The sequence below is a fragment of the Ensifer sp. M14 genome (assembly GCF_003355565.1).
GTDB lineage: Bacteria > Pseudomonadota > Alphaproteobacteria > Rhizobiales > Rhizobiaceae > Ensifer.
In genome coordinates, this window is sequence record NZ_QJNR01000018.1 from 215,712 (window position 1) to 270,408 (window position 54,697).

59 protein-coding genes and 1 pseudogene (2 of these 60 only partly in view) are annotated in these 54,697 nt (G+C 61.2%); 37 read left to right on the forward strand and 23 right to left on the reverse strand.

The genetic code is table 11. The annotated features are described in order from the left end of the window. From BLJAPNOD_RS33465 to BLJAPNOD_RS33480, 4 genes are all read right to left on the reverse strand, one after another. On the reverse strand, nt 1-374 hold the start of the coding sequence (locus tag BLJAPNOD_RS33465; RefSeq protein WP_115423185.1) for a CaiB/BaiF CoA-transferase family protein. 787 nt of this gene lie to the left of the window's left edge; the window shows 374 of its 1,161 coding nt (coding positions 1-374); it begins with the start codon at nt 372-374; its stop codon lies beyond the left edge, outside the window. Between the two features lie 8 nt (nt 375-382). Then, nucleotides 383-934, reverse strand: a complete 552-nt coding sequence (locus BLJAPNOD_RS33470; protein ID WP_077504781.1) for a MaoC family dehydratase — start codon at nt 932-934, stop codon at nt 383-385. A gap of 276 nt (nt 935-1,210) precedes the next feature. Then, the gene (locus tag BLJAPNOD_RS33475) at nt 1,211-1,759 is read right to left on the reverse strand and encodes an MgtC/SapB family protein (RefSeq protein WP_115422991.1); all 549 of its coding nucleotides are present in this window, start codon (nt 1,757-1,759) and stop codon (nt 1,211-1,213) included. Nucleotides 1,760-1,875: 116 nt separating this feature from the next. After that, entirely contained in the window at nt 1,876-2,277 is a 402-nt protein-coding gene (locus tag BLJAPNOD_RS33480; RefSeq protein WP_244611214.1) for a pseudoazurin, read from the reverse strand. A 203-nt stretch (nt 2,278-2,480) separates the two neighbouring features. On the opposite strand from BLJAPNOD_RS33480, the gene BLJAPNOD_RS33485 reads away from it, so the two are divergent. The 5 genes from BLJAPNOD_RS33485 (at nt 2,481) to BLJAPNOD_RS33505 (ending at nt 5,945) form a co-directional block, all read left to right on the forward strand. Further along, on the forward strand, nt 2,481-3,131 hold the full coding sequence (locus BLJAPNOD_RS33485) for a MarR family winged helix-turn-helix transcriptional regulator (RefSeq protein WP_115423186.1): 651 nt from the start codon (nt 2,481-2,483) through the stop codon (nt 3,129-3,131). A gap of 238 nt (nt 3,132-3,369) precedes the next feature. After that, entirely contained in the window at nt 3,370-3,918 is a 549-nt protein-coding gene (locus BLJAPNOD_RS33490) for a carboxymuconolactone decarboxylase family protein (protein ID WP_115422993.1), read from the forward strand. A gap of 50 nt (nt 3,919-3,968) precedes the next feature. Then, nucleotides 3,969-4,538: a redoxin domain-containing protein gene (locus tag BLJAPNOD_RS33495; RefSeq protein WP_115422994.1), complete on the forward strand. Its 570-nt coding sequence runs from the start codon at nt 3,969-3,971 to the stop codon at nt 4,536-4,538. After that, nucleotides 4,535-5,245 carry a glutamine amidotransferase gene (locus tag BLJAPNOD_RS33500; RefSeq protein ID WP_115422995.1) on the forward strand — a complete coding sequence of 237 codons (711 nt, stop codon included), beginning with the start codon at nt 4,535-4,537 and terminating at the stop codon, nt 5,243-5,245. Before BLJAPNOD_RS33495 ends, BLJAPNOD_RS33500 begins: the two co-directional genes overlap by 4 nt. After that, nucleotides 5,235-5,945, forward strand: coding sequence for an MOSC domain-containing protein (locus BLJAPNOD_RS33505; protein WP_115422996.1), 711 nt, complete (start codon nt 5,235-5,237; stop codon nt 5,943-5,945). Before BLJAPNOD_RS33500 ends, BLJAPNOD_RS33505 begins: the two co-directional genes overlap by 11 nt. 46 nt (nt 5,946-5,991) lie before the next feature. Here the strand turns inward: BLJAPNOD_RS33505 and BLJAPNOD_RS33510 are convergent, their stop codons facing one another. Both BLJAPNOD_RS33510 and ssuD read right to left on the reverse strand, forming a co-directional pair. Beyond that, complete coding sequence (locus BLJAPNOD_RS33510) at nt 5,992-7,425, reverse strand: FAD/NAD(P)-binding protein (RefSeq protein WP_244611200.1); 1,434 nt, start codon at nt 7,423-7,425, stop codon at nt 5,992-5,994. Further along, nucleotides 7,422-8,591, reverse strand: a complete 1,170-nt coding sequence (gene ssuD, locus BLJAPNOD_RS33515) for an FMNH2-dependent alkanesulfonate monooxygenase (RefSeq protein ID WP_115422998.1) — start codon at nt 8,589-8,591, stop codon at nt 7,422-7,424. Before ssuD ends, BLJAPNOD_RS33510 begins: the two co-directional genes overlap by 4 nt. 184 nt (nt 8,592-8,775) lie before the next feature. Between ssuD and BLJAPNOD_RS33520 the strand changes: the two genes are divergently transcribed. From BLJAPNOD_RS33520 to BLJAPNOD_RS33535, 4 genes are all read left to right on the forward strand, one after another. Further along, a complete protein-coding gene (locus tag BLJAPNOD_RS33520; protein WP_077504799.1) occupies nt 8,776-9,324 on the forward strand; it encodes a flavin reductase family protein in 549 nt (182 codons plus the stop codon). 178 nt (nt 9,325-9,502) lie between these two features. Continuing rightward, nucleotides 9,503-10,510 carry a taurine ABC transporter substrate-binding protein gene (tauA, locus tag BLJAPNOD_RS33525; RefSeq protein WP_115422999.1) on the forward strand — a complete coding sequence of 336 codons (1,008 nt, stop codon included), beginning with the start codon at nt 9,503-9,505 and terminating at the stop codon, nt 10,508-10,510. 95 nt (nt 10,511-10,605) lie between these two features. Further along, complete coding sequence (locus BLJAPNOD_RS33530) at nt 10,606-11,403, forward strand: ATP-binding cassette domain-containing protein (protein WP_077504792.1); 798 nt, start codon at nt 10,606-10,608, stop codon at nt 11,401-11,403. Then, nucleotides 11,400-12,239: an ABC transporter permease subunit gene (locus tag BLJAPNOD_RS33535; protein WP_115423000.1), complete on the forward strand. Its 840-nt coding sequence runs from the start codon at nt 11,400-11,402 to the stop codon at nt 12,237-12,239. The genes BLJAPNOD_RS33530 and BLJAPNOD_RS33535 overlap by 4 nt, the downstream gene beginning before the upstream one ends. A gap of 19 nt (nt 12,240-12,258) precedes the next feature. On the opposite strand, the gene BLJAPNOD_RS33540 is transcribed toward BLJAPNOD_RS33535, so the two are convergent. Beyond that, nucleotides 12,259-13,665, reverse strand: coding sequence for an FAD/NAD(P)-binding protein (locus BLJAPNOD_RS33540; protein WP_077504794.1), 1,407 nt, complete (start codon nt 13,663-13,665; stop codon nt 12,259-12,261). Between the two features lie 340 nt (nt 13,666-14,005). Continuing rightward, nucleotides 14,006-14,614: an alpha/beta hydrolase gene (locus BLJAPNOD_RS33545; RefSeq protein WP_115423001.1), complete on the reverse strand. Its 609-nt coding sequence runs from the start codon at nt 14,612-14,614 to the stop codon at nt 14,006-14,008. Nucleotides 14,615-15,298: 684 nt separating this feature from the next. Here BLJAPNOD_RS33545 and BLJAPNOD_RS33550 point away from each other — a divergent pair. Then, nucleotides 15,299-15,985, forward strand: a complete 687-nt coding sequence (locus tag BLJAPNOD_RS33550) for an alpha/beta hydrolase (RefSeq protein WP_115423002.1) — start codon at nt 15,299-15,301, stop codon at nt 15,983-15,985. Nucleotides 15,986-16,048: 63 nt separating this feature from the next. On the opposite strand, the gene BLJAPNOD_RS33555 is transcribed toward BLJAPNOD_RS33550, so the two are convergent. Further along, nucleotides 16,049-16,372 carry a DNA-binding transcriptional regulator gene (locus BLJAPNOD_RS33555; RefSeq protein ID WP_115423187.1) on the reverse strand — a complete coding sequence of 108 codons (324 nt, stop codon included), beginning with the start codon at nt 16,370-16,372 and terminating at the stop codon, nt 16,049-16,051. Beyond that, nucleotides 16,362-16,720 (reverse strand): annotated as a pseudogene (locus tag BLJAPNOD_RS33560) (type II toxin-antitoxin system RelE/ParE family toxin). Before BLJAPNOD_RS33560 ends, BLJAPNOD_RS33555 begins: the two are co-directional and overlap by 11 nt. Nucleotides 16,721-17,031: 311 nt before the next feature. Here BLJAPNOD_RS33560 and BLJAPNOD_RS33565 point away from each other — a divergent pair. From BLJAPNOD_RS33565 to BLJAPNOD_RS33575, 3 genes are all read left to right on the forward strand, one after another. Continuing rightward, nucleotides 17,032-17,265, forward strand: coding sequence for a hypothetical protein (locus tag BLJAPNOD_RS33565; protein WP_115423003.1), 234 nt, complete (start codon nt 17,032-17,034; stop codon nt 17,263-17,265). Nucleotides 17,266-17,707: 442 nt separating this feature from the next. Next, the gene (locus BLJAPNOD_RS33570; RefSeq protein ID WP_199566099.1) at nt 17,708-19,225 is read left to right on the forward strand and encodes an ABC transporter substrate-binding protein; all 1,518 of its coding nucleotides are present in this window, start codon (nt 17,708-17,710) and stop codon (nt 19,223-19,225) included. Between the two features lie 80 nt (nt 19,226-19,305). Beyond that, a complete protein-coding gene (locus BLJAPNOD_RS33575) occupies nt 19,306-19,866 on the forward strand; it encodes a hypothetical protein (RefSeq protein WP_115423004.1) in 561 nt (186 codons plus the stop codon). 152 nt (nt 19,867-20,018) lie between these two features. On the opposite strand, the gene BLJAPNOD_RS33580 is transcribed toward BLJAPNOD_RS33575, so the two are convergent. Beyond that, complete coding sequence (locus BLJAPNOD_RS33580; RefSeq protein ID WP_077502296.1) at nt 20,019-20,426, reverse strand: group III truncated hemoglobin; 408 nt, start codon at nt 20,424-20,426, stop codon at nt 20,019-20,021. A 233-nt stretch (nt 20,427-20,659) separates the two neighbouring features. Here BLJAPNOD_RS33580 and BLJAPNOD_RS33585 point away from each other — a divergent pair, with 233 nt between their 5' ends. From BLJAPNOD_RS33585 to BLJAPNOD_RS33630, 10 genes are all read left to right on the forward strand, one after another. After that, nucleotides 20,660-20,872: a hypothetical protein gene (locus BLJAPNOD_RS33585; protein WP_139353927.1), complete on the forward strand. Its 213-nt coding sequence runs from the start codon at nt 20,660-20,662 to the stop codon at nt 20,870-20,872. Beyond that, a complete protein-coding gene (locus BLJAPNOD_RS33590; protein WP_077502300.1) occupies nt 20,866-21,186 on the forward strand; it encodes a DUF6522 family protein in 321 nt (106 codons plus the stop codon). The genes BLJAPNOD_RS33585 and BLJAPNOD_RS33590 overlap by 7 nt, the downstream gene beginning before the upstream one ends. Nucleotides 21,187-21,363: 177 nt before the next feature. Beyond that, on the forward strand, nt 21,364-22,035 hold the full coding sequence (gene ric / locus BLJAPNOD_RS33595) for an iron-sulfur cluster repair di-iron protein (RefSeq protein WP_077502302.1): 672 nt from the start codon (nt 21,364-21,366) through the stop codon (nt 22,033-22,035). A gap of 490 nt (nt 22,036-22,525) precedes the next feature. Then, a complete protein-coding gene (locus tag BLJAPNOD_RS33600; protein ID WP_115423005.1) occupies nt 22,526-24,682 on the forward strand; it encodes a NosR/NirI family protein in 2,157 nt (718 codons plus the stop codon). 36 nt (nt 24,683-24,718) lie between these two features. Continuing rightward, the gene (gene nosZ / locus BLJAPNOD_RS33605) at nt 24,719-26,647 is read left to right on the forward strand and encodes a TAT-dependent nitrous-oxide reductase (protein ID WP_115423006.1); all 1,929 of its coding nucleotides are present in this window, start codon (nt 24,719-24,721) and stop codon (nt 26,645-26,647) included. Between the two features lie 3 nt (nt 26,648-26,650). Continuing rightward, on the forward strand, nt 26,651-27,979 hold the full coding sequence (locus BLJAPNOD_RS33610) for a nitrous oxide reductase family maturation protein NosD (protein WP_115423007.1): 1,329 nt from the start codon (nt 26,651-26,653) through the stop codon (nt 27,977-27,979). Beyond that, a complete protein-coding gene (locus tag BLJAPNOD_RS33615; protein ID WP_115423008.1) occupies nt 27,945-28,844 on the forward strand; it encodes an ABC transporter ATP-binding protein in 900 nt (299 codons plus the stop codon). Before BLJAPNOD_RS33610 ends, BLJAPNOD_RS33615 begins: the two co-directional genes overlap by 35 nt. Further along, nucleotides 28,841-29,662 carry an ABC transporter permease subunit gene (locus BLJAPNOD_RS33620; RefSeq protein ID WP_077502312.1) on the forward strand — a complete coding sequence of 274 codons (822 nt, stop codon included), beginning with the start codon at nt 28,841-28,843 and terminating at the stop codon, nt 29,660-29,662. Before BLJAPNOD_RS33615 ends, BLJAPNOD_RS33620 begins: the two co-directional genes overlap by 4 nt. Next, nucleotides 29,659-30,240: a nitrous oxide reductase accessory protein NosL gene (locus tag BLJAPNOD_RS33625; protein ID WP_077502314.1), complete on the forward strand. Its 582-nt coding sequence runs from the start codon at nt 29,659-29,661 to the stop codon at nt 30,238-30,240. Before BLJAPNOD_RS33620 ends, BLJAPNOD_RS33625 begins: the two co-directional genes overlap by 4 nt. A 4-nt stretch (nt 30,241-30,244) precedes the next feature. Continuing rightward, entirely contained in the window at nt 30,245-31,192 is a 948-nt protein-coding gene (locus tag BLJAPNOD_RS33630) for an FAD:protein FMN transferase (RefSeq protein ID WP_077502315.1), read from the forward strand. Between the two features lie 109 nt (nt 31,193-31,301). Here the strand turns inward: BLJAPNOD_RS33630 and BLJAPNOD_RS35290 are convergent, their stop codons facing one another. Continuing rightward, the gene (locus tag BLJAPNOD_RS35290) at nt 31,302-31,679 is read right to left on the reverse strand and encodes a hypothetical protein (RefSeq protein ID WP_139353928.1); all 378 of its coding nucleotides are present in this window, start codon (nt 31,677-31,679) and stop codon (nt 31,302-31,304) included. Nucleotides 31,680-31,695: 16 nt separating this feature from the next. Between BLJAPNOD_RS35290 and BLJAPNOD_RS33635 the strand changes: the two genes are divergently transcribed. Further along, nucleotides 31,696-31,947, forward strand: a complete 252-nt coding sequence (locus tag BLJAPNOD_RS33635) for a hypothetical protein (RefSeq protein ID WP_147294634.1) — start codon at nt 31,696-31,698, stop codon at nt 31,945-31,947. A 38-nt stretch (nt 31,948-31,985) separates the two neighbouring features. On the opposite strand, the gene BLJAPNOD_RS33640 is transcribed toward BLJAPNOD_RS33635, so the two are convergent. Next, nucleotides 31,986-32,657, reverse strand: coding sequence for a 5-formyltetrahydrofolate cyclo-ligase (locus tag BLJAPNOD_RS33640; protein ID WP_244611201.1), 672 nt, complete (start codon nt 32,655-32,657; stop codon nt 31,986-31,988). 127 nt (nt 32,658-32,784) lie between these two features. Here BLJAPNOD_RS33640 and BLJAPNOD_RS33645 point away from each other — a divergent pair, with 127 nt between their 5' ends. The 6 genes from BLJAPNOD_RS33645 (at nt 32,785) to BLJAPNOD_RS33670 (ending at nt 39,426) form a co-directional block, all read left to right on the forward strand. Then, nucleotides 32,785-33,660: a LysR family transcriptional regulator gene (locus BLJAPNOD_RS33645; protein ID WP_158556217.1), complete on the forward strand. Its 876-nt coding sequence runs from the start codon at nt 32,785-32,787 to the stop codon at nt 33,658-33,660. Between the two features lie 62 nt (nt 33,661-33,722). Next, entirely contained in the window at nt 33,723-34,844 is a 1,122-nt protein-coding gene (locus tag BLJAPNOD_RS33650; RefSeq protein WP_115423011.1) for an HPP family protein, read from the forward strand. Nucleotides 34,845-35,199: 355 nt separating this feature from the next. Further along, nucleotides 35,200-36,348, forward strand: a complete 1,149-nt coding sequence (locus BLJAPNOD_RS33655) for a mandelate racemase family protein (RefSeq protein ID WP_077502324.1) — start codon at nt 35,200-35,202, stop codon at nt 36,346-36,348. Between the two features lie 19 nt (nt 36,349-36,367). Then, complete coding sequence (locus BLJAPNOD_RS33660) at nt 36,368-36,997, forward strand: SGNH/GDSL hydrolase family protein (protein WP_115423012.1); 630 nt, start codon at nt 36,368-36,370, stop codon at nt 36,995-36,997. Nucleotides 36,998-37,087: 90 nt separating this feature from the next. Next, nucleotides 37,088-38,686: an ABC transporter substrate-binding protein gene (locus BLJAPNOD_RS33665; RefSeq protein ID WP_077502327.1), complete on the forward strand. Its 1,599-nt coding sequence runs from the start codon at nt 37,088-37,090 to the stop codon at nt 38,684-38,686. A gap of 380 nt (nt 38,687-39,066) precedes the next feature. Next, nucleotides 39,067-39,426, forward strand: a complete 360-nt coding sequence (locus tag BLJAPNOD_RS33670) for a VOC family protein (RefSeq protein ID WP_077502328.1) — start codon at nt 39,067-39,069, stop codon at nt 39,424-39,426. Nucleotides 39,427-39,546: 120 nt separating this feature from the next. Here BLJAPNOD_RS33670 and BLJAPNOD_RS33675 read toward each other — a convergent pair whose 3' ends face one another. From BLJAPNOD_RS33675 to BLJAPNOD_RS33715, 9 genes are all read right to left on the reverse strand, one after another. Next, nucleotides 39,547-40,308 (reverse strand): ABC transporter ATP-binding protein, encoded by a 762-nt coding sequence (locus tag BLJAPNOD_RS33675; protein WP_115423013.1) that lies wholly within the window; start codon nt 40,306-40,308, stop codon nt 39,547-39,549. Further along, complete coding sequence (locus BLJAPNOD_RS33680; protein WP_115423014.1) at nt 40,308-41,144, reverse strand: ABC transporter ATP-binding protein; 837 nt, start codon at nt 41,142-41,144, stop codon at nt 40,308-40,310. Before BLJAPNOD_RS33680 ends, BLJAPNOD_RS33675 begins: the two co-directional genes overlap by 1 nt. Nucleotides 41,145-41,149: 5 nt before the next feature. Beyond that, nucleotides 41,150-42,037 (reverse strand): ABC transporter permease, encoded by an 888-nt coding sequence (locus tag BLJAPNOD_RS33685; RefSeq protein WP_115423015.1) that lies wholly within the window; start codon nt 42,035-42,037, stop codon nt 41,150-41,152. Then, the gene (locus BLJAPNOD_RS33690; protein ID WP_077502333.1) at nt 42,037-43,059 is read right to left on the reverse strand and encodes an ABC transporter permease; all 1,023 of its coding nucleotides are present in this window, start codon (nt 43,057-43,059) and stop codon (nt 42,037-42,039) included. Before BLJAPNOD_RS33690 ends, BLJAPNOD_RS33685 begins: the two co-directional genes overlap by 1 nt. A gap of 109 nt (nt 43,060-43,168) precedes the next feature. Beyond that, nucleotides 43,169-43,483, reverse strand: coding sequence for a cupin domain-containing protein (locus tag BLJAPNOD_RS33695; protein ID WP_077502453.1), 315 nt, complete (start codon nt 43,481-43,483; stop codon nt 43,169-43,171). Nucleotides 43,484-43,545: 62 nt separating this feature from the next. Then, the gene (locus BLJAPNOD_RS33700; RefSeq protein WP_115423016.1) at nt 43,546-44,295 is read right to left on the reverse strand and encodes a FadR/GntR family transcriptional regulator; all 750 of its coding nucleotides are present in this window, start codon (nt 44,293-44,295) and stop codon (nt 43,546-43,548) included. Nucleotides 44,296-44,378: 83 nt separating this feature from the next. After that, complete coding sequence (locus BLJAPNOD_RS33705; protein ID WP_115423017.1) at nt 44,379-45,116, reverse strand: FadR/GntR family transcriptional regulator; 738 nt, start codon at nt 45,114-45,116, stop codon at nt 44,379-44,381. A gap of 82 nt (nt 45,117-45,198) precedes the next feature. Beyond that, the gene (locus BLJAPNOD_RS33710) at nt 45,199-46,716 is read right to left on the reverse strand and encodes an aldehyde dehydrogenase (NADP(+)) (protein ID WP_115423018.1); all 1,518 of its coding nucleotides are present in this window, start codon (nt 46,714-46,716) and stop codon (nt 45,199-45,201) included. Between the two features lie 4 nt (nt 46,717-46,720). Continuing rightward, nucleotides 46,721-47,515: an NAD(P)-dependent oxidoreductase gene (locus BLJAPNOD_RS33715; RefSeq protein WP_115423189.1), complete on the reverse strand. Its 795-nt coding sequence runs from the start codon at nt 47,513-47,515 to the stop codon at nt 46,721-46,723. 294 nt (nt 47,516-47,809) lie between these two features. Here BLJAPNOD_RS33715 and kduI point away from each other — a divergent pair, with 294 nt between their 5' ends. From kduI to BLJAPNOD_RS33735, 4 genes are all read left to right on the forward strand, one after another. Beyond that, nucleotides 47,810-48,634, forward strand: coding sequence for a 5-dehydro-4-deoxy-D-glucuronate isomerase (gene kduI / locus BLJAPNOD_RS33720; RefSeq protein ID WP_115423019.1), 825 nt, complete (start codon nt 47,810-47,812; stop codon nt 48,632-48,634). Next, nucleotides 48,631-49,374 carry a 2-dehydro-3-deoxy-D-gluconate 5-dehydrogenase KduD gene (kduD, locus tag BLJAPNOD_RS33725; protein WP_115423020.1) on the forward strand — a complete coding sequence of 248 codons (744 nt, stop codon included), beginning with the start codon at nt 48,631-48,633 and terminating at the stop codon, nt 49,372-49,374. Before kduI ends, kduD begins: the two co-directional genes overlap by 4 nt. A gap of 105 nt (nt 49,375-49,479) precedes the next feature. After that, on the forward strand, nt 49,480-50,391 hold the full coding sequence (gene kdgD / locus BLJAPNOD_RS33730; RefSeq protein WP_115423021.1) for a 5-dehydro-4-deoxyglucarate dehydratase: 912 nt from the start codon (nt 49,480-49,482) through the stop codon (nt 50,389-50,391). 24 nt (nt 50,392-50,415) lie between these two features. Next, nucleotides 50,416-51,552 (forward strand): mandelate racemase/muconate lactonizing enzyme family protein, encoded by a 1,137-nt coding sequence (locus tag BLJAPNOD_RS33735; RefSeq protein WP_077502341.1) that lies wholly within the window; start codon nt 50,416-50,418, stop codon nt 51,550-51,552. A 57-nt stretch (nt 51,553-51,609) separates the two neighbouring features. Here BLJAPNOD_RS33735 and BLJAPNOD_RS33740 read toward each other — a convergent pair whose 3' ends face one another. Further along, a complete protein-coding gene (locus BLJAPNOD_RS33740; protein ID WP_115423022.1) occupies nt 51,610-52,542 on the reverse strand; it encodes an AraC family transcriptional regulator in 933 nt (310 codons plus the stop codon). 202 nt (nt 52,543-52,744) lie between these two features. On the opposite strand from BLJAPNOD_RS33740, the gene BLJAPNOD_RS33745 reads away from it, so the two are divergent. The 3 genes in view from BLJAPNOD_RS33745 to ugpC are tightly spaced (at most 6 nt apart) and all read left to right on the forward strand, a layout consistent with a single transcriptional unit that may run on beyond the window. After that, nucleotides 52,745-53,626 (forward strand): sugar ABC transporter permease, encoded by an 882-nt coding sequence (locus BLJAPNOD_RS33745; protein WP_077502343.1) that lies wholly within the window; start codon nt 52,745-52,747, stop codon nt 53,624-53,626. A 6-nt stretch (nt 53,627-53,632) separates the two neighbouring features. Then, nucleotides 53,633-54,514: a carbohydrate ABC transporter permease gene (locus BLJAPNOD_RS33750; RefSeq protein ID WP_115423023.1), complete on the forward strand. Its 882-nt coding sequence runs from the start codon at nt 53,633-53,635 to the stop codon at nt 54,512-54,514. Between the two features lie 2 nt (nt 54,515-54,516). Beyond that, nucleotides 54,517-54,697: the 5' end (the start) of a sn-glycerol-3-phosphate ABC transporter ATP-binding protein UgpC gene (gene ugpC / locus BLJAPNOD_RS33755; protein WP_077502345.1), read on the forward strand. The gene runs 917 nt beyond the window's last position; the window shows 181 of its 1,098 coding nt (coding positions 1-181); its start codon is at nt 54,517-54,519; its stop codon lies off the right edge, out of view.

The following is a 54,697-nucleotide window of genomic DNA, read 5'->3' on the forward strand; positions in this document are numbered from 1 at the left end:
ATACGCGGGTTGATCGCCCGCACCGCTTCGTAGTCGAGGCCGAGCCGCTGGATCACGCCGGGGCGAAAATTCTGGATCAGGACGTCCGCTTTGGCAAGCAACGCCTTCAGCGCAGCCACGTCAGCCTCGTCCTTGAGATCGATTGCCAGGCTCTCCTTGGCGCGATTGATCGCGTGGAAGATGGTGGAATCGCCACCGATCTCGGTGTCGCTCAAATAGAGACGGCGCGAAAGATCGCCGCCGTCAGGGCGCTCGATCTTGATGACCCGCGCGCCGAGGTCCATCAGCCTGAGGGAGCAATAGGGGCCGGAGAGAAACTGGCTCATGTCGACGACGACAAGACCAGCAAGTGGCAGTTCGTTTTCCTCGTGCATCGTCATTCTTATTTCTCTGTCTTGCCGACGAAGTCGGTGGGATTGTTGTACTTCACCGTCTGCAGATGCTCGCAATAGAGCACCAGCTCGCCCTCGTTCTTGAAGACCTGATAGCTGGCCCGGATCAGGCCCAACTCCTTGTAGCGCGGTGTTTTGTCCATGTTGGTGCGGATTGTGTAGATCGTGTCGCCGAGAAACACCGGCTTGATGAAGCGCAGCTTGTCGTAGCCGTAGGAGAAGGCGTTGACGCAGTTCGTGGCGACGAGGCCGAGGCCGGCCGAAAAGACGAAGGCGCCGGCCACCAGGCGACGGCCGAAGATGCCTTCGCGCTCAGCGAACATCTGGTCCTGAACATACGGATGGATGTCGACAACCAGCGTATTGAACAGGTGGCTGTCGCTCTCCGAGATCGTCCGGCGCAGCGATCGGATGCGCTGACCGACGGGCCAATCCTCGTAGAACCAGTTTTCAGCGTTCCACACCGGCAGGGCTGCGTGATCCTCCGGCATGTCCGAAGGACGGGTCGTCGAGACGCCGACCGTTGGCGAGAATTCATTCATGGGAAGATCCTGCGCCGATTCGTGTGAGCGTTCGTGACCTGTCTTCGCTGCTCGCTCTTTGGACACGCATTTCCCTTCGATCGCCGGGCATAACTTCCTCCATGAGTGTTCTTATTTGAAGATAGTGTTCACATATGCAGGAAATTTGCAAGACGCAAAAGGTCGACCGCCATCGCGAGATAGCGGCCAACACCATGTGTTGACGAAGAGGTGAGAGAGCATTCCGGCATCAGCAGCCGAAACGAGTATGCCGGCGGACAGAAATGGGAAATGAGTCTAGCGAGCTGCCTTACGGGAGTTGCCGGCTTCGTCGTGCAACCTGGCTGTCTCTGACCCAATGTCCATCTTCGCCTCGTCCTTGGACGTCGCTGCGAGCCAGCCGACAACGGTAAGGACAAAGAAGGCGGAGCCTGCCGCAAAGGCGGCGATGATCCAGTGACCGAAGCCGAGTGCTAGCCCAATGGCGCCAGCGAGCCAAAGGCTGCTGCCGGTGGTCAGGCCCTGGACGCGTCCGCGCGACAGAACGATGGTGCCCGCTGCGAGAAAGGCAACGCCCGCAGTCACCGCCTCGACGACGCGCAAGGGGTCGATCTGGACCCTCTGATCGAAGAAGCCCTTCATGTAGACGCTTTCAAGCGAGATGATGGAAAAGGTACATGCGGCAAGAGCCACAAGCATATGGGTCTTCAGTCCGGCCGGGCGTGATTTCGCCTCGCGCTCGAAACCGATGAGCGCGCCCATCATCAGGGATGCGAGCATGCGCGCGAAAATGACCTGATAAGGGATGTGGGACGGGGGAAACATGTCTGTGACGATCTGATCCATGCGGAACCAACGCGAACGTGTCGCATTGGTTCCACCTGTTGGCAGCGCCTTCCGCCCGGTTAAGCGGCGCCTTCGAGCGGCCTGTCCCTGCCCGCTCGTTTAAGCAAGTCTCAGCGTTAGTTGCCGAGCGCCGCGAAGGCGGCATCCAGCCGCTCCTGCGCCTTCTTCGGGTTTTTGGCACCCTTGGCCGCATCGAGATTGGCCGGGCTGTCGCCCACCTGGACGACACCGACCATGCCCATGCCGTAGTGCGGCGTGCATTTCACGCCGTAGATGCCCGCCGCAGTGAACGTCACCTTGTAGTTTTCGTTGATCTTGCTCTTGAAGGCTTCCGCACCGTCCGGGATCATGCCCTTGATGGTTTCGACATTATGCCCCTTGTCGGTCGGGATGAAGGTCACCGTATCGCCGGCAGCAACCTTCAGTGACGCTGGCTCAAAAACCATCGCGCCTTCCTTGCCCTTGTTGAGCATGTGCACTTCGAAATCCGCGGCGTTTGCGGGCGCAGCGATCAGCATGGCCGCCACTGCGAGGCCCAATCCGCTCTTGATTGCTTTCAACATCGTCTTCTCCGTTTGACCGAGCAGCCCGTGCTTGGGTTGTTCGCCGCAGTGATAGGCCCAAGACCGCGCGTCCAATTTGATGCGCGTCAAATTGGACGCGGATTCCCGATGCGGTGAATTGACAATAAATAGGAGTCCTATATATATGACACATGACCATGAGCACGAAACCATCGCCTGGGATCATCGACCGTATCAGCGACGGGTTTGCCCGCGTCGCAACCGCCATGCGCACCGAAGCATGGACGGCAGCAGATGTCATCGGGCTGAACCCGACGCAGCTGCAGATCCTGATCTTCCTGGTCGGTCGCGGTAAGTCGGGCATGCGGGTCAAGCAGATTGCCGCCTATCTCGGCGTCAGTCAGCCGACGGCGACGGATTCGATCAATGCGCTGCTGCGCAAGGGGTTTGTCGAGAAGTTTGCCGATCCATCGGACGCGCGTGCAGTCGCAGTGGCGGCAACGACCGAAGGTGAGGCTGCGGTGCGCAGCGCCGGCATGATTGCCTCGGCAACCGACGATGCCTTCGCAGCGCTGTCAAAGCTTGAGCAGGAGAACCTGCTCTTGCATCTCGTCAAGATCATCCGCACGCTGCAGGTGTCCGGGGCCATACCGGAACAGCGCATGTGCGTGAACTGTCGATACTTCCAGCCGAACGCCTATCCGAATTCGAAAGAGCCGCACCATTGCGCCTTCGTCAACGCACCGTTCGGCCAGGCCGATTTACGCATCGATTGCGGCGAATATGAAACCGCAGATCCATCGAGCCAGGCAGCTGCCTGGTCCAACTTCAACCGCGGCGCGGCCTGAGATAGGGGCCAGATGCCATGAAGGACATTGATCATCCACCGTCTGTTTCAGCCAACGCACGCGGTGCTGCCACGCCGACGCCTGCGAAGGCCGCAAGGACAAACTGCTTCACCGTCGGGGCCGAAAGAATTCACCGTATTCAAGCGTATCTGCGACCCCGATGATGTCGGCGCCGGTCCGTCGACTGCCATCGGCGGACCGGCATTTTCTCCCTCCACGCGAATAGAAAGAGAAAACCATGAGCAGAATTAATCTAGTTGACCCCAAGTCGGCAACCGGCACCAGCGCCGAACTGCTGGGCAGCATCCACGCGACCTTCGGCGCCACGCCGAACATGTTCAAGGCAGTGGCCAATTCTCCGGCAGCCCTTACCAGCATGTGGGGTTCGTTCGGCGCGCTCGGTGGTGGCCGGCTCGGCGCCAAGCTCGGCGAACAGATCGCCGTTGCCGTCGCCGACCGCAATGATTGCCACTATTGCCTTGCCGCCCACACCGCGCTCGGTCGAAAGTCCGGCGCTACCGCTCAGGAAATGGCCGACGCCCAACGTGGCCACTCCAACGATCCGAAGACGGCGGCGGTGCTCTCGTTTGTGCGCACACTGGTAGAAAGGCGCGGCCAGGCGTCGGACGCTGACGTCAAGACATTGCGCGATGCCGGCTTTGACGATCAGGACATCGTCGAGATCATCGCCCATGTCGCGCTCAACCTTTTCACCAACTACGTCAACGTCGCACTCGCTGTGCCGGTCGATTTCCCCGGCGTCAAGCTCGTGCGCGAAGCTGCCTGAGAACCCGTCGGGCAGGTTTGCCTGCCCGACCCTCCCAAAGGAATGGCCTCATGATTGCAGATACAACAACCCAAGCGCCGGAACTGGACATCAGTCACTGGTTCAATACGCCCACGACGCTCAACCTTGATATGCTGCGCGGACGCGTCGTCTTCATCCATGCCTTTCAGATGCTTTGCCCGGCTTGCGTCTCACACGGGCTGCCGCAGACGCAGCGCGTGCAGCGCCTCTTTCGCGACACGGACCTTCAGGTGATCGGGCTGCACACGGTCTTTGAACACCATGCGGCGATGGGTCCGGAGGCTCTCAAAGCCTTCATCCACGAATACCGGCTGACGTTCCCGATCGGCATCGACGCCGCATCGCCCGATGCGGCGATACCGCGCACGATGCATCGCTACGGCATGCGCGGCACGCCGACGACCGTCATTATCGGACGGGACGGAACCGTGCGCCACCATCGCTTCGGCATCGAGGACGACCTGCTCGTCGGTGCTTGGCTGGCGAACGCAATCGCCGAGCCACTGCCTACAACGCGTCAGGAACTGCCTGCCTGCAGCACGGACGGCTGCGCGATCCCCGATGAGAGCCTACGTCGGTTGGAGACAGGGATCCGATGACACCGAAATCGGCGGTGGTGATCAGGCATGTTCACTTCGAGGATCTCGGCACCCTTGCGGCACCCCTTCGTCGTGCCGGTTACGACATCGAGTATCGCGACGTGGGAACAGCCGACTTTCTCGACTTCGCGCCGGATGTGGCCGATCTCATGATCGTCCTCGGCGGCCCGATCGGCGTCTACGAAAACCATGCCTACCCGTTCCTGCAGCGGGAGGTCGAGGTGCTGGCGGCGCGATTGAATGCAGGTCGGCCGACCCTTGGCATCTGCCTTGGCGCGCAGCTGATAGCCCGCGCAGGCGGCGCACAGGTCTTTCCGTCAGGTATCAAGGAGATCGGGTTCGATCCAATCAGCCTCAGCGAGGCTGGCAGCGCGTCTCCCCTTCGCAATCTGGATGGGGTGCCGATGCTGCACTGGCACGGCGATACCTACGATCTTCCCGCCGGTGCGACTTTGCTGGCTTCGACCTCAAAGGTCGTCCAGCAGGCGTTCTCGATTGGCAGCAACATACTCGGACTTCAGTTTCACGCGGAAGCGGATACGGGAGCGGCGTTTGAACGATGGCTGGTCGGCCACGCCTGCGAGCTGGCAGCAGCCAAGATCGATATCGTAAAACTCCGAAACGATGCCGCTGAATTCGGGGCCGCGCTTGCGGTGGCCGCCGACGCAATGATGACGGAATGGTTGGAGCAAGTGCATGTCGACTGATCAAACAAAACCGGTCGCTCTCAACGCATTGCTTGTGGGCGAACTGACTGTGATCGACGAACGCGGGACACTGAGCGGCATCGACAAGAGGCCGGTTGCCGGGGTGCTGCACCTGTCGGCTACCGGGCTCATTGGCGATCATCAGGGCGACCTCAAGCGGCATGGCGGCCTCGAGAAGGCTGTGCATCACTACCCGGGCGATCATTATCGGCTCTGGCAGTCGGAAATCGGTCCGAGCACGGTTCTCGATCGCCCGGGCGCGTTCGGCGAAAACCTGTCGACCTCAGGGTTGACGGAAGACGACGTTGCCGTTGGAGATCGCTTCCGTCTGGGGCGTGCCCTGCTCGAAGTCAGCCAGGGACGGCAGCCATGCTGGAAATTGAACAGGCGCTTTGGGCTGACCGATATGGCCCGCCGCGTCCAGCAATCCGGTCGCACCGGATGGTACTATCGGGTGATCGAGGAAGGACGCGTTTGCGCGGACGATGCCCTCGTCATGGTCGAACGCAGATGCCCTGCCTGGACCATCCGACGGCTCTGGCATTATCTCTACATCGACACGATGAACCGCGATGCGCTTCGGGAAATCGCCAATCTCACGATATTGCCGGCGAACTGGCGCGATTATGCGATCAGACGGTTGGCGACCCGAACTGTCGAGGATTGGACACCACGCCTTGAGGGCCAGCAAGAAGGTTAGAGCTGGCTCCCGGATTCTCAAGGCAAGGGCAGCATCGCGCTGCGCGTTAGCCGGTTTTTGCCACAGGCCCGAGCCGGGATTGATGTTCGAGCCATCGCGCGACCCGGTCGGCGACGAAGATCGCATGCTCGTTGACTTGAGGCAGTCCCATCAGCTCGCCGAATGTGCCGCGGGCAAGTGGGCCGGCGATGAAAAGCGTGTCGTTGCCGTTTCCATCGCGATCGGTTGCCCGGCTTTGATCGTCGCAGGCAAGACCGAGACCGACCGCGTCCAGTTGCAGATGCCCCCCATCCGCCAACTCCGCCAGCCAGCGCTGGCTCTTCAGGATGCTCGTGTGTGCGGGACCGGTGGTCACGACACACGCATCAAACACCATCGGCTCGTGGTGCCTGGTATGGCGGTGGCGGATCTCGGCGATAATGCTCTCGCCGTGCTGGCCTATCTCCTTCACCAATCCGCCAATGACCCTGATGTCACCGTGCTCAAGCCCTTGCGCAATCACCGCGTCAATCTGCGGGGCGACACGGAATCGGTGCACATCCCAATAGACGCGCAGGTGGCGGACAAGCCGCCTCCGCTCCGCGACAGGCAGCGCTCTCCAGATGCCGCCCCCCTGGGCGCGCAATGCATCAAAGACGGCGTGCCAGCTGCGCCCTTCCGCCGGGGCCTGTTGCAACGCAAGGCGTACCCGGCGCAGCAGCGTCCGGGCCGTACGCGAGGGGTCGACAACGAAATCCCCGAGCGGTTCCTGGGCAGTCGTAGCATGTCCCCTCGACCGTAGCCCCCGACGAGAAACGGCAGCAATCGGGCCTCGGTGTCCGCTGCGGCGCAAGGAGGCGATAACATCGGCCGCAGTCAGCCCGTTGCCGATAATGAAGACACGATCCTCCGCGCGGATGACCGACAGGGCGCCCGGTGATGTCGAATCAGGAACGAAACGCGGATGGCCGGCAAGCGCTCCGGAAATGTTCTGGGGCGCACATGGCGCCGGATGGGTCGTTGCAACGATCGCGATGTCGGCTAAAATCTCGGCGCTTCCATCCGCCGTGATGTGCCAACGGCCCCCGGTTCTGGCGATCTGCACCACCCGTTCACGGCAGTGGTAGACCTGCCCGCTCGCAAGAAACGGAGCGATAAAGTCGCCCACATAACGGCCGAAGGCCGTACGCCGCGGGTAAAGGTTTCCGTCGGCTGCCAGAGCATCCGGATCGTCGCGAGGCTCTCCCTCGGCCGTGAGCCACCGCAGGAAATCATCCGGATCGTCCGTCAGCAGGCTCATCCGCGCCGCCGGTACGTTGACGCGGTGGGCCGGATCCGAGGTGTCGTAGGCAAGGCCAGCCCCAAGCCGCTCCCTCGGTTCGAAGACGATGATGTCGACCGCATGTCCGGGCATGTTCCGGGCGAGGTTGGCTGCCAGCACTGCACCGGTGAACCCCCCGCCAATGATTGCGACAACCGGTCGACGGGATAGCTGCGTCACGATTGCGAGACCTTGAGCTTCGGCCTGTGGTCGCCGGCAATGGTCTCGCCGAATGGCCCGGTATTGATTGACGTTTCGCGGGCAGGAACCGAGTGGTTAAGCGGCAGGTTCGGCAGCACCAGTTCGCCGAAGCGATAGGCCTCCTCCAGATGCGGGTAGCCTGACATGATGAAGGTATCGATGCCAATCTCGCGGTATTCTTCCATCCGCGCTTTGACCTGATCCGGATCACCGACGAGTGCGGTGCCTGCGCCGCCGCGCACGAGACCGACGCCGGCCCAAAGATTGGGCGCCACCTCGAGCTTGTCGCGCCGGCCGCCATGCAACCGGCTCATGCGGCTTTGACCTACCGAATCCATGCGCTCAAACACCTTTTGTGCCGCGGCGATCGTTTCGTCATCAACATATTGTATCAGGTCGTCGGCTGCCTGCCACGCTTCCTTTGCCGTCTCGCGCACGATCACATGCAACCGGATGCCGAATGTAACCTCTCTGCCTTCAGCATCAGCGAGCGCGCGCACCTCGGCGATCTTTTTGGCGACATCTTCCGGCGGCTCTCCCCAGGTCAGGTACTTGTCGATCGTCCTGGCCGCCACCTCCTGGCCTTTGCCGGATGACCCACCGAAATAGAGCGGCGGATGCGGCTGTTGCACCGATCGGAACAGCAGCTTGCCACCCTCGATGTCGAAGTGTTTTCCTTTGAAGGTGACGTCTTCTCCACGAAGCACCGATTTGTAGACGTTGAGAAATTCCTCGGTAACCTCGTAGCGCTCGGCATGCGAGAGATGGATGCCGTCGCCCTTGTTTTCCGTCGGGTCGCCGCCGGTCACCACGTTGATGAGCAGCCGCCCCTCGGAAAGCCGGTCGAGTGTTGCCGTCATCCGGGCAGCCAGCGTCGGTGACAACAGGCCCGGTCGCACCGCGATCAGGAAGCGCAGCTTCTCGGTCAAGGGCGCGAGCGCCGACGCCACCACCCAGCTGTCCTCACAACTGCGGCCGGTGGGAATCAATACGCCGTAATAGCCGAGCGTATCGGCAGCCTGGGCGACCTGCTTGAGATAATTCAGGTCGACATTGCGCCCTCCCCGCGTCGTGCCGAGATAGCGGCTCTCGCCGTGGGTGGGCAGGAACCAGAGAACGTTGATCTTTTCAGGCGAGTTGCCCATGCGAATTCTCCTCGGACACGATCTGTGGCAGGCGGCAACAGGGGCCGACAGCTCGAAAAAGATAAACTCTATAAAATTTATTGACAATGAAAAATCAGGCGATCATTTTTGAGTGGAGGAAAAATTTTTCCCGGATTGCGCATTGACGACCGGGAAGCAGGTGAAATTTTTCGAGGATATTGCCATGAACATAGCTCTTGCCGCTTCCCCCGCATTCACGACATCAAGTCATGCCGCCGACCATGCCTCCGCGGTCACGGCAAACGAGCTGAAGTCGGCAATGCGCAATCTTTCAGGCGGCGTCTCTGTCATCACCGCCGGCGTCGGCGACGACCGCACCGGCGCGACGGTTACGTCGGCAACGGCCCTTTCGGTCGACCCGCCGACGATGATCGTCAACATCAACCGGACGTCGTCGACCTGGCCGGTCATCGAACGCTACCGTCATTTCTGCGTCAACATTCTCGCCAGCGAGCAGCAGCACGTGGCCGAAAGGTTTGCCGGCTTCGGCGGCCTCAAAGGGGCTGCGCGCTACGACGGCGCGCACTGGCGGACCCTCGTCAGCGGTGCTTCCGTTCTTCACGGCGCGCTCGCCGCCATCGATTGCGAAGTCGAAGAAGTCATCGAGCGCCATAGCCACGCCATCATCCTCGGGCGGGTCCTGGCGATCACCTCCGGTGCAGGCGAGCCGGTGCTTTACCATGGCGGCCGCTACGGCAGTTTTCAGCCGTAGCGGCGAGCACGCAGCGCACTTTGGGCACGGAAGACGCCCAAGTGGCCGAAGTTTGGAATGGCTTCATACCCCGTCGCACAAACGGGGTATTTTTTATCTCTATAAATTCGATGGGTTTTGAGATTATCAATGCAGGCTCCGCAACGGGGCCATGGGCAAACCGTTGAGGAGCACGGCAATGACAATCGCAAGACGCACCCTTTTGGTCTCAACCGCTGCGCTGTTGCTGGCGACGCAGGGACTGTTCGCGGCACATGCTGCCGACACCACGCTGACCATCGGTTATCAGCCGATCGTCGAACCGTCGCGTGTGCCCCAGGCCGATGGCACTTATGAGAAGGTGACCGGCGCAAAAATCAACTGGCAGAAGTTCGATGGCGGCGCCGATGTCATCGCTGCACTCGCATCCGGCTCGATCGATATCGGCTATGTCGGCTCGTCGCCGCTGGCGGCTGCTGCCAGCCGCGAGCTGCCGTTCGAAACCATCTTTGTCGTCGGCCTCATCAGCGAGGCGGAGGCGCTGGCGGTCAAGGGCATCAACAAGCCGAAGGAACTTGCCGGCAAAAAGATTGCAACGCCCTTCGTATCGACTGCGCATTACAGCCTGCTGACCGCGCTGAAGCACTGGAACATCGATCCGAAGTCCGTCGAGATCCTCAACCTGCGGCCGCCGGAAATCGCCGCAGCCTGGACACGCGGCGACATTGATGGCGCCTATGTCTGGGATCCGGTTCTGTCCGAAATCAAGAAGACATCGACCGTGCTCGCCACCTCAGCTGACGTCGCCAAATGGGGCGGTCCGACCTTCGACGCCTGGATCGTCAGCAAGAAATTCGCCGAGGCGCATCCGGACATCGTCACCGCCTTCGTCAAGGTGACCGGCGACGCCTATGCCGATTACCGGGCAAAGCCGGATGCCTGGAACGCAACCTCGACGCAGGCGGAAAAAATCGCTCGGCTGACGGGCGCAAAACAGGAGGACGTGCCAGCGTTGCTCAAGGGATACTATTTCCCGTCGCTGGAAGAGCAGGCTGGTCCCGATCTTCTCGGCGGCGCAACCGCCAAGGCGGTCGCAGAAACGTCGGCCTTCCTGCTCGAGCAGGGTAAGATCCCGGCGGTTCTCGCCGACTACGGCCCTTACGTTTCGGCGCGCTGGGCGCAGGAAGCAGCCAAACTCTCGTTCTGAACGGCTGGTTGCCCTATCCGTGGACTGGCGGCACGCCCGCAGGCAAACCGCCAGTCCCTCAATCGATGTACGTCAGAGAGTTAGAGGACTGCACAATGTCGGTGCTTGGGCTTGAAAATGTCTCGCTGCGCTATGCGCCTGGCAACGGTCGATCGCAGGCACCGCTGGTTCTGGACCGGATCAACCTGGAGATTGCCGGCGACGATTTCGTCGTGGTGATCGGCAGGTCCGGTTCGGGCAAAACCAGCCTGCTCAATCTGGCAGCGGGTTTCCTGGCGCCAAGCAGTGGCCGGATCACGCGTGATGGCCAGACGCTATCCGGCCCTGGGTCGGACCGGGCGGTCGTCTTTCAGGACGACGCGCTCTATCCATGGCTGACGGCGATCGAAAATGTCGCCTTCCCCCTGCGCCTGCGCGGTGTCGGCAAGGATCAACGGCTGAAGGAGGCGCGCGCTCTGCTCGAACGTGTCGGCCTGCCGGATGCGGCCGACCGCAACATCTGGGAGCTTTCCGGCGGCATGCGCCAGCGTGTGGGCATAGCGCGGGCCTTGGCCTCGCACCCGCGGTTCCTGCTGATGGACGAACCACTCGGTGCCCTCGATGCACTGACGCGCGTGCGCATGCAGGGATTTCTCTTGGATATGTGGCAGGCGAGCCGCGCCGGCGCGCTGCTGATCACGCACAGCATCGACGAAGCCTTGATGCTGGCGACCCGTATCGTCGTGCTCAATGCTAACCCCGGCCGGATCGCAAGGGTGATCCCGGTGAATTTCGCGCGGGATTATCTCGCCGGCGTACCGCAACCGGAGCTGCGCGCCTCATCCGAGTTCAGGCGGCTGCACGATGGCTTGACCGGTCTCATTCATTCAGAAGACGAAGGCGTTGCGGCATGACCCTTTCCCTGGAGACGGCGTCGATAGACAAGGAACCAACGGGCGAAACGGATACCAGACGACCAGCACGGCCGCGGCCCGTTCTCTGGATTTCAGCAGCGACGATTGTCGCTCTGGTCGGCCTGTGGGGCCTCGTCTCGTTTTACGCGCTGGTGCCGCCGCTGTTCCTGCCCTCACCACTTTCTGTGCTTCGCGCACTGAGCGGACTGGCGACGACGGGTTTTGTCGATGCCACGCTCGCCCAGCATGTTGCCGCCAGCCTTTCGCGCATATTCGGTGCTCTTGCCGCTGCCCTTATCCTTGGCGTGCCCGCGGGCCTTGCGATCGGCACCAGCCGCTGGGGCAAAGGCATCCTCGATCCAATCGTCGAATTTCTCCGCCCGTTGCCGCCGCTTGCCTATCTGCCGCTGGTCATCATCTGGCTTGGGATCGGCGAAGCATCGAAGATCGCCGTAATCGCACTGGCGATGCTGCCCCCGATCATTCTGTCGACCGCGTCAGGCGTCAAATCCGCGTCCGCCGATCACATCAACGCCGCGCGCGCCTTTGGTGCATCAAGATGGCAATTGCTGCTGCATGTAACTCTGCCGGGTGCGCTACCGTCCATTCTCACCGGTACGCGCATTGCGCTCGGCGCCGGCTGGTCGACGCTGGTCGCCGCCGAACTGGTCGCAGCGACACGCGGCCTTGGTTTCATGATCCAGTCGGCGGCACAGTTCCTGGTCACCGACATCGTCATCGCCGGCATCGTGGTGATCGCGCTCGTCGCCTTCCTGTTCGAAGTCATTGCGCGATGGATCGAGCGGCGGCTTGTTCCCTGGTCAAATCGCCGATGAGGGGCAAACGCTGCCTTTCCTATGCAGACTTCTGGGTCACTCGGCGACGCGTTGCGATCAACCGCGCCGTTGCATAGGTTTGCGTGACGATCTCCGGGACCAGATCGATATCAGGCAGGCTGCCGAGACCCAATGGGCCGACCGCATAGAGGTTGGCGGTTGGATGGCCGTCCGCAAGCACCTCGCCGGCCGGGCTGACCGCGAGGCCAAGCCCGAGTTCGTCCGGCTGCGCCAGGCCACCGGCGAAGAGGTTCTGGATGACCGGCGCCTTGAGATCCGGCGCAGAACAGCGACAATCGATGACCTGATCGGCCTCCAACAGATCTTCTTGTGTGGCCCCTGCCCAACGAACCATCAATCCCTCCGACCGCCGACGCCCTGCCCAGCCCTTGCGCACCACAGTGCGGCCATCAGCCAATTCCTGCAGCAGTCGCAGATGTAAGGGTGCCGGCAGGCGATTGCGGTGGCTGTCGTAGATCGAGCGCAGGTGTCGGTTGAACTGTCGCTTCTCCTGTTCCGGCAAGGCTTGCCATAGAGAACGCGCCCGGCGCCTTAGCCCGTTCATCGCCGCCTGCCAGCCAAGGCCGTTAGCTTCGGCGTCAGCGCATGCCTGGCGCACGAAGGGGACGATTTCGCGAAGCCTTGTCGGCATCGGATCGACGGGGAAAGTGGGTGCTGCCGCCAGCCGCGTGTGCGCCTGCGGCAGGAACCCGTGGCGAGAAACAATGGTGATTTCGCCGACATAGCCGCTGTCACGCATTTGCAGCAGACGATCGACGACACGCACACCACTGCCGAGCAGCACCGCATGGCGTGGCACGACCAACCGTCGCGCTCTCACCAGCGGGCGCTCCTCATCCGCGACTTCCATTTCCAGGGCGCGGATACCGAATCCGGTCGCGAGCACGGCTATGTCGCATTCTATCGCGCCTTCTTCCTGCAGGACGAGAAAGCGTCCCGACGGCAGTTTTCGCAGTCCCAGCACTGCCTGGCAGGAAAGCTGCATCGAAATATCCGGCCGTCGCGTCAACGCTTCGGAAAAACGCTGGTAGACATAGTCGCTGAAAATGCGCTTCGGCACGAAGATCTGCTGGAATCCGGGAATGGCGGCAGAGACGGCGGAGCGAAAATCCTGATTTGCGCAAAGCCAGTCGTTGAAATCCTCCGGCTGCCCGGCAGCCACCGACAGATCACGCACCCGGCTGTTGAGGATTTCTCCGCTCTGGGCGGCGGCCATGACCTGGCCACCGCTGATGGTCGGTTGCGGGTCGAACAGGTGCACATGAAATGCGGTTCGCACCGACTTCATCAGCGCGATCGCCATCATGATTCCGGAAAAGCCTCGGCCGATGATCGCAATGCGCGGTTTTGCCTGCGAACCGGCATTGTCCGGCGAAATCTTGGCAAACAATCCATGGACAGTCATGTGAGCTCGCTTGTGGCCTGACTGCGGTCAGCCGGCAAAGTTTGATACGCATGGCTGTTCCGGTCCCGAACACGGACCGGACATTGAGGTCTTTCCCGGCAGTGACATCTGCTGCCGGGGCTGAAATTCGCGGTGTCGGGGAATGATGCCGCCGGCCGCCCGGGCCGGCGAGTATGGATCCGTTCTTCTGGTTGGCATGGCACCTCGGCACATGGTCATCCCTATACGGCATACTCTATAAACTTTATGCGCTATTAGAACGCGAATTCGGGCCGACATCAAGCGCTTTGTGCGCACGGCCGTTTCCGGGCAGCAGGCACGGCATGCGACAAAGGCGTATCTACCGCCCGGCGACGACGCTGACCTCGCGCTTTTCACTGGCTTGAACGGCATTGACCGAAGGCTCTTCGCGCCGTGCTATGCCGTTGAGTACTGTCAGCAGATCGTAACCTCGCTGCCAGCGACCAAACCCGCTGGCAACATTGATGTGGCCGGCGTGACCGAGATCGACGAGGCGGCTACCCCAGCGGGTCGACACGTGCCGCAGACGGTCGAAAGACATATACGGGTCGTTGAGGCTGCCGACAATCAGGCTCGGAAACGGCAGGGGCTGCTCCGGCATGGCGCCGAACTCGATCGATCCGGGATGAAGCCGCTCGGTCACATCAAGGTCGCATGGCGCCACGAGAAGCGCGCTTCTGATCTGCCGCGTCAGCGGTCTTCGCGCCAGGTTGGCAACGAGAATACAGCCCAGACTGTGCGCGACAAGATCCACGACACCGTGTCGAACTATGGCTCGCTCCAACGCATCGCGCCATCCCGTGAGCACCGGGTGGTCCCAGTCCTCCTGTTCGACCAGGGTGGCCTGTTGCTGATCGTCGAGCCAGTGGCGTTGCCAGTGCCCCGCACCTGAGCCGAACAGACCCGGAATAATCAAGGTTTTTGCCATGGTGTCAGCCTCTTGCGGCACGGTCGAAGTGACAACTCGTCGGCCATCTGCCGATCGAACAGGTCACGAGCCGATTATGCGAAGATGAATGGCTCAGCGTAAGCAAGGAATGTTCAATATCTATATTTTCTATAGCATAACTTTCTTTGGCTTCAGACCGCGTCGTCGAAATGCCGATATCGGTCGCGGAACAATGCTTGAGGCAGAGTGTTTCTTTTGATGCGTTTCTCAGCGAAATCAGTTTCGTTTTGAGGCCCCATGCAGTCAAAAAATTGCGTTGTTGGTGCCGGTGAAATTGATAGTTTGACCTGAGGGCTTCGAGGGCATGGCCAATCGAAGTTTTGAGGGATGGTGCTGTGTTCGGCCAACTCGACAAGCCGGGCGAGAAAGCTGCTTCGACGGCGACATTGTCGGGTCTGGTTCGCGCACAATCGGGAGATCGATAGGTTGGCAGAGTTCAGCTTGGTCGATCTCATAATGGGAGCGCCTGGGTTTTCCTCAGGCGCATGGAAGAGGTGAGCTGGATTTGCATAAGAATCTCATCCAGATTGTCGCCGCCGTCTCATCCTGATCGTCGCGCTATAGATGGTCGGCTTCAGACACAAAGCGGACATCAGGTGTTTCTAGTTGCACCGGTAGGTGACCTTGGCTCCTTATGCGGACAAAGAATCAAGGTTGATAACTATGTCGATGCTTCTGGTCCCTGGCTTCATGCTCGATGCCGATCTCTGGCGAGATGTGGAGCCAGCATTAACTGAATTCGGGCCTCTGCTTCACGCCGACCTCTCACAAGACAGCACGATCGTCGAGATGGCATACCGCGCTCTATCGGCAGCTTCACCCGAATTTGTGTTGGTCGGTTTCTCTATGGGCGGATACGTCGCGCGAGAAATAGTTCGCCAAGCGCCTGAACGCGTAACCGCGCTCGTTCTGATTGCGACGTCCGCGCGCGGAGATAGTGAAATACAAGTCCAGAGGAAAGCCGCCATCGCTATGCAGAAAGATGTTTCTGGGTTCAAAAGTCTCAGCGCGTCGGCAGTGGCATCCTCGCTGCATCCGAACAACGCAGGTCGGTCGGATTTTATCGCGCGGATTCAGGAGATGGGGCATCGGCTGGGTGGAGAAACGTTTCGGCGACAGTCCCTTCTCGAAAGGAGGGACGAGCGGGATGGCCTTGGAGCGATCAAAACTCCGACCCTCGTTATCGCGGGAGAGCAGGATAAGCTTAGAAGTCGGATGGAAGTCCTTGAGCTTCACCAAGGGCTAGTTGGCTCAGCGTTCGAGACGATCGAGAACACGGGGCACATGATCCCCCTGGAAGAGCCGCATCGTTTAGCGGAGATCATAAGACACTGGCTCAGCCGACAATAAATGCCTGCGATCTTCTCTTAATGTATCGGCTAGAACTGCGCACCCTTCCGCGCCGGTGTCCTCCTAAGACAGCATCTTGAGACCATGTTTCCGGACGATTGAGAGCAGCTTCAATGCGGGGCCGCTCGGCCGCTTCGCGCCTGTTTCCCACTTTTGCACTGTCGATTCACTGGTGTTTAGGTGTCGCGCGAAGACTGGCTGGCTGACATGATTGTTCTCGCGCAGCGCCTTGATCTCGCTTGGCGACAGCTCTTGGGGGATGGACAGGCAAGTCTCATCGAAGGTCTTCATGGTTTCCTTGTCGATGGTGCCTGCCGCATACATATCTTCGACGGCGCTATGGATCGCCTCAAAGGCATCGCTCTTGAACTTGCGCTTAGTCGTCATTGCAAATCTCCAATAGGGCGCCGGTCCCGATTTCGGCATCAAGCTCGGCCTGTGTCTTGCGCCGATAGAGTTCAGCGAGCTTCCGGAAAGCCATGAGCTCGTCGTCATCAATGTTTGCGCGGTCCTTCTTCGCGAACAGATAGGCGAACACCCAGTATTCACCGGCTTTTGCCAGAACGATCGAACGGTGCATGTTATCGTTGAGCCGCTTCTTGAACACGCCGCCACCGAGATCGTCAGCCTGTCCGCGTGCGACTTGCTCAATCGCCTTGCAAAGGGCCCTGTCGGAGATCCGTGCTTTCTTCGCTGCTTGGAAAACCACGCCGTTCTGAAAGTCCGTTCTGACATCGCGTTGCATAGCGCTGGGTGCTATGCCTATCAAGTTTTCGGGAAGATCGCGGAGACTTCGCTGCTTCCCATACCTGAGTCAGAATCTTGTCAGCAAGCGCTGCTTTGTCCTGTGGCAAGAAGCGGCCGTAATGGCCGGCGACCATCTCCGGGGTATCCCGGACTGCGTAGCTTGCCCGCTGGTAGGATGGCCAGCCTCCAGTGCCACGTGTGATGGACGCCAACCCATCGCCTCCCATTGACGTGGACAATTTTCACAACAATAGGATCAAGCAAGAAATTGTGCTAAGCGCCAGTCAAACAGGAGAATAATCGTGACTGAGCCGACCGTAGCAGACGCAACAAACTGCATTTATGAATCGCTCCAGGCGCACAATGCCGACATCGATGTGCATATCGCGGCCCTCAAGGCAGCGTTGGCGCGGGCGGGATTGAAAGAGGCCGTGTTCGACCCTGCTAAGCTCGTGCAAAACAATCGCTCTGGCAGGAAGCTTATGCAGGCCTACTTTCGCCAGCGCGGCGTGACGGTGAAGTTCTCGGCTTGATGACGCTTCCATTGACGCCAGACAGGCCGCATTAAGAGGGCCGGTTACCCTCAATGGCCTGACACCCAAGTTTTGACCTCAGGCGCGAATTGAAGTGCGGCCTCCGTTCCGGGTGCTGCCCAAGCAATGGCGTACGGGAGACAACGAAATGGCCAAGCTTGGGTCTCGTGAGAAGTCGCGAGCGGTCTAAGCTCAACAGCAGGTTTTAGTTGAGCGCTGCCCATCCCGTTGCCGGAGTTCGGTACGATCGGTGGCAAGGCGTGACGGGCATTGTGCCGTGCTTGTTTTCGTTTGGTGGTTCCAGATCGAATGCAACGATCACTGGAGACCTGCACGCTGACCCCCCATAGCCAACAGGTGCTGACCTCGGCCTCCCACCGAAGAAACTTGCCATGGCCGCTTTGCGGTCCGTGAGGAAGCGGGCGACAGAGGGGAAGGGCTAATGATGAAGGCAATCAAGAGACTTCTGTTGCTGAGCGGCGCGGCTGCAGCGATGGCCGGCGGGGCAGCGCAGCAGGCGCAGGCGCAGAAATCCGATCAGATCACCGTCGCGATTACCGAGGGGATTACCGGAAACAATCCGTACGCGGATTCCGTGGTGCTCATCGGTTCCATCTGGTGTCAGGTTTACGGCTGCCTCACCCGTTGGGATTTTGAAAAGGGCAAGTTCGTTCCCTTCCTGGCTGAGAGCCTGGAGCCGGAAGACGACCTGAGCTGGATCCTGACGCTGCGCGCTGATTGGAAGCGCCACAATGGCGATCCGGTCGTTGCCGCGGATGTCGTCCATTCGATCGAGCGCTCGCGCAACGATCCAGAAAGCATGTCGCAAGCCTCGGTACAGTACATCGAAAAGGCCGAAGTTCTTGACGATCGGCGATTGCGCATCACCACGACACAGAAGATGGCGACGTTGCCGAACTATCTGGCGACGATGCAGATCACGTCGAAAAAGATCTACGATGAGCATGGTGCAAAGGTGGCCGATCGGGAGCATCCGGTCGGTGCGGGTCCCTATCGCCTCGTCGAGGTCGGCATCGGCAGCCATATCGTCATCGAGCGTGTCGATGATCACCCGATGGTCCAGCCGACCAATCCCAAGCGTATCATCTATCGCATGATGGCCGAGCCTGAGCAGCGGGTGACAGCGCTTGCGAATGGCGAGGTGCAGATTGCCCAGGGCATCCCGCCGCAGCTCGTCAGTCGCGTCCAGCAACTGCCGAACGCGACGGCGGAAATGGTCGATTCCGCCGAAGCGATGTTCATTGCCATGAGCCCCAAGACCGCGCCGTGGGACAATCCGAAAGTGCGCCAGGCGGTCTGCCATTCGATCAACCGCGAAGGCATCGCCAGGGCAATCCTTGGCAATCAGGTGACGCTGCTGAACGGGCCGGTGGGCGCGGGCCAGCTCGGTTTCGATCCCGCCTATGTCTCGCCCATCGATTACAATCCGGAGAAGGCGAGGAAGTTGCTGGAGGAGGCCGGCGCCGTTGGCGTGGCCGTCGATCTCTATTCGCCGGTCGGTCGTTACATTGCCGATCGTCAGATCGCCGAGGCGGTCGTCCCGATGCTCCAGGACGTCGGCTTCAAGGCGACGCTCCAGACGCCCGAATGGGCAACGCTGTGGACCAATGTTCAGCGCGGTGAAACCCCATTCTATTATATGGGGCGCGGCAACATGCTCGACCCTTCGCCAGCGCTGGCGCAGTACTTCGAGACCGACGCCTCGCCTCGTCTGAAATATTCCAATCCGGACGTCGATGCACTTCTCCAGGCCGAGCGCCAGGAATTCGATCCTGAAAAGCGCGTTGCCATGCTCTCCAAGGCGATGACGGCGATTACCGAAGATGCGCCGGCCTGCTTCCTGTGGCTGCACAAGCTGAGCTGGGGCGTGGCCAAGGGCGTTGATTACAAGCCGAGCAAGGCCGATCGGGTCAACGGCTGGGAAATCCACCTGCGATAGGCGGGACCACCTTACACGCCGGGGCCGTCTGACGGGTCGCCCCGGCGCCTAATCCTCCTCAAGAGCTCCAAGGATCTCCCATGCTTGGCTACACGTCCGTCGTCGTCTGGCTCGCCCCCTCTTATCAGCAGCTTGGCTGGAGCGCCTCGGCGAGCGGCAGCTTGCTTGCCGTCATGGCAATCTGCCAGGCCGCCGCTGCCCTCTTCCTGCCGGCGTTGGCGCACCGGAACGGATCCGACCGCCGGCCATGGCTGTGGCTGACGCTCGGATTCCAGTTTGCGGGTTTTGCCGGTTTTGCGCTTGCGCCTGACCTGGCACCATTTCTTTTCGTCGCCGTGACCGGCTTCGGACTGGGCGGGTGTTTCGCACTGTCACTGGTGGTGGCGCTCGATCATTTCCGCGATCCCGTGCCGGCAGGGGCGCTTTCAGCACTGATGCAAGGCGGAGGCTTCCTTCTTGCCGCCTGCCCACCGTTGATCGTGTCGACCCTGCATGATTGGACAGGCGGGTTTTCAGCCGGCTGGACGTGGCAAATGGCCTGTATCGCAGTCGCGGTCATCTTGACCATGCGCCTTGCGCCGAAAGGTTATGCAGCCGCCATGCGAGGCGCGCCCAAGCCTGCCTGGATCTGCAGATTGTAACAGCGCATCCCTGGGACGGTGAGGTCGCGTCTCGAGAGTATTGCTTGCCCACGCCATATGGCTGCAGGGCTTTGTCGCGTTCCTGGTTCGGCCTGGTTTGGCGGACGGCATTTGCCGGTAAGCTGGCTGAAGCGTTGTTGAAAAACTGTCGTCTACAGCTGCTTTGCGGGCAGCTTGATCGCGTTCGGTCCGATGTTGAGGCCGATCTGCAGGCTGTCGGCGATCCGCCTTGAACGGTCGAGAAAGAAGCTTGCTGCTTCACCGGTGCAATGTTGGAATACGGTTGCCTCGAACATTGAGAGCCAATGCTCAAAGTGTTCAGGTACAAGGTCAAGACCCTGGTGGACGACGTGAGGCCGGCCGCTGTAGCGGCCCGTTTTCAGGGCGATGGACGACCAGAAGTCGACAAGCGTCGACAGATGCAGATCCCAATGCTCGCCGATGCGCGCGTTGAAGATCGGCCCGAGCAAGGGGTCTGGACGGATACGGCCGTAGAAGTCGTGAACAATCGCGCTGATCAGATCTTCGGATATACTGGTTGGAAGCAGCGTCGCACCCATGATGTTTCCATCGATGTCTTCTGATTGGGTCTTCCTTAAGCCTCGATAGCGACGCTGTAAATCGGCGGTCATGCGGCATGCTGTCGTACTGGCGACACCGTGGCGGGACTGCCGAACAACGAATGCTTGCGTCAGCGCAACGAGGGCGTGCCGCCGCGAGCCTAACAAGGGTCAGACAGGTTGCCAGAAGAGCGTCCATCTGCAGGACGATCGGGCACGCAGGAGGGCTCAGCGTGATGATTGAGATGGAAGAGAGGGATCCAACCTTGTGCGATTGCACGATTGAGATCGCCGAGCTGTTGGCCAGCATGCCGGCTGCCGGCGTCGATGGCGGTTCCTTGTTCGATCTTCTTGCCGATCGCCTCGAGACATCGCGTGATCGTCTGCAGCGGCCCGGCCCACTCGCGAAAGAAAATGCTTTATCGGAAAGGGCAGTCCCATGCTGACATTGACGAGCCGGCGAATTCTGCATGTCGAGCGCGATGCCGGCGGCGACTTTTCCGTGCCGGCGGCAACCATGTCTTCGGCGCTGCGTCTGCCGCCGACGGAACTGAGGAACCGCCTCAGCCGCGGAGAAGTCAAGAGCAAGGTTGAGATCGGTCAGGGGGAGCACCTGGGAACATTCAGGCTGACGCTTCGATGCCGCGGTCGCCTCTGGACGGCGACCGTGTCTGCCGACGGCAAGGTGGTCGACGAAGTCTTCTCGTTTGATCGCGAGCGCCTGGCCAACTGGCGCCGCCGTCACGGCAACGCCGGCTAGGCGCCCTCGGCCGTTCAGATCGTCTGCTGTTGCGATCTCTCCTGATGGAAGTTGCGTTTCGACAAAGAACGATCAGGCAAAACGGCTCACGTTCTCAACTGATCAGCGGGTCATGATCCTGTCCCGTCTTAACTTCGCTCGCGGTTGATCACCGCTTGAGGCAGTAGGGAGAACACATTGACTGACTATAACTTGGACACTTCCGTTGGAGCATTTGCATGCGAGCTTCCAGGGGCCGCCGAACTGCTCAGGCAGCACGGTATCAACTTTTGTTGCGGCGGTGAGGTGTCGCTTGCTGAGGCGGCCGCAGATGCCGGGGTCGATGCGGCCCACCTGCTCGCGCGTCTCCAGGCGCTCGAGCTTGAGGCAAGGCGCGAAGCACCGAGTGAGACCAGTGAGCTTATCGCTCATATCCTGGAGCGGTATCATCAGACGCACCGCAACGACTTGGAATGGCTGATCCCGCTCGCCCAGAAGGTAGAACACGTTCACGGTTCGCATCGCTCGGCGCCCCTGGGCCTGGCAGAGGCGCTGGCCGATCTGAAGGATCACCTCCTTCCCCACATGGCGCGGGAGGAGCTTGCTCTGTTTCCCATGATGCGCCATGAGCCGGACCCGGATATCGGGCATTTGATTGCTGGCATGCGGGACGATCATGCAACCGAAAGCCGGAGCCTCGCCACGATCGAGCATTTGACCCATGGCTTTGCGCTTCCGGGCGACGCCTGTCGGTCCTGGACAGCTCTCTATATCGGCGTTGAAAAGTTCTGCGACGATCTTGTCACGCATATGCATCTGGAAAACGAGGTTCTGTTTCCTCGTTTTCCCACCATCGAAGCAGCCCGGTAGTCCTCCTGGCCCAGCGACAGCGCGTTCGGTTGGGTGAGGCTTCCCAACCGAACTGCCCGGCAGTTTCGCCTTTGCCTCACTCGGGAAGGCGTGCCTAAGGCGTTGTTCACGCGCGCTAATCCGCCCCGCGTTTGGGGTCGGGGAACGCTTGCGTCGCATGAAGGCAGCACCGTCGATGAACCTATCGGGCATGGCGGCGGCCAATCTCCATGGTCAATCGTGCCGTCGGCTATCCTCTTGCGGTCATTGTGTCAGGGGAGGGTGGTAGGCCAGCGGCACATTCCACCTTCGAATTGATTTCTTCTCGCGCCGGTTACGGGCGAAGCGACGCTAATCTTCCTCAAGTCGGCCTGAAGCGCTGTGCGCGCAATGAATTTTGCTGGGGCCCCTGACTTCGGTCTGACAAGCAGCGGTTGTTTGAGCCAGATCAACGACCATCCTGCGCCAACGTCCCAATGGTCCTGCAACGATTTGCGGGAAACGCCCTGGAATGAAATTCGTCCGTCTTGTCCTTCTGCTCTGTTTTGGCCTTTACTTCGCGGCATCGGCTAGCGCCGCTGCCGTATTGCCGGAGTATCTGCCTTCCGCAACAGCCTCGGATCTTGTGCCGGGAGCGGACGGCTTCGGCGCCGTGCGCGACGACCTGGCGGTCGCCCCGGTGCTGAAGGGCGGCCAGACGGTCGCATGGGTCTTTATCACTTCAGACTTTGTCGGAACGACCGGCTATTCCGGCAAGCCGATCCATACCCTCGTGGCGGTGGACAAGGATGCTAAAATTGTCGGCGTCCGGCTGGTAAAGCACTCGGAGCCCATCGTCCTCATTGGCATTCCCGATGCCAAGGTAAAGGCGCTTGTCGCGGGTTACTCCGGCCTCGATCTCGTCGCCGAGGCGAAGTCCGGTGGCACGACCCATGAAGTCGATATCATCTCGGGCGCGACAGTGACGGTGATGGTCATCGACGATTCGATCGTTCGCTCCGGGCTTAAGGTCGCGCGCGCGCTCGGCCTCGGCGGACTGGCGCCGGAAAGGGCCAATACAGGCCCACGCTTCGAGATCGATCCTGCGGCCGCCGCGCCAGCCGACTGGGTCGAGGCAGAGGGTGACGGCACGCTGCGCCGCCTGTCGCTCGACGTTGCGCAGGTCAACGCTGCTTTCGCCGGCCATCCAGATGAACGCGCCCGCGATCGCGCGATTGGGCAAGCGCCGGAAACCACGTTCATCGAGATGCAGGCGGCACTGGTCTCGGCGCCCCCCATCGCCAAGGCCCTTCTCGGGTCAGCCGGGGAGAAAAACCTGGAGGCATGGCTCGGTGAGGGCGAGCATGCCATCGCCCTCGTGGGGCGCGGCCTCTATTCCTTCAAGGGCTCAGGCTATGTGCGCGGCGGCATCTTCGATCGCATCGTGCTGATCCAGGACGATGTTTCCGTTCGCTTTCGTGATCGCGACCATCGTCGGCTGGGAGCCATTGCGCTCGCCAGCGCGCCGGAATTCAACGAGATGGACCTGTTCCGCATCCCAGCCGGCCTCGGCTTCGACCCGACAAAACCCTTCCGCATCCAGCTCCTGGCGCAGCGAGAGGTCGGGCCGATCGAAAAGGTCTTCCATACATTCGATCTGGGCTATCAGCTTCCGCAGAAATACCTGCGCGCCGTCGCGCCGCCGGCAAAGGACGTTGCCGCTGTTGCGGATCGTGGCGAAGGGGCCGCCCAGGCCGACCTGTGGAAGCGCATCTGGGACGACTCGAAACTGAAGATTGTAGTGCTGGGTGCCATGCTCGTTGTGCTGACGGGCGTGTTCTTCTTCCAGACCTACGCGGTCAGGAACGCTAGGGCGTTCTATATCTTCCGCATCATCTTCCTGATGGTGACGCTGGTTTTCCTCGGCTGGTACGCCAACGCACAGCTTTCCGTCGTCAACCTTATGGCGCTGTTCGGCAGCTTCGTCGCCGGCTTCAGCTGGCAGGCATTCCTGCTGGACCCGCTCACCTTCATCCTGTGGTTTGCCGTTGCAGCTGCACTCCTGTTCTGGGGGCGGGGAGCTTATTGCGGCTGGCTCTGCCCCTTCGGCGCCCTGCAGGAACTGACCAATCAGATCGCGCGCAAGCTGCGCATTCCGCAATGGACGCTGCCCTGGGGACTGCACGAACGGCTATGGCCGATCAAGTACATGATCTTCCTCGGTCTCTTCGGCGTCTCGCTGATCAGTGTCGAGCAGGCCGAGCACCTGGCTGAGATAGAGCCGTTCAAGACCGCGATCATCCTGAAGTTCATTCGTGCCTGGCCGTTCGTGGCCTATGCCGTCGCACTTCTCGTCGCCGGGCTCTTCGTTGAGCGGTTCTATTGCCGCTACCTCTGCCCGCTGGGTGCGGCGCTGGCGATCCCCGCGCGCATCCGAATGTTCGACTGGCTCAAGCGCTACCATGAATGCGGAAACCCCTGCCAGACCTGCTCCAACCAGTGTCCTGTGCAGGCGATCCACCGCACCGGCGAGATCAATCCGAACGAGTGCATCAACTGCTTGCACTGCCAGGTGCTCTATCAGTCCGAAACTGTCTGCCCCGTCGTGATGAAGAAGATGAAGTCGCGGGCCAAGCTTGCGGCAAGCCCGGGCGGTGCGCCGATCCACCAACCCACAGCCAAAGTTTAATCGAAGCCAAGGTTCAAACAAAAAAGGAACCCGATCATGGAATCAAAGGAAAACAAGGGACTGAGCCGCCGGGCTCTCTTCAGCGCCACGGCCGGCAGCGCCATCCTGGCCGGCACGGTGGGGCCGGCCGCACTGGGCTTCGGCGCTTCAGGACTGGCTACTCCGGCCCGTGCCGCGACAGGTGCCGACGGCTCGGTCGCACCCGGCAAGCTGGACGATTATTACGGCTTCTGGTCCTCAGGCCAGACGGGCGAGATGCGTATTCTCGGCATTCCCTCGATGCGCGAACTGATGCGGGTTCCGGTGTTCAACCGTTGCTCGGCCACCGGCTGGGGCCAGACCAACGAATCGATCCACATCCACCAGAGAACGATGAGTGAAAAGACGAAGAAGCAGCTTGCCGCCAACGGCAAGAAAATTCACGACAACGGCGACCTGCACCACGTCCATATGTCCTTCACCGACGGCAAATACGACGGCCGCTACCTGTTCATGAACGACAAGGCCAACACGCGCGTTGCGCGCGTGCGCTGCGACGTGATGAAGACAGACGCCATCCTGGAGATCCCCAACGCCAAGGGCATTCACGGCATGCGTCCGCAGAAATGGCCGCGTTCGAACTATGTCTTCTGCAATGGCGAGGACGAAGCGCCGCTCGTCAACGACGGCTCCACGATGAAGGATGTTTCGACCTATGTGAACGTCTTTACCGCTGTCGATGCCGACAAGTGGGACGTGGCCTGGCAGGTGAAGGTCTCGGGCAACCTCGACAATTGCGACGCCGACTACGAAGGCAAGTGGGCGTTCTCGACCAGCTACAACTCCGAAATGGGTATGACGCTGGAGGAGATGACCAAATCCGAGATGGACCATGTCGTCGTCTTCAACATCGTCGAGATCGAGAAGGCCATCGCGGCCGGGCAATATGAGGAGATCAACGGCGTCAAGGTGGTGGACGGGCGCAAGGAGGCCAAGTCGCTTTTCACGCGCTACATCCCGATCGCGAACAATCCGCACGGCTGCAACATGGCGCCGGACAGGAAGCATCTGTGCGTCGCCGGCAAGCTCTCGCCCACCGTCACCGTGCTGGACGTGACGAAGTTCGACGCCCTGTTCTACGACAATGCCGAGCCGCGCAGCGCCGTGGTGGCGGAGCCTGAACTGGGTCTCGGTCCGTTGCACACGGCCTTTGACGGGCGCGGCAACGCCTATACGTCACTCTTCCTCGATAGCCAGGTGGTCAAGTGGAACATCGAGGAGGCGATCCGCGCCTATGCCGGAGAAAAGATCAACCCGATCAAGGACAAGCTCGACGTTCAGTACCAGCCCGGACACCTGAAGACGGTGATGGGAGAGACGCTGGATGCCACAAGCGATTGGCTGGTGTGCCTGTGCAAATTCTCCAAGGACCGGTTCCTAAATGTCGGTCCGCTGAAGCCGGAAAACGATCAGCTGATCGACATTTCCGGTGACAAGATGGTGCTGGTGCACGACGGCCCGAACTTTGCTGAACCGCATGACGCAATCGCCGTCGCCCCCTCTATCCTGCCGAACATCCGCTCGGTCTGGGACCGGAAAGACCCATTGTGGGCCGAAACGCGCAAGCAGGCCGAGGCCGATGGCGTCGACATCGACGAATGGACGGACGCGGTGATCCGCGACGGCAACAAGGTTCGCGTCTATCTGACCTCGGTCGCGCCCAGCTTCAGCCAGGAAAGCTTCACGGTGAAGGAGGGCGACGAGATCACGGTCATCGTCACCAATCTCGACGAGATCGACGACCTCACCCACGGTTTCACCATGGGCAACCATGGCGTGGCGATGGAGGTTGGGCCTCAGCAGACGAGTTCCGTCACCTTCGTCGCGGCCAATCCCGGCGTCTACTGGTACTATTGCCAGTGGTTCTGCCATGCCCTGCATATGGAAATGCGCGGACGCATGTTCGTGGAACCGAAGGGCGCCTGATCGATGCGCCTGTCCGTTTTCCTGATCGGCCTTCTTCTCGCCTCGCCGCTCGCAGCGGCGGAGCGCGCGGTCATGCCGGGTACGGGCAGCCTCGCAGCGGCCATCGCCGGGGCTAAATCCGGCGATGTGCTGACACTGACCGACGGGGCCTATTTCGGCCCCGTCACCGTCGACCGGTCCCTCACTATCACCGGCCCTCGCGGAGCGGTGGTCGATGGGATCGGGCAAGGCAGCGTGGTGACGATCACCGCGCCGGACGTGACCTTGTCAGGGTTCACCGTCACCGGCTCGGGTCGTGTGAACCAGGACCTCGATTCCGGTGTGAAGATTGTCCAGGGCGCCGACCGCGCCCGCATAGAAGGACTGCGCGTCATCGACAATATGCACGGCATCGACGTGCACGGCGGTCGCAACGCTAATGTGACCGGGAACGAAATCATCGGCACACGCAGTCCCCGCATGAACGAGCGTGGCAACGGCATCTATGTGTGGAACAGTCCCGGCGCACTGTTGGAGGGCAATGCCATCCGTTACGGTCGCGACGGCATCTTTTCCAACGCCAGCGCCGACAGTGTCTACCGCGGCAACGTCATGCGCGACCTGCGCTTTGCCGTGCACTTCATGTACACCCGCAATACCGAGGTTTCCGACAACATCTCGATCGGCAACCATCTCGGTTTCGCCATTATGTTCTCCAATCGCGCGAAGATCCTGAACAATCTCAGTCTTGGCGACCGCGAGCACGGGCTGATGCTGAACTATGCCAACAATGCCGACGTGTCCGGCAATCTGGTGCGCGGCGGCACGAAGAAATGCCTCTTCATCTACAACGCCCACAAGAATCTGATCTGGGACAACCGGTTCGAGAACTGCGGCATCGGCATCCATTTCACGGCTGGATCGGAGAAGAATGTCCTGACGGGCAACGCCTTCATCGCCAACCGCGAGCAGGTGAAATATGTCGGCACCCGCAACATGGAATGGAGCCATGATGGCCGCGGCAATTTCTGGTCCGACCATCCGGCCTTCGACCTCAACGGCGACGGCATTGCGGACAGTTTCTACCGCCCCAACGACCTGGTGGACCAGATCCTCTGGTCGCAGCCGGCGGCAAGCCTGCTCATCGGCTCGCCCGCCGTGCAGATCGTACGCTGGAGCCAGCGCGATTTCCCCGCCACGCTGCCCGGAGGCGTGCGCGACAGCGTGCCGCTGATGCGGCCCCTGACCATCCCTGTCCCGCACGAAATCCTTGCCTACGAGGCCGAGGCCGCCGGGCGCTGGACCGAAGGAAACTATGATGACACCGACGCTGACAATCTCTCGGCTCACTAAACGCTTCCAATCGGTGGAAGCGCTGAAGTCCGTCTCCCTGACGCTGGAGCCGGGACGGCGCGCAGCGCTGCTCGGCCATAACGGCGCCGGCAAGTCGACGATGATGAAGATCGTACTTGGTCTCATTCCCTTCGACAGTGGCGAGGTCTCGGTCTGCGGCACTGCCCCTGGCTCGCCTGCTGCGCGGGCGCAGGTGGCGTATTTGCCGGAAAATGCCGCCTTTCACCCGGCCCTGACTGGAGAAGAGCAGGTTCGCCACTATCTCGCGCTGCGTGGCGAAAACCCGCGGCAGGCCATAGAGCTTCTTGCGCGGGTCGGGCTTGGCCATGCCGCGCGGCGGCGGATCGGCACCTATTCCAAGGGCATGCGCCAGCGCGTGGGGTTGGCCCAGACCCTTATCGGCCGCCCGCGTCTCCTGGTGCTGGACGAACCAACCTCGGGTCTCGACCCGGTGTCGCGACGGGACTTCTACGATCTGCTCGACGGGTTGGCCGCCGAGGGAACGGCCATCCTGCTCTCCTCTCACGTGTTGACCGAGGTGGAGGCACGCACCGACCGCATCCTCATCCTGTCCGGTGGGGAACTGGTGGCCGAAGGGACGCTTGCCGATCTTCGGGCCCGCGCTGCGCTCCCGGTCGCTTTTTCCGTTCGCCCGGCGTCCGGCCATTCAGCGGCGCTGGCGGCAACTTTTCCTGAAGGCACACCAGGCGGGGACGGTCTCGTGCGCCTTTGCTGCGCGCAATCGGAAAAACTGCCGCTCCTTGCCCGCATCGCAGCGCTCGGGAACGCCGTTGTCGATCTCGATGTGATCCCGCCCAGCCTTGAGGATATCTACAGCCATTTCAGCCGGAGGGACGGGCAATGAACCGCATCCTTGCCACCGCCATGTGTGAATTCCGCATCGCTTTTCGCAATCGTTGGGTCTCTATTGCCACGGGCATGATGGTGCTGTTCGCTCTGGTTCTGGCCGCCGCCGGCTCGGCCCCGACGGGCGATGTCGGCGTCGACCGGCTCTCCGTGACGGTCGCCTCGCTGACATCGCTTGCGGTCTATCTCGTTCCGTTGCTGGCATTGCTGATGAGTTTCGACGCCGTGGCGGGTGAGGTGGAGCGCGGCACGCTGCCGCTGCTTCTGACCTATCCCGTCTCGCGCCTGCAGATCCTGCTCGGCAAGCTTCTGGCGCATCTCGCAATCCTCGGTCTTGCCGTGACGCTCGGTTATGGCACTGCAGCCTTGGTGGCAGTCTTGTCCGATCCGGAAGCAGTCAACGGGCTCGGCGCGTTGTGGCGGCTGATCTGGTCCTCGGTCCTGCTGGGTGCGACATTTCTCGGCACGGGTTATGCGCTTTCAGCATTGGCGCGACGGCCGTCGGGGGCGGCGGGGCTGGCCATTGCCCTCTGGCTGGTGGCGGTGGTGCTCTACGACCTCGCCCTGTTGGCGCTGATCGTTACGGATGGAGGCGGTGCCTTCACCACACAGGCATTGCCCGCCGCTCTGCTCGCCAACCCGGCCGACGCCTTTCGCGTCTTCAATCTCTCGGCGGCGCAAGCCGTTGCTGCCGCTGGCGGTCTAGGTGGGGCTGCGGGCGCAATCCCGCTCTGGCAATCGGCAGCCTCACTCCTCTTCTGGCCGTTTGCCGCCATTGCACTCGCTGCCGCAGCCTTCCGGAAGGTGACGCCATGAGGAAACGATTTCGCTTCATCCTGCTCGCTGCAGGGCTTGTGCTGCTTGCCGCCTGCAAAGAGCACGCTAGCCAAAGTATCGTGCCCTTGGACATGACGCCCGAGACCCTCGGTCATTACTGTCAGATGAACCTGCTGGAGCATCCCGGCCCGAAGGCCCAGATTTTTCTTGACGGAAGCCCGGCGCCGCTGTTCTTCAGCCAGGTGCGTGACGCCATCGCCTACGCTCGTGGGCCGGAGCAGATTGCGCCGATCCGTGCCATCTATGTCAATGACATGGGGGCTTCAGGGGCAACATGGGACCAGCCGGGTGACGGCAACTGGGTTGCCGCCGATAAGGCGTTCTACGTCGTTGGCTCTGCCCGTCGAGGTGGCATGGGCGCACCTGAAGCCGTGCCCTTTTCGAGCCGCGATGCGGCTGCGGCTTTCGTCCTTGTCGAGGGCGGCCAGGTGCTGGCGCTTGCCAATATTACCGATGCCATGGTTCTGACCCCGGTTGAGACCGGCTCGGAGCAGGGGGCGGACGACGACGATTATCTCGGCCGTGTGCGTGCACTGCCTCATCCAGCCGGAGGTTGATCCCATGATGCTGACCCGACGCCGCCTGATCGCAATTTCCGCAGTCCTGGCAACTGTGCCCGGTGCAGCCCGCGCCAAGACCGCACCCCGCTTCTGGACTGGCCAGGCGCTTGGCGCGCGTGCCTCTATCCGGATTGATCACCCTGATGCTGACGTCATCGTCACGCGCGTGATGGCCGAGGTAGATCGCCTGGAAAACATCCTCAGTCTCTATCGTCCGCACAGTGCGCTTTCACGGCTGAACCGCGATGGTCACCTTGCTGCCCCGCCCTTCGAGCTGCTGGAATGTCTGTCACTGGCCGGCGCCGTGTATCGGGCGAGCGATGGCCGGTTCGATCCGACTGTGCAGCCGCTCTGGCGGCTCTGGGCCGAATCCGGCGTAAACGGGAAGCGACCGGATGCGGCGGCTGTCGAACGAACTCGGGCCGATACTGGCTGGGGCAAGGTGAAGCTTGAAGCTGCGGCGATCACTCTGCATCCAGGTATGGCGCTGACGCTGAATGGGATCGGTCAAGGATATGTCGCCGACCGGGTCGCCGTGCTTCTGAATGCTGAGGGGCTGACCAACGTCCTGATCGACACAGGCGAATTGCGTGCCCTCGGGGGACGGCCGGAGGGTGGCGAGTGGCCGGTGCGATTGGAAACGGGGGAGCGCCTGACGTTGCGCCAACGCGCACTGGCCACCTCCGCACCTCTCGGTACAACCTTCGATCAGGCCGGGAGAGACGGTCATATCCTTGATCCTGCGACCGGGGTGCCCGCGCCAGCGAACTGGTGCTCTGTCTCGGTGTCTGCCGCTTCCGCCGCCATAGCCGATGCACTCGCGACAGCCGCTTGCCTCCTGCCGGACGATGGATCGATCCTCGCCATGATCGGGCATTTTGAAGGTGCGCGCTTGGAAGGGCTGTCTCGCCTGTCTTCGAAAGCGGTGCGGCGGCAGAATCGAGCTTGAGCGCCGCCTCGATTTCCACATCCTGGTGGGCCAGGACGTCAAAACTGCCAATCTTCAGGATTGTCTTCGTACCGTTTACCGTCGAGGTGGAGAACTCGGGACCGGATCGTCACGGCGTCCTTTTGCCAGAATGTCGGTGATGCCCTCCGATTGGCAAGATCGTGCCGACGAATGAAGCCGGGATTGCCGCAAGCAGGCTGACGATCGCCTTCCTCTGCAAACTCTCCTTAGAGACGATCTTGCCACAGCACTGGCAGCGATTGCTTGACCTGCACAACGAACGGGCAACCTGCTGCGCTCGCGTGCCGTATTCTCCGGCAATTCGTTGCACTCGCCCAGGGGTCGAACGCGGTGAAGCGAGGATGTTACGGGTGGCCCGGCTTTTGCTTTCCTCTTTCTGAAGCACGAACTCAAGGGTTGGGCAGACGATGTGGAATGGATTGCTGCTATCGCTGTTGCTGAGCGTTTCGATGGGGTTCAGTTTCAAGGGGGCAACCTGCGGATTGAGCGGACGTGTTGAGGACGAGCGCGGCAATGCGGTTCGGGCAACGGTTGCGACAACCGTCGGCCTGACTGCGCTCGGTCTGGTGTTCAGCTATCAGGGCCTCTGGTTTGGCGGCGCGGCGGTGGTGTTTGGAATTGGGTTTTCGCACCTCGCCGCCCGTCTGCTTCCGCAGACGGTCTCGCTCGTCATCTCGACTGTGGCTCTCTATTCCTACCTGCAACTGGCGGGACCATGGGTTTCGACCGTTTGACCGCCGGTCGGAAACCGCCGCTGTTTCGAGCATAGGCCTTATGTTCGCAACCGCGTCCGTGCCTCGGTCACGATCGCGTCCATGGCAATGTCATGCCATTGCGGACGGATGCTCTCAATCTTCTGCAGTTCGAAACCCACGCCGATCACAAGGGGCTTTGGTTTGAGGCCGGCGAGGGTGCGGTCATAATAACCGCCGCCATAGCCAAGGCGGAAACCGTCTTCGTCGAAACCCACCACAGGCGCGATCACGATCGAGGGTTTGAGATCCTGCCCGCTGGCCGGTATCGGTATGCCCCACACGCCCCTTTCCAGCGGTTCGCCCTGTCGCCACGACCGGAAACTCAACGGCCTTGCTTTTGCGACGACAACCGGCAACAGGCATTGCGCGCCACGGGCGTCGAGCACGTTCATCCATGGGCGCAGATCCGGTTCGCCGCGAAACGGCCAGTATAGCGCGACCGCCTTGCCCGCGACCTCAGGTGCGATGGAATCGATCGCTTCCTGGATCGCCTTCGTCAACTTTGCACGTTCGCCAGCGAGTAGCGCTTGTCTTGAGCTGATCAGCGCTTGGCGCTGTTGCTCGCGCCATTCGTAGGTCGAAATCGGCTTGGCCAGGTCATGACCCGTTTTGACAGGATCCACATCGTTCATGACACATGGAGCCGACGAGCAGGTCGGCGGAATGTCGTCCTCATTGTTCCGTGTCACGATCGCCTGCCTTTCTCCAGATCCAGCGAAGTTTCGAAATTCTGTTCCGGTTGCCGTCTTGATTATCGTTTCGATATTGAGAACAATAAAGCAGCTTCATTCCTTCTGCAGGCTAATAATGGACTTCATGAGCCTCGAGATTTTTCTGGCAGTCGCCGAGCATACCAGCGTGACGCGCGCGGCCATGGCGGCGGACCGTGCACCGTCAAACGTCACGAACCGCATTCGTGCACTGGAAGAGGAGCTTGGGGTCGAACTCTTCAGCCGTGAAGGCAAGAAGATGACGTTGACGCGTGAAGGCCGGCTGTTCCGTTCCTATGCCAGCCGTTTGATCGCGCTTGGCGAGGAGGCGCGCCGCGCGCTGAAGCCGACCCACATGCCCGATACGCTGCGTGTCGGCAGCATGGAAAGCACAGCCGCTGCTCGCCTGCCGCAGGTCTTGCAGGCATTCAAACTGGCACATCCGAATGTGTCCGTGCGGCTGACGATGGGATCTTCCGAGGAACTGACGCGGGCCGTCCTTGCCGAGGAGATCGACTGCGCTCTCATCGCATCCATGCCGGCCGATATCGTCGAGCCACGGTCAGACCTGCTCGATGATCTCGAGGCTGCGCCGATCTACCATGAGGAAGTGCTCATCGTTCTGCCGGCCTCCCACCCGGCCATCACGGCGGTTGCCGACGTGCGTGTCGCCTGCCTGGCGGCGCTTGAGCCCGGCTGCACCTACCGGCGTGTGGCAGAACAATGGACCAGATCAGCCGGAACGATCACCACCACGGAAGTCTCGTCCTACCATGCGATATTGGCAAGCGTCGCTGCGGGTGACGCGATCGGCGTGGTCCCAAGATCGGTGTTTGATCTGATGGATTGGCCGGGGGAGGTCGGGATTTACCCGTTGCGCGATGTTGAGACGCTGCTTATCTCCCGCAAGGGGGAGCGCTCCCCGGCGATCGCGAACCTGCATCAGGCGCTGCTCGGCAATCCCGGCCGCCCCGCAGACTGATCATTTCCCTCGTGCAATCGGCGATCCCGATTTCGAAAGCACTGCCAGCAACGGATACTTCCATGGTCGATTCACCGAATATCGAGCCGCCCGCGAGGGCGCGTCGCAGCTTCTTCGTGCCAATCCTTGCTGGGGCAACATTGCGCGAGCGCCTGGTCGGGTGCCTTGGGGCGCTGGCCGGCATTCTGTTGACCGGCATGATCAGCGGCAGCGTCTTTGGCGCTGGTGCCAGCCTTCCCTTGATCGTGGCGCCAATGGGAGCATCTGCCGTTCTGCTGTTCGCCGTGCCGGCCAGCCCACTGGCTCAACCCTGGTCAATCATCGGGGGCAATACGATCTCGGCCTTTGTTGGCGTCCTGTCGGCGATGTTCGTGCCGGACCCGCTGATCGCGACCGGTATCGGGGTTGCACTCGCAATTGCGGCCATGTCGTTTGCACGCTGCCTCCATCCGCCAGGCGGGGCAGCCGCTTTGACCGCGGTCCTTGGAGGTCCCGTCGTTGCGAGTTGGGGGCTTTGGTTTCCGCTGGTCCCGGTTGCGCTGAACTCCTGCCTGCTGGTTGGGCTCGGCGTCCTGTTTCACAAGCTTGCGAAGCGTAACTATCCGCATGTCCCGCTGCCCGTTTCAAATACGCATCAGACAGTCGACCCACCGTCGGACCGGCGTGTCGGTTTTACCGGTGCAGACGTCGACGCTGCTCTCGAGGCATTGGAGGAGACATTCGACATCAGTCGTGACGATCTCGAGCGGCTGTTGCGGCAGGTCGAGCTGCAGGCGGTCAAACGGGCGACACCACACATCCTGTGCAGGGATATCATGTCGCGCGACGTCATCAGCGTAGGCAACATCGACAACAGCGAACTGGCGCGCTCGCTTCTACTCAAGCACAATGTCCGAGTGCTGCCGGTCAAGGACGGTGACGGCCGGCTCGTCGGTACCGTCGGGCTCAGAGAGCTTTCAGAAGCCGGTGGCATGCTTTCGGACAATCTCGCGGTTCCAGTGACCGCTGGGGCGGATGACCGGGCAATGAGCCTTCTGCCTGCCTTGACCAGCGGCAGAATTCACGCCGTCATCATCGTCGACGATCACCACCAAGTCTTGGGCCTGATTTCGCAAACCGATCTGCTGGCGGCTGCGGCAAGAGCCATCCTCGAGAGCGGGGTCGCCGGCAACCAGGTGGCATAAATCCACCGGGACGGGCGATAGAAGGCCCTCCTGGCTGCGATCTCGGTGATCGTCCTGCCGGCGGTTCCCTCCGGTGTTCATCCGCAGCCTCCAGATCGCATGACGCTGGCACGGCAACCAAATGGCGCGCAATTCATGGTGTAGGCGCAACGGTCTACGCCTGTCCTCCGTCTGAGCTTTGTGCCGGCAAGTGGCAATGGGCACGTCACCGGCATGACATGGCAGCCGCGCGAATTCTTGTCAGTCATTTACGCAAACTTGTTATACAGATTTGACAAGTAGTCCGCGATCTGTCTAAGTATGTGTCATACAGGGTGGCGCGGGCAACCGGCCATGTTCGCATACCGGAGGAACAATGATCATCACCGACATCGAGGTGCGAGTCTTCCGCACGACGACGCGCCGCCATTCTGATAGTGCCGGTCACGCGCATCCGGGCCCGCCGCATCAGGTGGAGCAGGCAATGCTCACTGTGCGCACGGAAGATGGTCATGAGGGGCACTCCTTCACTGCGCCCGAAATCGTCCGCCCGCATCTGATCGAGAAATTCGTGAAAAAGGTCCTCATCGGCCAGGATCACCGGGATCGCGAGAGGCTGTGGCAGGATCTCGCCCACTGGCAGCGCGGCTCCGCCGCGCAACTCACAGACCGCACGCTGGCGGTCGTCGATTGCGCGCTGTGGGACCTGGCAGGCAGAACACTCAATCAGCCTGTATACAAGTTGATCGGCGGTTACCGCGACAAGGTGCTGGCCTATGGCTCCATCATGTGCGGTGATGAGTTGGAAAATGGCCTGGCGACACCAGAGGATTACGGTCGTTTCGCCGAGACGCTGGTCAAACGCGGTTACAAGGGTATCAAGCTGCACACCTGGATGCCGCCGGTCAGTTGGGCTCCAGATGTGAAGATGGATATCAAGGCCTGCGCAGCTGTTCGCGAGGCCGTGGGTCCGAACATCCGCCTCATGATCGATGCCTTCCACTGGTATTCTCGAACCGACGCGCTCGAACTTGGGCGCGGCCTTGAAAAGCTCGGCTTCGACTGGATCGAGGAGCCGATGGATGAGCAGTCGCTCTCTTCCTACAAGTGGCTTGCGGACAATCTCGACATTCCCGTGGTCGGTCCGGAAAGTGCGGCCGGCAAGCACTGGCACCGCGCCGAATGGATCAAGGCCGGCGCCTGCGACATACTTCGCACCGGCGTCAACGACGTCGGCGGCATTACGCCTGCCCTGAAGACCATGCATCTGGCCGAGGCCTTCGGGATGGAATGTGAGGTGCACGGCAACACCGCGATGAACCTGCACGTGGTGGCCGCTACCAAGAACTGCCGCTGGTACGAGCGCGGCCTGTTGCACCCGTTCCTCGAATATGACGACGGCCACGACTATCTGAAGTCGCTCTCCGATCCGATGGATCGGGACGGGTTTGTCCATGTGCCAGATCGGCCGGGGCTCGGCGAGGACATCGACTTGGAATTCATCGAGAACAACCGCGTACGGTGACGAGCGAGGTGATTGGGCAATGAAGACCGTTCTCGCCTTCGGCGACAGTCTGACCTGGGGTGCGGATCCGACAACAGGTCTGCGTCATCCGTCCGAGAGCCGCTGGCCTGACGTTCTCGGTCGGGAACTCGGCGGAGCGGCAAAGATCATATCGGAAGGGCTCGGCGGGCGCACCACCTGCTACGACGACCATGCCGGCCCCGCCTGCCGCAATGGCGCCAAGGCGCTGGAGGTGGCGCTTGCCAGCCACATGCCGCTCGATCTGGTGATCGTCATGCTCGGCACCAACGACATTAAGCCGGTGCATGGCGGACGCGCGGAAGGGGCCGTTTCCGGCATGCGCCGCCTGGCGCAGATCGTAGACACCTTTCCTTACAAACCGAGCGGGGCGAAGCCGAAAGTTCTGATCGTCGCGCCGCCGCCGTGTTCGCCCGGCCCAGGCGGGCACCCGGCGGCCGGCCGAAGCGTTGCGGAATCCGAGCGGCTTTCCCCGCTTTACCGCAAGCTCGCCACCGAACTCGGCCACGCGTTCTTCGATGCAGGCGCCGTCGCCCGTGGATCTGAGATCGATGGCGTGCACCTGGAAGCTGCCGCGACCGCCGCCATCGGACGGGCACTCGCAGCCCCCGTCGGCGCAATTCTAGCCTGATCCGTTTCAACGCCTGCGGAGGAGCAGGCGTGCGGGTCGTGAAACTGGTAGGCCGAAATCCGAAAGAGACGGCCGCAAAGGAGGAAGTATATGAGACACTTTTTTGTAAAAGCCGCGCTCGGCGCGCTTCTCGCCACGGCCGCGCCGATCGGCGTACTCGCCGAGACGCCCGCCGACCAGTTGGTCGTCGCAACCACCATGAGCAACATTCTTACGCTCGATCCCGCTGCCATCACCGGCCGCGAGACCGTGCAGGTGCTCAACAACATCTATGACACGCTGGTCGTCCTTTCGCCGCAGGACCGTAGCGTCCAGCCGCGCCTTGCCGAGCGCTGGGAAATTGCCGAGGATCGCAAGTCGATCCGCTTTCACCTGCGTGCCGATGCGACGTTTGCCTCCGGCAATCCCGTTACCGCCGGCGATGTCGCCTGGAGCCTGAAGCGACTGCTCGCCCGCAATCTGGCGCAGTCGTCCTTCCTCAAGACCCGCGGCTTCACGCTCGAGGATGCCGACAAGGCGTTCGTGGCCGAAGACGACCACACCTTCGTGATCAACCTGGCGAAGCCCGATGACCCGAACCTGCTCTTGATGATCCTGGCGCAAAACGGTCCCGGCTCCATTCTCGACAGCAAGACGGCACTCGAAAACGAGAAGGACGGTGACCTCGGTGCCGCATGGCTGACACTGAATTCAGCCGGCTCCGGTCCCTTTACGCTGAAGCAGTGGAAGTCGAACGAATACATCATCCTTGCCCGCAACGACGACTACTGGGGCGAAAAGGCCGCGATGAAGCGCGTCTTGATGCGCCATTTGCCGGAATCCCAGTCGCAGCGGCTGCTCTTGGAAAAGGGTGATATCGATGTCGCCTATTCCCTTCAGGCACCGGATCTGAAGTCGCTGGAGGCCGACAAGGCGATTACCATCGCATCGACGCCGGGCTCGGGGTTCTACTATCTCAGCGTCTCGATGAAGGACGAGCGCTTCGCCAACAAGAAGGTCCGCGAGGCTCTGCGTTACCTGATCGACTACGAAGGCCTCGACAAGGCGGTGATGCCCTATTACGGCAAGTTGCACCAGCGGCCGTTGTCGACCGGCGTTCTCGGCGCGCTGCCGGACGAGGGCTACAAGCTGGACGTGGAGAAGGCAAAGGCCCTGCTCGCCGAAGCCGGCTACCCCGACGGTTTCAAGACAACGCTCAGGGTTCTCTCCGAAGATCCGTTCATGAAGGCAGCGACGGCGATCCAGAACACGCTCGGCCAGGCCGGCATCCAGGCGGAACTCATCAGCGGTTCGGGCGACCAGATCTACGGCGCGATGCGGGAGAGAAACTTCGAATTGCTGGTCGGCCGCGGCGGCGGCGGTCAGCAACCGCACCCGGACAACAACCTGCGTTCCATCGCCTATAATCCCGACAATTCCGACGATGCAAAGCTGACCAACTACCAGAGCTGGCGCACCAGTTTCTACGACGAGAAGCTCAACAAGCTGATCGAGGAAGCATTGGTCGAGCGCGATCCGGCCAAGCAGGCCAAGCTCTATGAAGGTGTGCAGGGCTATATGGATGAGGCGGTCATGTCGATCCAGCCCTTCTCCGAAGTGATCGACACCGCCGCCTATCGCAGCGACGTCAAGGGTATGATCGTCAGCCCGTGGCTTTCACGTTTCGAGGGCGTGACCAAGGAACGCTGAAAACATCACCCGTGAGTCTTCAAAAAGCCGAGAGGCGCGTGCCGGCACGCGCCTTTCTTGCGTTTCGACGAGGCTGGATCCGATAATGGTTCCAGCGTGTGACGTCGCTCGACGGACAGATTTCTCTCCCTTGCAAGTGGGTTTCCTCGAGGCCGTAGTGGCCCGATGGGGCCTCCCGTTGGGCACATCCCGGCTGGTTCCGTTCTCAGGCAAGCCACGATGCCGGAACGCGTTTTCCGTACGCGGCTATGTTGAGAACGCAGCGGTGTTCGATGGCAATCGGTGTTCAGCCCGCATGCGGACATCGCGACGAGCTTGACCTTCAGGTTGCATGTAAGCCGCTTCACCGGCATTGTCCTCTAACAAACCAAGGGGGTCTCATGCCAAAGGTCGTTGGAATTGGCGGTGTGTTCTTCAGGGCGGCGGACCCGGCTCGGCTAGCGGAATGGTACGAGAGGCACCTTGGTGTTGATGACCTGCATAAGTCCGTGTGGCAGCAAGAGGCGGGAACGACGATCTTTGGGCCTTTCTCTCAGAACACCGATTATTTTGGACGAAGAGAACAACAATGGATGATCAACTTCCGGGTCGATGACCTGGATGGGCTGCTGGCAAACCTCACGGCAAGCGGGATCGCGGTGGAAACGCGGGCGGAGTGGGATTCGGAAGTCGGTCGCTTTGCCCGGATCCACGATCCCGAAGGCAATCCGATCGAGCTATGGGAGCCTACGAAGGAATGACGGCGAATGCACCGGCCAATCCATGCTCGGCGAGTGCAAACGAGGTCTGAGCTGGCCCGAAGATAACTGCTCTTGGCGCCTAAATGCAGCGCAGATTTTGCGCGGGCATCTCGTCTGAGTTCAGTGCGCGTTTTCGTATTCGAGCGAGGCGCCGATGAGTTCCCGGGCGTAAGGGTGGGTGGCGCCGTTTGCGGGGATTGCATCACGCGGCAGCACTTCGGTGATTTCTCCGTGCAGCATGACGGCAAAACGGTCGCACATATGGTCGACCACCGCCAGATCGTGCGTGACCATGATGTAGGTGAAGCCGCGCTCTTCGCGCAGGCGCTGGAGCAGGTTCAGGATCTCGGCCTGCACCGACACATCGAGCGCCGACGTGGGCTCGTCCAGAAGCAGGAGCGAAGGCTCCAGGATGAGCGCGCGGGCGATGGCGACCCGCTGTCTCTGACCACCGGAAAGCTGGTGGGGAAAGCGATCGAGGAAGGAAACGGGAAGGCCGACATCGGTGATTGCCTTGCGCATGCGCTCTTCGCGGTCGCCGAGCTTGTGGATCACCAGAGGCTCGGAGAGCACGGTGCGCACCGACTGGCGCGGATGCAGCGAGCCGTACGGATCCTGAAACACCATCTGCAGCGTGCGGCAGCGCTCGATGAGCGGCATCTCGCGCACCGACTTGCCGTCGATAAGGATGTCGCCCGTCCAGATGTCGGTCAGCATGGAGATGCACCGCAACACGGTGGACTTTCCCGAGCCGCTTTCGCCGACGAGCCCGAAGCATTCGCCGGGGCTGACCGAAAAGCTGACGCTTGGTAAGACCCTGACGGCGGCAGGGCCGGTGCCGAAGGTGATGGACACGTCGCGAGTTTCGACGGAAACGGACATCAGGCTTTCTCCTCCAGCCATTCGGGTTGGCGGTCGAGCACGGCGAGCGGCGCACGGCCCCCGCCAATGCGCGGCTGGGCTGCCAACAGCCCACGTGTATAGGGATGTTCCGCCTTGTCGAGGTCGTGGGCGGCGAGTGTTTCGACAACCCGGCCGGCATACATGATGAGAACGCGGTCACAGAAATTGCGCACCAGGTTCAGGTCGTGGCTGATCATGATGAGGCCGATGCCGCGGTCGCGCACGAGACCATCGAGGATGTTCAGCACCTGCAGCCGGACGGTGACGTCGAGCGCCGAGGTGGGTTCGTCGGCGATGACAAGGTCCGGATCGGCCAACAGCATCATGGCGATCATCACACGCTGGCCCATGCCGCCGGATATTTCATGCGGGTATTGGTCATAGACCCGTTTCGGGTCACGAATCTTGACTGCCTCGAGCATGGTGAGCGCCTTGTCACGGGACTCTGCCTTCGAGCACTTGAAGTGGCGCAGATAGGTCTCGGCAACCTGGTCGCCGACGCGCCGGATCGGGTTGAGCGAGAACTTGGGATCCTGAAGGATCATCGACATGCGACGGCCGCGGACTTTCAGCATCTCCTTTTCGGAGAGCGTCAGCAGGTCTTGTTCTCCAAAACGCAGCGTGTCAGCCGTGATCGTGGCGCCGGGCAGAAGGCGGAGCAGCGCACGCCCGACTGTGGACTTGCCTGAACCGGATTCGCCGACGATACCCAGCCGTTCGCGGCCGAGCGTGAAGGAGACCCCGCGGACGGCTTCAGACGAAGCGCCGCCATAGCGAATACGCAGATTTTCGAGTTCGAGAATCGGCTTTTCCATCAGGCTTACCTCCGGTTCATCTGCTTGGGATCGAGCGCATCGCGCAATCCATCGCCGAGCAGGTTGAATGCAAGGCTTACTGTCAGGATCGAAATGCCCGGGAAGGTGACAAGCCACCAACTGTCCAGCATGTAGCGGCGACCCGTCGCGATCATCGCGCCCCATTCGGGCAGCGGCGGCTGGGCGCCGAGACCGAGGAACCCGAGACCGGCGGCCGTGAGGATGACGGTCGCCATGTTGAGCGTCAGCCGGATGAGGACCGAAGGCAGGCACATGGGCATGATCGACTTGAAGATGATGCGCGCGGGCGATGCCCCCTGCAGCCTTGCGGCGGAGATATAGTCCGCCTTGCGGAAGGTCATGGCCTCGGCGCGGGCTAGCCGTGCGATCGGCGGCCAGGAGGTGAGCGCGATGGCGACGATGGCGTTGTTGAGGCTTGGCCCCAACGCGGCGACGAAGGCGAGCGACAGAATGAGGCTCGGAAACGACAGGAAAATGTCGGTGATGCGCATCATCACCGTATCGACCTTGCCGCCGAGATAGCCTGCGGTGGTGCCGATGATGAGGCCGATGGGGCCGACGACAATCGACACCAGGAATATGATCGTCAGCGTGATGCGCGCGCCCCAGACAAGGCGGCTGAAGATGTCGCGGCCAAGCTCGTCGGTTCCGAAGAGGTGCCCATTGCCCGGCGCCTGCAGCGTCAGGGCGAGGTCCTGCGCATAGGGATCATGGGTGGCGATCAGCGGCGCGAAGGCGGCGACCAGGACGAGCAGCGTCAGCACGGCAAGGCCGAAGGCTGATGTCGGGCTCTTCAGGAGGAACAGCACGATGTTTTTCAGCGCAAGAATCGGAGCCGGCAGACGGAAGGTGGTTTCGGTGCGTGTCGACATCAGCGTGTCCTCGGGTCGAAGATGCGGTAGAGAACATCGGACAGAAGATTGAGCCCGATGAAGATGACGCCGACGATCAGCACGCAGGTCATGACGGCATTCATATCGCCGGTGATGAGATTGTTGGTGAGGTATTGGCCAAACCCCGGCCATGCAAAAACCGTCTCGATCAACACGGCGCCTTCGAGCAGCGAACCGTAGGCGAGCGCGATGATCGTGACGAGCTGGACGCGAATGTTGATGAAGGCGTGTTGCCATATGGTCTGATTGCGCGAAAGTCCCTTCACTCTGGCCGTCGTCACATACTCCTGGCCGAGCTGGTCGAGCATGAAGCTGCGGGTCATGCGGGTGATGTAGGCGGAAGACGAGTAGCCGAGCAGGGTTGCCGGCAGAATGATATGGTTCACCGCCGACCAGAACACATCCATTTCGCCGGCAATCAAGCTGTCGATCAGGAGGAAGCCGGTGCGCTCATCGACGAGGCCGATATAGAACTGGTCCATCCGCCCGCTGCCGCCGACCAATCCAAAATGGGCATAGAAGACGATAAGAGCGATCATGCCCGTCCAGAAAATCGGCATGGAATGCCCGAAGAGACTGAAGACGCGCACGACATGGTCGGGCCAACGGTCCTTGTTGACGGCTGCGAACACGCCAAGTGGTACGCCGAGCCCCGCTCCGATGAGAATGGCGAAGGTGGCGAGTTCGATGGTCGCCGGCATGACATGCAGGATATCCTGGATGACGGGTTGGCCGGTACGGATCGAAGTGCCGAAGTTGCCGGTGAAGACGTCGCGGAGGTAATAGAAGAACTGTTCCCAAAGCGGGCGGTCGAGACCGAGCGAGCGATACACCTGTTCATAGGTCTCACGGGTCGCATCTTCGCCAATGATGGCGCGGACAGGATCGGCGGGCATCAGCCGGCCGATGAAGAAGGTCAGGAGAAGCAGGCCGAGCAGCGTGACCGCAATGGTCCCGATCTGCCCGGCCGCGCCATAGAAGCGTATGCGACGGTGTGACATGATTCCTCCGTTTGTCATTCGCCAGACGGTGCGGCGGTACAGGCTCCTATCCTGTATGACAACTTAACGAAATCTGTCACAGGTTGTTTGTGCTGTCAAGCCAATCCAGTCAAAGGAAGTCGTCGCGTCTCGGTGTGAAGCAGTCGATAAGCTCTCCCGCCTCCAGGCATTGGCAGCCGTGCTCGGTGTCTCCGGGGATGACGAGACTGTCGCCAGCTTTCAACTCGTGGGCTTCTCCGCCGCGGAAAAAGCGAAAGCGGCCACGTGCGACATAGGTCGATTGCACGTGCGGATGACGATGTAGCCTGCCTTCGGCGCCGCTTTCGAAGCGGAAGGACACGACCATGATCTCTGGTGAGTGGGAAAGCACCTGGCGGGTGATGCCGGTGTCAGTTGGGGTAATGGGAAAGGCGGGAAGGGTCATGGATGCCTCGTTGATGGTGTATGACACCATTAGCATACATGTACTGGCATCTGTATGACAAGCTACGACAGGTTAATATCTTCCGGGGACAGGGTGCGGGAGCGAAGCAGGAACTTGTAGCGATCGAGGCTGCCGCGAAGATGGGCGCGCATGCGCTCGCGCGCTGTTTCCGCGTCGCCTTCGATGATGGCGTCGACGATCAGACCGTGTTCCTCCTGAAGATGGAGGTTGTAGTCCTTCGGGCGCGAGCCGGGGGCGGAGCCCTGCAGTTCGCCGCGCGGGATGATGCCGGATCGGATCAGCTGGAGAAATTCCGGGAAACGGCGATTTTGAGTGGCCTCGGCGATGGCGAGATGCAGTTCGAAATCCGCGTCCCGTGTAGGGCTTCCTGTCGCCAGGCATTCGCCAACGTGATGGTGGGCCTCCAGAATCGCTTCAATCTGTGCGGCGGAGCGGCGCGATGCCGCAAGTCCTGCCGATTCGACCTCGAAGACCGTCCTGAGTTCCAGAAGCTCGATCACCGAAGAAATCCGTTCGGTGGTCAGATCCTTGAACGGCTGCTTCTTGCCCTCTGAGGTCTCGAGCGCGAAGATGCCCGCACCCTTGCGTGCCTCCACCAGGCCGTCGGCTCGCAGAATGGCGATCGCCTCACGCACCACGGTACGGCTGACGGAGTACTCGCGGGTCAGCGCGCTTTCGCTCGGAAGCCGGTCGCCTGGTTTGAATACGCCATCGGTCAGCTCGCGACGCAGGTCGGTGCTGATCTTCGCAGCCAGCGACGTGCCTCTGGCGTGATTGTTCTCGGCTTCCATTTCTGCTTCACCTGCATTGAACCTGTCTGGCATGTTATCGGTTATCTGTCCGAATGCAAGGGTGGGCTGTTTTAACCTGTCCTCTAGCGCGATGTTCGCAGTATGGCGCGATAGCGCGCCTGGCTATTCTTCAGGTGGGTGCGCATGGCGGCGCGAGCTGCCGTTTCGTCGCCATTCTGTATGGCGACGAGGATCGCTTCATGTTCCTCCGAGAGCCGCTCGATGTCGGCGGGGGGGAGGGCGGTCTCCTCGCCGCTCGCGGTCACCGCGCGGCGGGGAATGAGCGTCGGGCCGAGCATCTGCAAGAATTCGCCGAAGCGCGGATTGTTGGTCGCCTGGGCAATCGCGATATGAAAGGCGAAATCGGCCTCAGCGCTCGGTCGGCCTTCGGCCGAACTCGTGCGGAACGCGTCGAGGGCTTCGATGATCTTCTCTTCCTGGCCCGGCGAGCGACGCAGCGCGGCAAGGCCCGCCGCATCGCCCTCAACCGCCGTTCGAAGTTCGAGCATTTCGATCAGCGACGACACGCGGGCAAGGTCGACATTCTGAAACGGACGGCGCTCGGTCAAGGCGGGATCGAGAACAAAGACACCCGCGCCCTGGCGCGGCTCCACCAGCCCATCGGAACGAAGTGCGGCGATCGCCTCGCGCACCACCGTGCGGCTCACGCCGAAGTCCTGCGTCAGCTGTGCTTCCGAGGGAAGTCGGTCGCCGGGCTTGTGGTCCCCCTTGGCAATGCGCGCACGAAGCGCATCGGCAACCTTTACCACCAGCGTCGTGGCCTGCTGGGGAGCCGTATCTTGTGCGGTTGCTTTTGTCATGCACTGAGCCATTCGGTGAGTGAGGCGGTCATCCGCTGTTGATGGTGGATACGCCATTGCCGGGCAATGGCGCAATCCATCGCTAGATCGATTTCAGGTCCACGCATAACAGCACCTCCGGAATGTTCTGGTAGGAGACCGGCCTGAGGAACCTTCGGATCGAGAGCGTCCCGACGGACGTCGCGCCGAAGTTGGTTGAGGCGGGATAAGGGCCGCCATGGACCATGGCGTCGCAGACTTCGACACCGGTCGGATAACCATTTGCCAGGACGCGACCTGCCTTGCGCTCAAGGATCGGCAGCAGCCTGCGCGCCAATTGCGTGTCGGCTTCATCGAGATGCAGCGTGGCGGTGAGCTGACCCGCGAAGCTTTTGGCGACGGCGACCATTTCCTCGTTCGTCTCGACCGTGACGATCAAGCCGAGCGGACCGAATACCTCTTCGGCAAGCACGTGGTTAGAGAGCCAGTCCTTGGCGGAAACGCGGAAGAGGTAGGGCGTGGCGTTGCGCAAATCACAGGCGGTGGTGAGGACCTCGCGCACGCCTGCGCCCACAGCGATGCGCACGCTTCCCTCGCGATAGGTCTTCGCCATACCGTCTGTCAGCATGACCTGGGGGCCAACCTCGGCAAGCACGGTGCGGGTCGCCTCGGCGAATGCGTCCGCTTGGTCGGAAAGGATCACGGCGATGCCGGGATTGGTGCAGAACTGGCCGGCCCCCATGGTCAGTGAGTTCGCCCATCCCCTTGCGATCTGAGGCCCTCGGGCCTTTGCCGCTTCCGGCAAGATGAACATCGGGTTCACCGAACCGAGTTCGCCGAAGAAGGGAATGGGTTCGGGGCGTGAAACGCAGAGATCGAAGAGTGCGCGACCGCCAACAAGCGAGCCGGTAAAGCCGACCGCCTTGATGAGTGGGTGTGTGACGAGCGCCGTGCCGACGTCGCGGCGGCCGCCCTGGATCAGCGAGAATACGCCCGGATGGATCCCGCTTTTCCGGATGGCGGCCCCTGCGGCCTCGGCCACGATCTCGCTGGTGCCGGGGTGGGCGGAGTGCCCCTTGACGACGACCGGGCAGCCGGCGGCAAGCGCCGAGGCGGTGTCGCCGCCCATGGTCGAAAAGGCGAGCGGAAAGTTGGACGCGCCGAAGACGGCGACGGGACCGATGGGGCGCTGCAGGAGGCGAATATCGGGCCGGGGCAGGGGTGTGCGGTTCGGTAGTGCCTCGTCATGGCGCCGGTCGAGGTATTCGCCCTTGCGTATGTGGGAGGCAAACAGGCGCAATTGCCCCGTCGTTCGGCCGCGCTCGCCCTCCAGGCGGGCCGCGGGCAGGCCCGTCTCCGAAGTGCCGATCTCGGTAATTTGGTCGCCGCGGACGTCGATCTCCTCGGCAATGGCGTCGAGGAAGGCGGCGCGTGTCTCGCGTGAAGAATAGCCGTATGACCAGAAGGCTTCTTCGGCGGCCTCGGCGGCCTTGTTCACCAGATCGACCGTACCGACGGAAAATTCGAAGGCATCGCCGTGGGAAGGCTCGCTGCGGAACGTGGGCTGCGTAGCGAGCCATTCGCCCGCAACCAGATGGTTGCCATGCGGCACATAGGTCATTTCTTTACTCCTTGAAGATCGGATTATCGACGAAGCCGCCGCCCTGGAAGCGGACCATCGGGTCGCTCGACGCGGGTTTCGGGGTGTGGGTTGCGATGTGCGTGCGGAAAGCCTCGGCATTGTCCCTGGGCTTCCAGCCCAGCCAGCCGAGATGCGAGTTGTCCCACCAGCCGGCGTCGTTGGCGGAGCTGCCCCAGATGACCGGGCAACCAAGCGTCGGCGCACGGAAGACGGCATCGACCATCGCGGCGAAATCGCCATGGGAAAGCCAGGTCGACAACATGCGGTAATTGGTGGGTTCCTGCGTGCAGGAGCCGATGCGCACCAGCGCCGTCTCCTGCCCGAACTTGTCGAAATACATGCGGGCCAGCGCCTCGCCAAAGCATTTCGAAACACCATAGAGCCCGTCCGGGCGAAAGGGCGCGTCCGGCCCGAGGCGCTCGGTCTGTGGGTAGTAGCCGATGGTGTGATTGGAACTGGCAAAGACGATGCGCGGCCGGCCGTGGGCGCGGGCAGCCTCATAGAGATTGTAAAGACCGACGATGTTGCCGCCGACAATCTGGTTGAACGGCCGCTCGACGGAAACGCCGCCGAGGTGGACAATGCCGTCGCAACCGGAGACCATCTCATGCACTGCGGCCGCATCGGACAGGTCGCAGGCCATGGTCTCCTCATTCTGCTCAGGATGATCCAGAGGTGCAAGATCTGCGAGGCGAATGGTTTTGGCGAGCGGTGCAAGGCGTTTGCGCATCACCTGGCCGAGCTGGCCGGCCGCGCCGGTGATCAATAGGCGTCTCAATTCCGATTTCCTTTTGTAAATCGCGGCACTGCCCAGTGCATGCATGAGCCGATGTCAGGCGACATCGGCCGCAGGAAAAACGCTGCTGCGCGCTCCGACCTGATCGCGGTGAAGAGCGGTTGATCCTGATGAAGCGTCGGCCTTCCAGCCGACGCTCCGCGCCCAAAGGTCCCATGATCGCCTGACCCCGAACATTTTCGCGTCGCTCCAGCGGGCATCTTGACCTCGACAAACATATCATACAATAACGGTAACATATATGATATGTAGTCCACAACATGATGGAGGAAATTAATGCTGACCGTTGAAACAAGGCAGGCCGTCAATCCGGAATACGCCAAGACGCTCGATACCTCGGGGCTTCGCAAGCATTTCTTGGCGCAGGAGATGTTTAAAACCGGAGAGATCCGGCTGATCTACACCCACTATGACCGTTTCGTGATCGGGGGGGCGGTGCCCGGCGAGAAGCCGTTGACGCTGAACAAGGTGGAGGAAACAAAGACCCCGTCATTCCTCGATCGCCGTGAAATGGGCATCGTCAATATCGGCGAGGCTGGAGCCGTGACGGCGGGCGGGCATGCCTACACCTTGAACCGTGGCGACGTCCTCTATCTGGGCGCCGGTTCGGGTGCCGTGACCTTTTCCGGCGGTGGCCGGTTCTACATCACGTCCTGCCCCGCGCATCGCAGCCTGCCGGCACGCCTCATCACTGCTTCCGAAAGCAAGGAAGTGAAAATGGGCGCGTCGGAAACCTCCAACAAGCGCACCATCAACCAGTTCATCCACCCGCTTGTGATGGAGAGTTGCCAGCTGGTTCTCGGTTACACGACGCTGGAGGACGGCTCCGTCTGGAACACCATTCCCTCGCATATCCATGACCGCCGCATGGAGGCCTACCTCTATTTCGGCATGGACGAAAAGTCACGGGTGCTCCACCTGATGGGTGAGCCCCAGGAGACGCGTCACCTGTTCATCTCGAACGAGGAGGGTGCGCTTTCTCCGCCCTGGTCCATCCATTCCGGCGCGGGTATCGGCTCGTACACGTTCATCTGGGCCATGGCCGGAGACAATGTCGACTACACCGACATGGACTTCATTCAGCCGAAGGATCTAAAATGATAAATTCCTTTTCGCTTCAAGGACGTAAGGCTCTGGTCACCGGCTCCAACACCGGCCTTGGCCAAGCGATTGCGGTTGGCCTCGCCGCCGCAGGGGCGGAGGTCCTGTGCGCTGCCCGTCGTGCGCCCGACGAGACGCTGGATCTGATCGCAAAGGCCGGCGGCAAGGCTGGTGGCCTTTCCCTCGACTTTACCGATCCCATGGCCGCACGGGACATCTTCCGGGATCAGGGCATCGACATCCTGGTCAACAACGCTGGCATCATTCGGCGCGCTGACGCGGTCGACTTTACCGAAGACGACTGGGATGCGGTGATCGATGTAAACCTGAAGGCGCTTTTCTTCACAACGCAGGCATTCGCAAAGGAATTGCTGGCCAAAGGGCGCCCGGGGAAAGTCGTCAATATCGCTTCGCTGCTTTCGTTCCAGGGCGGGATCCGCGTCCCGTCCTACACCGCTGCGAAGCACGGCGTCGCCGGCCTCACCAAGCTGCTCGCAAACGAATGGGCGGCGAGGGGCATCAATGTCAACGCCGTTGCGCCCGGTTATATCGAAACAAACAACACTGAAGCACTTCGTGCCGACGCTGGCCGCAACAAGGCAATCCTCGAGCGCATTCCGGCCAATCGATGGGGTCGACCAGAGGACATCGCCGGTGCGGTTGTCTTCCTGTCTTCGGCGGCAGCGGACTACGTGCACGGCGCCATTCTCAACGTCGACGGTGGCTGGCTGGCGCGGTGATCCGTCAAGCGAGCTGGTTATCATGTAACTTGTATGATAACTTATTGACATATGTATTATGTGTAGCTAAGTGTGCATCTGAAGCATGCACAGAGGAAAACGCAAATGAACCCTGAACACATCAAGGCTGCTCTCGGCTCCGGCCTTCTCTCCTTCCCGGTCACGCATTTCGACGCTGAAGGGCGCTTTGCACCGGAAAGCTACAAGGCGCATGTCGAATGGCTTGCCGGCTACGACGCTCCGGTGCTTTTCGCAGCCGGCGGCACCGGGGAATTCTTCTCGCTGAAGCCGGATGAGATTCCGGGTGTGGTCGCCGCCGCCAAGGAAGCGGCAGGAGAAACAGCCATCGTTTCGGGTTGTGGCTATGGCACCGATATCGCCGTCGATATCGCCCGCTCGGTCGAAAAGGTCGGCGCCGACGGCATCCTGCTTTTGCCGCACTACCTGATCGACGCGCCTCAGGAGGGCCTCTACGCCCACATCAAGAAGGTCTGCCAGTCGGTCGGTATCGGCGTCATGGTCTATAACCGTGACAATTCGGTGCTGCAGGCCGATACGCTTGCCCGGCTTTGCGACGAGTGCCCCAACCTGATCGGCTTCAAGGACGGCACGGGCGACATCGGCCTGCTGCGCCAGGTCACCGCAAAGATGGGTGATCGCCTGATGTATCTGGGCGGCATGCCCACGGCAGAACTCTTTGCCGAAGCCTATCTCGGTGCCGGCGTCACCACCTACTCGTCTGCCGTGTTCAACTTCGTGCCCGGTCTTGCCAACGAGTTCTACGTGGCCCTTCGCGCCGGCGATCACTCCACATGCGCCCGCATCCTGACGGATTTCTTCTATCCGTTCATGGCGATCCGCAATCGGGCCAAGGGCTATGCCGTCTCGGCGGTCAAGGCAGGCGTGCGGCTGCAGGGCTTCCACGCCGGTCCGGTGCGGGCACCGTTAGTGGATCTGACCGATGACGAGCTTGCCATGCTCGACGCCCTTATCGGCGTACACAAGCGCAAGGCCTGACACGGCGAACTCCGGAGGAACTCGATGAAGATCACCGCTGTTCGCACGCATCTCCTGGAACACCGGCTCGACACGCCGTTCGAAAGCGCCTCGATGCGCTTTGACCGGCGCGCCCATGTGCTGGTGGAGATCGAATGCGATGACGGGACGACCGGCTGGGGCGAATGCCTCGGCCCGGCCCGGCCCAATGCGGCGGTGGTCGCAGCCTATTCCAATTGGCTGATCGGTCAGGACCCGCGCCAGACCGAGAAGATTTGGGCGGTGCTTTACAACGCACTGCGCGATCAGGGGCAGCGCGGTCTGACCATCACCGCGCTGTCGGGCATCGACATTGCGCTCTGGGACATCAAGGGAAAGCACTATGGCGCCTCGATCTCCATGCTGCTCGGCGGGCGCTGGCGCGAAAGCGTGCGCGCCTATGCGACCGGCAGCTTCAAGCGCGATGGCGTCGACCGGATATCGGACAACGCCAATGAAATGGCGGAGCGACGCGCGCAGGGGTTCCATGCCTGCAAGATCAAGATTGGTTTCGGTGTCGACGAGGATCTGAGCGTCATCCGCGCAGTGCGCGAGGCGATCGGCTCCGACATGCGGCTGATGATCGACGCCAACCACGGCTACACCGTCACCGAAGCAATCCGGCTTGGCAAGGCAGCCGCGGAATACGATATCGACTGGTTCGAGGAACCGGTGGTGCCCGAGCAACTCTCGGCCTATCGCGAGATCCGGACATCTCAGCCCATCCCGGTCGCCGGCGGCGAGACCTGGCATACGCGCCATGGCATGTGGTCTGCCCTCCAGAGTGGTGCCGTCGATATACTCCAGCCTGACCTTTGCGGCTGCGGCGGGTTTTCCGAGGCTCAGAAGGTCGCAAGCCTGGCGACACTTCATGGCGTCCGGATCGTGCCGCATGTCTGGGGGACAGGCGTGCAGATCGCCGCTGCGCTGCAATTCATGGCGGCGATGGTACCTGATCCGGTCCGCGCCAATCCGATCGAGCCGATCATGGAGTTCGATCGCACGGAAAACCCGTTCCGTCAGGCGGTACTCACGGCGCCGCTGGAAGCGGTCAACGGCGTGGTCGCCATTCCGGATGGGCCCGGCCTCGGGATAGAGGTCAATCGCAAGGCGCTCGTCGAATTCAAGATGCCGGGCACCTGACGAAGGATGTCCGCCCGCACCCGTTGAAATACCAAGCCAATCCGGTCACATCCCGTCTTAAGCCAGTCGCTTCTCCATTGCGCCGGCCCTGGCTAGACGGATTTCCTGTTCCGGTTCATCGAGCTGCAGCAAATCGCCGTGCCGGCTCTGGTGAACCCTGTTCATATGACCGCGCGGGCTGAGCCCGAGTGTTCGCTTGAACATGCGCGAGAAATAGTAGGGGTCGCTATAGCCGACTTCCGCCGCCGCGGCCGCCACCGAAAGCCCCCCTTCGAGAAAATGCATGGCGCGCTCCATGCGCTTGAGTTCCTGGTACTTGCGCGGTGTGCGGCCCACCCGCTTCTGGAACTCGCGCAGGAAATAATCGGCGTTATAGGGCGAGGCGTCGACAGCTTTCGCCGCAATCTCCGGATCGAGCGGATGGGCCGAGATCATCGTTGCCGCCTTCATCACCGCAAGGTCGATCGCGTCTGCCCCCTCCGGCTGATAGGTGGCATGGTCTCGCCAGCCGAGAAAGGCATCCTCGATGAAGGCGATGAGCAGGACCATGAAAAGGTGATGCTGGCCGAGCGAGACGGAGGACGGGGGGGCGCTCTGGCGATAGTGGCGGGCGATAGGCTCGAGCAACGACCAACGGCTCAGTTGCAGTTTTGGTCTCATGTTCATCTGCGCGATCAGGTTATGGCGACCATAGATGTCGAGCGTAAAGTGCTGCGCTACGCCGACATAGGTTTCACGCCCTTCGTTCCAGCCGACGAAGCGTTGGCCGGCGCCGATCAACATCGCGTCGCCCGGCTCCATGACGTGTGGCTCGCCGTCGATCAGGTAGTGGCCGCGGCCCTCGAGGCAGATAATGAGATCGTCAACCGGGTTGGACTTGTCGATCCTCCAGGTCTGCGAGTGCTCCATGCGGATCGCCGCGCGCGTCAGATTGAGCGCCAACGCAGCCGGCGGAATGGCCGAGAGAATTCCACCTTCGATTTCGTCCATCTTTTTCCTTCCCTTTGTGAATTCATTCTGATCTGAAAATGCGAGAATGTCACCGCATAAACCGCGTCTTCTGGGGAGGAGATCGGTTCGTGGGATAGGTGGGGGCGTTGCCGCTCACATTTCCTGCACCGAATTAGGAGCCTGATTTGTACAAAATTGCATCTAATCTCACTGCGCTCAGGTGCTGCCCGGGAGGGTGGCCATGAAGATGCAGCGGCTTTTGGGGCTAGGCTATCTCACCCCCTATATCGTCGGCCTCTTGGTCTTTACGGCGATCCCGTTCATCGGATCGTTGTATCTGAGCTTCACCAGCTACGACCTGATGAGCGAGCCGCGTTGGACGGGGCTCGCCAACTATGAGCGGCTGTTCACGCGCGATCGCACCTTCATCAAATCGCTAAATGTGACGCTACTCTACGTGTTCCTGACGGTGCCTTTGAAGCTCGCTTTTGCGCTCTTCATTGCGGCGATCCTCAATTACAAGCTGATGTTCATCGGCCTGTTTCGGACCGCGTTCTACGTTCCGTCGATCCTCGGCGGCTCGATCGCTATTGCCGTTCTCTGGCGTTACATCTTCGCCACGGAAGGCCTTGCCAACATGGCATTGGCAACGCTCGGTCTTTCCCCGGTCGACTGGTTCGGTGATCCGACCAACGCGCTATTCACCATCACGCTTTTGCGCTGCTGGCAGTTCGGTTCAGCCATGGTGATCTTCCTTGCCGCGCTGCAGTCGATCGACAAGTCGCTCTACGAAGCGGCAGCCATCGACGGCGCAGGCAAGGTGCGCACCTTCTTCTTCATCACGTTGCCATTGCTGACGCCGGTCATCTTCTTCAACCTCATCATGCAGATGGTTCAGGCGTTCCAGGAGTTCAACGGCCCCTACATCATCACCCAGGGCGGCCCCCTGAAGTCCACCTATCTGCTGCCGCTCTACATTTACGATGAGGCCTTCAAGAAGTTCAACATGGGCTACGCGTCGTCCATCGCCTGGGTCCTCTTCGCCATCATAACCGTACTCACCCTCGTCGCCTTCTGGTCTTCCAAGAAGTGGGTTTTCTACGCCGGCGACAAGCGGAGCTGATCTGACATGACCGATCTTACCTTCAACGACCGCCAGGCCGCGCGCCGCGCAAGGCTCAGACTGATCTCGACGGCGATCCGCTACATCCTTCTTTTCGCGGTCGGCTTCGTGATGCTCTATCCGCTGATCTGGCTGGTCGGCGCTAGCTTCAAGACGAACTCGGAGATCTTTGCAGGTGCCGGCTTTCTGCCGGAGAATCCGACCGCCGACGGCTACATCAAGGGCTGGCAGACATCGACGCCCTACACGTTCGGGCGCTTCTTCTGGAATTCGTTCCTGATCATCCTGCCGAAGGTGATCGGCACGGCCATCTCCTGCACGCTGGCAGCCTATGCCTTCGCTCGGTTCGATTTTCCTTTTAAGAAGATCCTGTTCGGCTCGGTGATCGCGATCCTGCTTTTGCCCAACGTCGTCACCCGCATTCCGCAGTATATCCTGTTCCGCGACCTTGGCTGGCTCGACAGCTTCCTGCCGCTCTGGGTTCCCTCGGCGCTCGCCGGTGACGCTTTCTTCGTTTTCATGCTGGTGCAATTCCTGCGCTCGTTGCCGACGGACATGGAGGAGGCGGCGCGGGTCGATGGGGCCAACAGCCTCCAGACCCTGATCTACATCGTCGTGCCGATGCTCGCTCCGGCTTTGATCTCGGTGTGCCTGTTCCAGTTCATGTGGACCATGAACGACTTCCTCGGGCCGCTGATCTACCTGTCCTCGGTGGACAAGTATCCGGTCAGTCTCGCCCTCAAGCTTTCCATCGACACGACGGAAGCGTTCGAATGGAACCGCATCCTGGCGATGTCGGTGCTCACGATCGCTCCGGCGTTGATCGTCTTCTTCGCCGCGCAGAAATATTTCATCGAAGGGATCTCCTCCGGGGGGATCAAGGGCTGACCATGGCTAAGGTTCAACTGAAAAATCTCGAAAAGGTCTATGGCAACGCCTTCAAGGCGGTCCATGGCATCAACCTCGATATCGACGATGGCGAGTTCATGGTCTTTGTCGGTCCGTCCGGCTGCGCCAAGTCGACGACATTGCGCATGGTTGCGGGACTTGAGGAGATTTCCGGCGGGGAGG

Coding starts and splice junctions, on each gene's coding strand:
- BLJAPNOD_RS33470 (WP_077504781.1), bottom strand. CDS start 934: ATGAATGAATTCTCGCCAACGGTCGGCGTCTCGACGACCCGTCCTTCG.
- BLJAPNOD_RS33475 (WP_115422991.1), bottom strand. CDS start 1,759: ATGGATCAGATCGTCACAGACATGTTTCCCCCGTCCCACATCCCTTAT.
- BLJAPNOD_RS33480 (WP_244611214.1), bottom strand. CDS start 2,277: ATGCTGATCGCTGCGCCCGCAAACGCCGCGGATTTCGAAGTGCACATG.
- BLJAPNOD_RS33485 (WP_115423186.1), top strand. CDS start 2,481: ATGAGCACGAAACCATCGCCTGGGATCATCGACCGTATCAGCGACGGG.
- BLJAPNOD_RS33490 (WP_115422993.1), top strand. CDS start 3,370: ATGAGCAGAATTAATCTAGTTGACCCCAAGTCGGCAACCGGCACCAGC.
- BLJAPNOD_RS33495 (WP_115422994.1), top strand. CDS start 3,969: ATGATTGCAGATACAACAACCCAAGCGCCGGAACTGGACATCAGTCAC.
- BLJAPNOD_RS33500 (WP_115422995.1), top strand. CDS start 4,535: ATGACACCGAAATCGGCGGTGGTGATCAGGCATGTTCACTTCGAGGAT.
- BLJAPNOD_RS33505 (WP_115422996.1), top strand. CDS start 5,235: ATGTCGACTGATCAAACAAAACCGGTCGCTCTCAACGCATTGCTTGTG.
- ssuD (WP_115422998.1), bottom strand. CDS start 8,591: ATGGGCAACTCGCCTGAAAAGATCAACGTTCTCTGGTTCCTGCCCACC.
- BLJAPNOD_RS33520 (WP_077504799.1), top strand. CDS start 8,776: ATGAACATAGCTCTTGCCGCTTCCCCCGCATTCACGACATCAAGTCAT.
- tauA (WP_115422999.1), top strand. CDS start 9,503: ATGACAATCGCAAGACGCACCCTTTTGGTCTCAACCGCTGCGCTGTTG.
- BLJAPNOD_RS33530 (WP_077504792.1), top strand. CDS start 10,606: ATGTCGGTGCTTGGGCTTGAAAATGTCTCGCTGCGCTATGCGCCTGGC.
- BLJAPNOD_RS33535 (WP_115423000.1), top strand. CDS start 11,400: ATGACCCTTTCCCTGGAGACGGCGTCGATAGACAAGGAACCAACGGGC.
- BLJAPNOD_RS33540 (WP_077504794.1), bottom strand. CDS start 13,665: ATGACTGTCCATGGATTGTTTGCCAAGATTTCGCCGGACAATGCCGGT.
- BLJAPNOD_RS33545 (WP_115423001.1), bottom strand. CDS start 14,614: ATGGCAAAAACCTTGATTATTCCGGGTCTGTTCGGCTCAGGTGCGGGG.
- BLJAPNOD_RS33550 (WP_115423002.1), top strand. CDS start 15,299: ATGTCGATGCTTCTGGTCCCTGGCTTCATGCTCGATGCCGATCTCTGG.
- BLJAPNOD_RS33555 (WP_115423187.1), bottom strand. CDS start 16,372: ATGACGACTAAGCGCAAGTTCAAGAGCGATGCCTTTGAGGCGATCCAT.
- BLJAPNOD_RS33570 (WP_199566099.1), top strand. CDS start 17,708: ATGATGAAGGCAATCAAGAGACTTCTGTTGCTGAGCGGCGCGGCTGCA.
- BLJAPNOD_RS33575 (WP_115423004.1), top strand. CDS start 19,306: ATGCTTGGCTACACGTCCGTCGTCGTCTGGCTCGCCCCCTCTTATCAG.
- BLJAPNOD_RS33580 (WP_077502296.1), bottom strand. CDS start 20,426: ATGGGTGCGACGCTGCTTCCAACCAGTATATCCGAAGATCTGATCAGC.
- BLJAPNOD_RS33590 (WP_077502300.1), top strand. CDS start 20,866: ATGCTGACATTGACGAGCCGGCGAATTCTGCATGTCGAGCGCGATGCC.
- BLJAPNOD_RS33600 (WP_115423005.1), top strand. CDS start 22,526: ATGAAATTCGTCCGTCTTGTCCTTCTGCTCTGTTTTGGCCTTTACTTC.
- nosZ (WP_115423006.1), top strand. CDS start 24,719: ATGGAATCAAAGGAAAACAAGGGACTGAGCCGCCGGGCTCTCTTCAGC.
- BLJAPNOD_RS33610 (WP_115423007.1), top strand. CDS start 26,651: ATGCGCCTGTCCGTTTTCCTGATCGGCCTTCTTCTCGCCTCGCCGCTC.
- BLJAPNOD_RS33615 (WP_115423008.1), top strand. CDS start 27,945: ATGACACCGACGCTGACAATCTCTCGGCTCACTAAACGCTTCCAATCG.
- BLJAPNOD_RS33620 (WP_077502312.1), top strand. CDS start 28,841: ATGAACCGCATCCTTGCCACCGCCATGTGTGAATTCCGCATCGCTTTT.
- BLJAPNOD_RS33625 (WP_077502314.1), top strand. CDS start 29,659: ATGAGGAAACGATTTCGCTTCATCCTGCTCGCTGCAGGGCTTGTGCTG.
- BLJAPNOD_RS33630 (WP_077502315.1), top strand. CDS start 30,245: ATGATGCTGACCCGACGCCGCCTGATCGCAATTTCCGCAGTCCTGGCA.
- BLJAPNOD_RS33645 (WP_158556217.1), top strand. CDS start 32,785: ATGAGCCTCGAGATTTTTCTGGCAGTCGCCGAGCATACCAGCGTGACG.
- BLJAPNOD_RS33650 (WP_115423011.1), top strand. CDS start 33,723: ATGGTCGATTCACCGAATATCGAGCCGCCCGCGAGGGCGCGTCGCAGC.
- BLJAPNOD_RS33655 (WP_077502324.1), top strand. CDS start 35,200: ATGATCATCACCGACATCGAGGTGCGAGTCTTCCGCACGACGACGCGC.
- BLJAPNOD_RS33660 (WP_115423012.1), top strand. CDS start 36,368: ATGAAGACCGTTCTCGCCTTCGGCGACAGTCTGACCTGGGGTGCGGAT.
- BLJAPNOD_RS33665 (WP_077502327.1), top strand. CDS start 37,088: ATGAGACACTTTTTTGTAAAAGCCGCGCTCGGCGCGCTTCTCGCCACG.
- BLJAPNOD_RS33670 (WP_077502328.1), top strand. CDS start 39,067: ATGCCAAAGGTCGTTGGAATTGGCGGTGTGTTCTTCAGGGCGGCGGAC.
- BLJAPNOD_RS33675 (WP_115423013.1), bottom strand. CDS start 40,308: ATGTCCGTTTCCGTCGAAACTCGCGACGTGTCCATCACCTTCGGCACC.
- BLJAPNOD_RS33680 (WP_115423014.1), bottom strand. CDS start 41,144: ATGGAAAAGCCGATTCTCGAACTCGAAAATCTGCGTATTCGCTATGGC.
- BLJAPNOD_RS33685 (WP_115423015.1), bottom strand. CDS start 42,037: ATGTCGACACGCACCGAAACCACCTTCCGTCTGCCGGCTCCGATTCTT.
- BLJAPNOD_RS33690 (WP_077502333.1), bottom strand. CDS start 43,059: ATGTCACACCGTCGCATACGCTTCTATGGCGCGGCCGGGCAGATCGGG.
- BLJAPNOD_RS33695 (WP_077502453.1), bottom strand. CDS start 43,483: ATGACCCTTCCCGCCTTTCCCATTACCCCAACTGACACCGGCATCACC.
- BLJAPNOD_RS33700 (WP_115423016.1), bottom strand. CDS start 44,295: ATGGAAGCCGAGAACAATCACGCCAGAGGCACGTCGCTGGCTGCGAAG.
- BLJAPNOD_RS33705 (WP_115423017.1), bottom strand. CDS start 45,116: ATGACAAAAGCAACCGCACAAGATACGGCTCCCCAGCAGGCCACGACG.
- BLJAPNOD_RS33710 (WP_115423018.1), bottom strand. CDS start 46,716: ATGACCTATGTGCCGCATGGCAACCATCTGGTTGCGGGCGAATGGCTC.
- kduI (WP_115423019.1), top strand. CDS start 47,810: ATGCTGACCGTTGAAACAAGGCAGGCCGTCAATCCGGAATACGCCAAG.
- kduD (WP_115423020.1), top strand. CDS start 48,631: ATGATAAATTCCTTTTCGCTTCAAGGACGTAAGGCTCTGGTCACCGGC.
- kdgD (WP_115423021.1), top strand. CDS start 49,480: ATGAACCCTGAACACATCAAGGCTGCTCTCGGCTCCGGCCTTCTCTCC.
- BLJAPNOD_RS33735 (WP_077502341.1), top strand. CDS start 50,416: ATGAAGATCACCGCTGTTCGCACGCATCTCCTGGAACACCGGCTCGAC.
- BLJAPNOD_RS33740 (WP_115423022.1), bottom strand. CDS start 52,542: ATGGACGAAATCGAAGGTGGAATTCTCTCGGCCATTCCGCCGGCTGCG.
- BLJAPNOD_RS33745 (WP_077502343.1), top strand. CDS start 52,745: ATGAAGATGCAGCGGCTTTTGGGGCTAGGCTATCTCACCCCCTATATC.
- BLJAPNOD_RS33750 (WP_115423023.1), top strand. CDS start 53,633: ATGACCGATCTTACCTTCAACGACCGCCAGGCCGCGCGCCGCGCAAGG.